The sequence below is a fragment of the Pauljensenia sp. OF14-1SRA genome, assembly GCF_027694595.1.
Classification (GTDB): Bacteria; Actinomycetota; Actinomycetes; order Actinomycetales; family Actinomycetaceae; genus Pauljensenia; species Pauljensenia turicensis_B.
This window is the reverse complement of record NZ_JAQEVQ010000003.1, coordinates 57,672-105,800: the sequence shown is the minus strand read 5'-3', so window position 1 is coordinate 105,800 and position 48,129 is coordinate 57,672. Positions and strand designations below refer to the sequence as shown.

Below are 48,129 nucleotides of genomic sequence, written 5' to 3'. Positions count from 1 at the left end.
GGGGAGGCTAGATAGCGTTTAAGACAGTTAAACACGTGTGGCGGGGTCAGTAGTCAACAACTACTGACCCCGCCACACATGCTTCGGCACTTTTCCCCTTCGGGTGTTCTATGGAAGAACAAGGCGCGTATCCTCTTTGAAACGCTGACCTTGAAGCTGACCCTGAAGACAGAGCAGGAATGAAAGGGCGCTCTAGAGCAGATCAGCCAACGAAAGGCTTTGCTGTGAGGATCTCGACCTCGATCTCCTTGCCATTTGGGGCCTCGTACGACACTTTGTCGCCCGTCTTATGCCCGGTGACCGCGGCACCCAGAGGAGCCTTCGCAGAGAAGACCTGCACGCCCAAGTCTCCACCAGCGTCACGTGAACCGAGAAGGAACGTCATCTCGCGTCCGCCAACCAGAGCAGTCACAACCATGCCGGGTTCAACGATGCCGTCATCGGCGGGCGTTTCGCCAACCTCTGCTGAAGCGAGCATCTCCTGCAGAGTCTGGATACGCGTTTCGTTCATCGATTGCTCATTGCGTGCAGCGTGGTAGCCACCGTTCTCACGCAGGTCGCCCTCCTGGCGAGCCGCATCGATCAGCTTCGCAATTTCCGGGCGCTTGATTTCAATGCGCTCGGTGAGTTCCTTTTGCAGAAGGTCGTACTGAGCCTGAGTCAGCCACTGAGTGTCGGCCATGAGTTTCCTCCAAAACGATAGCCGGCACGATGGTACCGGCGCTAAGACTCAGTCAGTCTAGCAATGCCAAAGCATTCCTGCCCGAATGCAAAGCAGTCAGGTGAATTCCGGGCGCAAACGTAACGTGCAGATGAGTCGTCCGGCCTCGTCAACGAAGCCGCAGAAATCAGAGAAGAACGGCCAAATACACGGCCACGCAGTGGCATGCCCAAGCGGCAACGGTGAAAGAGTGAAAGATTTCGTGGAACCCGAACCACGTCGGGGAAGGATCTGGACGCTTTGTTGCGTAGACGATTGCGCCCAGCGTGTAGAGAATGCCCCCCGCGACGATCAGCCAGACCACAGCCGGGCCACCAGCGCTCCAGAGCTGAGGGAGGTATGCGACAGCAGTCCATCCCAAAACCACGTAGATTAACGTTGAGAGCCACCGCGGGGCGGTCGGCCAGAAAAGGTTGATGAGGATCCCGATGATGGCGCCAGTCCAGACAATCGACAGCAGAATCGTTGCATCGTGCCTGGTTAGCAGAGCAACCGACAAGGGAGTGTATGTGCCGGCGATCAGAAGGAAAATATTCGAGTGATCAAGCCGTTTCCACACGAGCTCCCAGTTCGGCTTCCAGTAGAAGCGATGATAGAGACCCGAGATGCCAAAAAGAAGAAGAGACGAGGCAAGGTAAACCGCTGATGCCCACTTCGTCGGAGTCGTCGGGGCAAGACAGATCAGCACGATCGATGCCGCTAGCGAGAGTGGGGCTGTAACAAGATGTAACCATCCTCGCAGGTGAGGCTTAATAGCGATCAGTTGGTTTGGAACCCACGACTTCGGATGAAGTGATGCGACCTTCACGATGCCTCCCTAAACGAATGTGAACGCGAATAAATGCGAACCGTGGCTGTCAGCCTCAAGCTGATATCCACATAACCTACGTTACCGTAAGTTAGTGATTGTGCACGAGGTGCGATCCAGCAGATGACCATCTTCCAATGCCTTCGAGGTGTTCGGTTCCAACAATCGTGCTCATCGCGTACCTCCAATGCGCATATGCGTGTAGGTGAGGTCACTTTCACTATGAAAAACGATTACCCTTAACGCAGATCAACGATCGCTAGCGGTTGCCTAATACGGTGTCGCTAGCGGTTAAGGCACTGTTAACGGCTACCGGTAGCTTGAAATAGGAGGGAACATGGCGCGACTAGCTCTGGCCTATGACCTGTATGAGGAACGTCTGCGCAAGCAGCTTCCCCAGTCGGCCATCCCCAGACACATTGGTGTCATTCTTGACGGAAACCGTCGTTGGGCCAAGTCCACCGGCAAACAAGCGTCGCAAGGCCATCGTGCCGGCGCCGAAAAGATCTCCGAATTCCTCGTCTGGGCAGAAGAACTCGGCGTCGAAGTCATCACCTTGTGGATGTTGTCGACCGACAATCTTTCTCGCACATCAGAGGAACTGACCGAACTTCTTGGTATCATCGCCGACGCCGTTGTCCACTTGGCTATGCAAGGAAAATGGCATCTCAACGTCGTTGGAGACTTGGGCCTACTCCCCGAAGACGTAGCAGCGCGGATACGCGCATCGGTTGCATCGACCGAGACCATTCAGGGCATGAAAGTCAACGTTGCCGTCGGCTACGGAGGACGCCACGAAATCACCGAAGCTGTTCGCGCCATCATGCGCGAGGCGTCGGCCCAGGGGAAGAACCTTGACGAAGTCGCGGATTGTCTATCCGATGCGGATATCACTGCTCACCTGTACACGAAAGATCAACCGGACCCCGATTTGGTGATCCGCACGTCCGGCGAGCAACGACTGTCCGGGTTCATGATTTGGCAGTCAGTCCATTCGGAGTACTACTTCTGCGAGGCCTATTGGCCGGACTTTAGGCGCGTGGACTTCCTGCGTGCTCTGCGCTCCTATGCTCAACGTGAACGCAGGCTGGGAAAATAGATCCGCCGGAGTGTGACACCGGTGATGTGAAGCCACCTGTTGCGTAAAGAATATGGGCGATACCTCATGAGGTATCGCCCGTATTTCACGTAGTGCGTCAGTCGATTTCGTGCGACCACGGCGGGTTAGCGCCCGCGCGCGACACGGTCACGTCAGAGACTCGGGAAGCGTGGTCGAGGATCGTTTGGACCTTGTCGGCATTGATCGTTTCAAGGGCAGCGCGTCCCTGAGGACCGCGCAACTGAAGACGCCACATTGCATCCAAAATGCCACCCATGAACGAATCGCCGGCACCAACGGTGTCGACGACCTTGACATCGCCGGGGGTAGCTTCGACGCGGACACCGGACTTCGAAACGGCTAGACCGCCCTTCTTGCCACGAGTGACGATCATCAGCGAAGGCCCAAGGTCAAGCCAACGGGCAATCACATGATCGAGGTCTTCACCATTGGTAAGCCACTCAAGATCCTCGTCGGACACCTTGATGACGTCCGATACTGCGACGAATTTTTCGACGAGGGGCAAGGCTTTTTCTGGCGAGCCCATAACAGCAGGACGAGCGTTCGGGTCGAAGGTGATGAGCGCGTGAGGACGTGCTGCTTTCAAGGCCTCGTACACGGTGTCGGCACCGGGTTGGACGGCCGCTGAAATCGAGCCTGCATGTACGATCAGCGCCTGGTCAGACACGGGGATCGGGCTGGTGGGGTTCCAGTCGAAGTCGAACGTGTAGGTGGCCGCGCCCTTGTCATCAATGGATGCAAAAGCGGTGGTCGTGTGGTGAGCCCCGCGCGATTCGGGGGTGATGACCACGTGGGAAGCGGTGAAATGTTCCTCGATGACCTTGCCACGCGGGTCGTTTGCAAACCACGTGGAGAGCACCGACGGGCGCCCCAGACGCCCAAGGGTCATAGCGACGTTCGCTGGCGAACCGCCGGGGATTTCGCGTGCATCTTCAGGGTGAGAAATGGGCGTAACGATGTCAATGAGCGCTTCGCCGATGGCGAGAATATGAGGCTCGTGAGCAAGATCCATGGCACATCCTTTGTTGGGCGCGCAGACAGGCTACGCGATCTGTACCGATTTTAGTCTGAGCAGGGTTTCAACGTGCCCAATCGATGCTCGCGTGTGGCATCTGTGCGCAGGGCGTTGGTCTGTTGCTCGCCATGAACACCGCGATCGACCCCAAAGCGGATATTCAAGCAAATCCACAAAGGCTCCCAAACGAATCCGATTGCAAGCTCTACCGCGAACCATCATTCGCGCCTGCCAGCTACTGTGGGCGAGCCTCAGCCTTATCCAGACGAGATGCGGCAACATCAAGAATCTGCTTGCAGTGGTTGGCCAATGCTTCCCCGCGCTCCCACTGAGACAGAGTCGTTTCAAGCGGTGCTTGACCCGATTCGAGTTGCTTGACGATCTGCACGAGTTCGTCGCGTGCTTGCTCGTAGGACAATGACTCGACGGGAGCCAGTTCGTTATCCATATGTACCTCCGGGGTATGACAGTCGATGTGAGAGTGAGTGATGTGCAAAGAAAGGAGGACGAGGCCGCGTCCATTTATCCATTCGCTTGGTCTGCCGGGGGCGCGGGCGTAGTTCCCACAACCTGAGCGACCATTCGGCCCGATGCAAGGATGCCTTCGATCAAACTACCTTTTGGTGCGTCAGCAACATTCTTGATGATCACTCCACTGGGAAGCTTCAGAATTGAATATCCCCGGTCGAGTGTTCCCTGCGGGGAAAGAGCAGTGAGTGTTGCCTGCATCCGTCCCAGTGCGGTTGTTTCAGCTGAAAGGCGTCGCTCGACTGCATGTCGCAAACCGGTGAGCGCTTGAGCAAGCCCCGCGCGATGCGTATCGACGACCGCTCCCGGGCTGAGCAGAACCGGGCGAGAAGCGTATGAATCGATGAACTGGCGCTCGCGGCCCAATCGAAGCATGATGGCCCCGCGCATTGTGTCGATTGCTGTTTGAATGTGCGCTTGCTCAGTTGCATAGTCCGGGACGATTCGCTTCGCGGCATCCGTCGGAGTCGACGCCCTGAAGTCGGCGACAAAGTCCAACAGGGGAGCGTCGGCCTCGTGCCCAATCGCCGACACGACCGGAGTGGAAGTTGCTGCGACGGCGCGCAGTAGTCGCTCGTTAGAGAACGGCAAAAGGTCTTCGACGGAGCCACCACCGCGTGCAATGACGATGACATCAATATCGGGCCGTGCGTCCAATTCAGTGAGAGCACTCATGACTTCGGGTACGCAGCGCTCGCCCTGAACGGCGACTTCCCTGATCTCGAAGTCGGCGACGGGCCAGCGGTCTGTGGCATTGACGAGGACATCGTCTTTCGCTTTCGCGTTCGACCCGCAGATCAGGCCGATTCGACCGGGCAGGAAGGGGAGGGGCTTCTTTCGCTCAAGCGCAAAGAGTCCTTCTTTTTGAAGCTGAACGCGCAATTGCTCGATCTGAAGCAGAAGATTGCCTGAGCCCGCGATACGGATTTCTTGTGCGCGCAGATTCAGGGAACCCTTTGATGTCCAAAACTGAGGGGTAACACGCGTGACGATCCGTGCGCCCTCTGTGAAAGCGTCACCAAGTTCTTTCACTATCCCCGGCCATGCGGTGACGGTCATCGAAGTGTCGGTCTCAACATCACGGAGGACGAAGAATGCGATTTTCGAGGTAGCGCGTGGCTTATATTCAACGATCTGGCCTTCGACCCAGAGCGTAGACATACGTTCGACGTAGATTTTGATGTTCTCCGTTAGCTTGCGGAGAGGCCAAGGGTTATCTGCGGTTGTGTCCGCGGCCCGAAGTGCCAGAGGTTGATTCGTCACGCATTCAAGAATGCCACAGACCATGGGTGAATCGAGTTGCAGAAATGTGGAGCTGTACTCAAAGCCCCGTTCAGCGCGCACTCACGACCCAGATGTCGGTAAATTGAGAGCATGAGTGACCTGACGGATGCTTTTCCCGCCATCGATTCGACCTACTCCGCTTCTTCAAAGGAATCGGGAGAGGAGACCGGTCGCATCTACTTGGCCGCACCACGTGGGTACTGCGCCGGAGTGGACAGGGCTGTTGATGTCGTTGAAAAGGCCTTGGACCTTTATGGTGCGCCGGTTTATGTGCGTAAAGAGATCGTGCACAACAAATACGTCGTTGAGTCACTGACGAAGCGTGGCGCGGTTTTCGTCCAAGAGACTGACGAGGTCCCCGAAGGGGCTCGCGTCGTCTTCAGTGCACACGGTGTTTCGCCACAAGTACGTGATGGAGCTGAACGTCGTCAGCTTGCCACGATCGATGCGACGTGCCCGTTGGTGACCAAGGTTCACCGCGAGGCCGTGCGTTTCGCGAAGGAAGATTACGACATCATTCTGGTCGGGCATCAGGGGCACGAAGAGGTCGAAGGTACCTTCGGTGAAGCCCCTTCGCATATTCAGGTCGTGGGAACACCCGACGAGGTCGCAAACGTTGAGGTTCGTGATCCTGACCGTGTCGTGTGGATTTCACAGACCACGCTGTCCGTTGACGAGACGCGCGAAACGGTTGACCGCCTGCGTCAGCGTTTCCCCAATCTGATTGACCCTCCGTCGGACGACATTTGCTACGCGACCCAAAACCGTCAGGTTGCCGTTAAGACGATTGCCCCGAAGGTTGACGTCATGGTGGTTGTCGGTTCGGCGAACTCCTCGAACTCGGTGCGCCTTGTCGAGGTCGCTCTTGAAGCCGGTGCCGGTGCAGCGTATCGCGTGGATAAGGCTGAAGAACTGCAGGAAGCCTGGTTTGAAGGCGCTCAGACGGTCGGTCTGACCTCGGGTGCTTCCGTGCCTGAGATCCTGGTTCGCGATGTTATTGAGTGGTTGCAACCTCGTGGGTTCCCCACGGTTGACGTTGTTCGAACTGAAACGGAAACGATCACCTTCGCGTTGCCTCGTAATTTGCGAACGGAACTGGAAGCGAAGGGCTTAGTCGACGCGCGCCCGCACGCACCGCGCAAGGCTGGCCCTGATCACACCAGCTGATACTCCACACGATGGCACGCTGACCTAGAATGGTGAGCGTGTCTCTTACTATCGGAATCGCAGGACTGCCCAACGTCGGCAAGTCGACCCTGTTCAATGCTCTGACTCGTGCCACCGTTCTGGCGGCGAACTACCCGTTCGCAACCATCGAACCGAACGTTGGCGTTGTGCCTTTGCCGGATCCTCGTCTGAAGGTACTGGCGGATATCTTCCATTCAGAGAAGATCATTCCCGCGACGGTTTCCTTCGTTGATATTGCAGGTATCGTCCGAGGTGCGTCTGAGGGTGAAGGCCTGGGCAACCAGTTCCTCGCGAATATTCGCGAGGCCGACGCGATCTGTCAGGTGACTCGCGCATTCTTAGACCCCGATGTCGTGCACGTTGACGGCAAGGTTGATCCTGCTTCCGACATTGAGACGATCCAGACCGAGCTGATTCTTGCCGACATCCAGACGCTGGAAAAGCAGATCCCGCGCCTCGAAAAAGAGGTGCGAGGCAAGAAGACCGAAGCGATCGTCCTTGAAACAGCCAAGGCAGCTCTTGAAATCCTCGAACGTGGCGAGCTCCTGTCGGGTCCTGCGGGTGCTGACCTAGATCCCGATGTGCTGAAATCGTTCCAGCTGATGACCACGAAGCCGTTCATTTTCGTGTTCAACATGGACGCGAAGGGGATGGAAGACGAGGCTCTGCAAGCATCGTTGCGCGAGCTGGTCGCTCCGGCTGATGCCATCTTCCTTGATGCTCAGTTCGAAGCCGAACTGGTTGAGCTTGATGAAGATGATGCGCGCGAGATGCTGGAAGAATCCGGACAGAGCGAAGCCGGCTTGGATAAACTCGCACGCGTTGGTTTTGAAACTCTTGGCTTGCAGACCTATCTGACGGCTGGTCCGAAGGAATCACGCGCGTGGACGATCCATCGCGGTGATACTGCTCCGCAAGCTGCCGGGGTTATTCACACGGACTTCCAGAAGGGCTTCATTAAAGCTGAGATCGTGTCCTATGACGACCTGATCAAATACGGTGGCATGCAGGAAGCCCGTGCGGCCGGCAAGGTCCGCATGGAAGGCAAGGATTACGTGATGGCTGACGGCGACGTGGTGGAGTTTCGTTTCAATGTAACCTGAGGCGCGCTAGTGTTAGCGGCATGACAACACGTGCTGCTATTTACCTCCGTATCTCGCTCGATGCTGCCATGGACGGCCTCGCCATCGACCGGCAGCGCCAGGACTGCGAAGCCCTTGCCGAGCAACGCGGCTGGGACGTCGTGCATACCTACGTCGATCAGTCGATCTCCGCGTCGAAGAAGGACGTGGACCGCCCCGACTACGACGCGATGGTGGCGTCCTTTGAGCGCGGCGAGATCGACGCGATCATTTGCTGGGACCTCGACCGCCTCACACGGCAGCCCTGGCAGCTCGAAGAGTGGATCGACAGGGCAGAGGAGCAGGGGCTGAAACTCGTCACTGCGAACGGTGATGCTGACCTTGCCACCGACGGCGGCAGAATGTACGCGCGCATCAAAGCAGCCGTGGCACGCGGCGAGATCGAGCGAAAGAGCATGCGCCAGTCTCGTGCGCAACAGCAACGCGCCGAGCAGGGCCGCTGGTACTCCGGCGGTGTGCGCCCTATCGGCTACACCTCCACCGGCGAGATCATTCCATCCGAAGCCGCCGCCGTGCTCGGTATGTTCCGCGCTGTCGAGAGGGGCAACTCCATGCGCGACATTGCGCGCGCCTTATCTGGGGTCGATCAACCGGGCTTGCCGGATATCCCGACCACGCCGCGCCATATGTACACCGTGGTCACAGAGCGCAACGCTCGACGCCGCGCTGAAGGCCAGGAAGAAAAGCCGGTTCCCGACGCGCAGCCGTGGGCCTACACGTCGTTGCACTCGATCCTGCGCAACCCCGTGTATGCGGGTTACTCCACTTATAAGAAGGCCAAGCGCAAAGGCGTGAAGAACAAATACCGCCGTGTCACGCATATCGTCCGCGACCCCGATACCGGCGAGCCGGTGAAAGGGCAGTGGGAGCCGATCGTCACACCCGATCTGTGGTGGCGCGTGCAGAACGTGCTCGATGATCCCGACCGGCTGACCAACAAGGAGCGGCGTAATACTCGCCGCCATCTTGGCTCGGGTCTGTATGTCTGCGACGAGTGTGGCAATCCCGTGCGCACGCATGCCGACCGCTACCGCTGCGCCGCCTGTGGCTTAGTGCGCACGCATAGCGTCGATGATTTTGTGCTCGCCGTGATCCGCGCCCGCCTTGGTCGTGACGACCTAGCAGACCTGTTGCCGACTGCGGATGACGACGAGGTCGACGCCATCGACGACGAACTCGCTGAGCTTCGCGCAAAGCTCGCCCGCGTCCAGGCTGACTACGACGAGGAGCTTATCGAGGCCCGTGACCTCAAGCGCGCGCGAAACCGTTATGAGCCGCAGATCGAGAAACTCGAAACGCGCCGTGCCCGCCTTGCTGGCGCATCGGCGCTGCTCGACACAACCGGCTACGCCTCGCCCGTGGACGCCTTCGACAACGCAGAGCTTGCCGTGCAGCGCCGTGTCATCAACACCCTGTGCCAGGTGCGCCTGCGCCGTGGCGTGCGCGGAAGCAAGACCTTTAACCCCGAATCAGTCCAGATCGTGTGGAACTAGGTTGCAGTGTGTGACACGTCAACAATCGCGCGCATGTGCTGCGACGCGCGACGCTCCTACGAAGGAACGCCACGGAGCCGGCAGTTCGGGGGAGATCTGCCTTCGTGTATCGGGGGTGACACTGCTCAACCGTGGCGTTCGGGGAAAGTATTACACGACTGTTTCCACCCCGCATGTCGAGCGCCGAAAGCAAGAACCCGGGTTGTACGGTAGCGGTAATTTGCGTTTTTGTTACACGCCGCGTTTCACGCAACGATCCCGGGCGGCTTCGCATCCTGCCATGTGTACATCGTTACATCTCAGGGGCGAGATGTGGAGGATCGGCCAGACTTGGATAGGGAGTGCCCGCATGGCAAACGAGCGGATTACAGAAGACTTAGTCGATGAAAAGCTCCGCAACCTCGGATATTACGAGGATGCAGAGAAGATCATCGTTGAGAAGCAGCAATCCGCCATTGAGCTGGTTCGCAAGTCTTTGTCGAAGGCGTCGAAAACTGGCGGCGGCGGTGGTGGTTTCCCGGAGTTCATCATCACTGCCCCCGACACCCCCGACATGATCGTGGTTATCGAGTGCAAGGCAGAGACACGTTGGCACGAGTCGGAAAATCGTGATCGCCCTAAAGACTTCGCGGTTGACGGTGTTCTGCACTACGCAAGTTTTCTGACACACAAATACACCGTGATCTCGATTGCAGTCTCGGGCACGCCTGCACATAGTGAATGGTCCTTCTTTGTCACCACCAAAGGAGAGAAGGAAGCACGCCCGCTTAAGGCCCCGAGCGGTGCAGCGATTACCGAACTTGTCAGCCTTGATGACCTCATTACCGCCGCATCGTTCGATCCTTCTGTTCAGGCAAAGCGAACAAAAGACCTCATTTCGTTCTCTCAGGAAATGCACGCTTTCATGAGGGATGAAGCGGAGCTAGAAGAGAAAGAGAAGCCTCTCGCCGTCGCGGGTAGCCTAATCGCGCTCAACGACCCTGTCTTTGCAAAGACCTACGAAGCATATGGTGCGAAAGACTTGCCCGACTTCTGGATGCAAACGATCCAGAAAGTCATCGGGTCTGCGCAAATCCCGTTCGCCAAGATAACGAACATGACCCAGCCGTTTACTGGCATCCAAGTGCACCCAGAGCTGGGTAAAGCTACCAAAGCCTATCCGCAGGGCTTGTTACACGAAATCGTGACCCTGCTTGCGGAGAAGGTGCTGCCCTTTATCACCGTTTATCACGACTTCGACGTTGTGGGAGCTTTCTACGGTGAGTTCCTGAAGTACACAGGCGGTGACGGCAAAGGGTTGGGGATTGTACTCACGCCGAAGCACATCACTGAGCTGTTTAGCCTGCTTGCCAACGTCGATAAGGACAGCATCGTGCTTGACACCTGCGCTGGTACTGGAGGCTTCCTAATCTCGGCAATGAACCAGATGGTCCGTACTGCGATCACGCAAGACGAGATTGAGTCGATCAAGAAAAACCAACTGATCGGCGTCGAACAAAACCCGAGCATGTACGCCCTAGCGGCTTCAAACATGATCCTGCGCGGTGACGGGAAGGCCAACCTCTACCAAGGGTCTTGTTTTGACACCGCCATCACCAAAGGCGTCAAGTCCCACAAAGCGACAGTTGGTTTGATTAACCCGCCTTACGCCAAAACTAAGGAAGACCTGCACGAGCTGCGATTCGTGGAACACATGCTTGATTGTCTCACTCCCGGGGCGATCGGTATTGCCATTGTCCCTATCTCGTGCGCAACTGCGCCTAGCATCCGCAAGCGCAGCCTCCTGAAGAACCACACACTGGAAGCAGTCATGTCAATGCCACCGGAAGTCTTTTACCCGGTTGGTGTCGTCACTTGTGTGATGGTGTTTACTGCACACATTCCACATGAAAGATCTGACCGGAAAAGCTGGTTTGGTTATTGGCGCGAAGACGGGTTCGTCAAAATTAAGAATCTCGGCCGCGTCGATCGAAATGGAACCTGGCCAGAGATACGCGACCACTGGGTTGAGATGTTCCGTAATCGAGAAGTCAAGCCTGGTGAATCTGTCATGCAAAAGGTGGATGCCGAGGATGAATGGGTCGCGGAAGCTTACATGGAAACGGACTACTCGACTCTTACCCAGTCGGACTTCGAGAAGGTCCTTCTCGACTACGCACTGTTCACCTTGCGCGGGGTCGATATCGAAGAAGGCGGGGACGCGTGACTCGCCAACCTTTAGGTGACCTATTTCATGTTGAGTACGGAAACAAACTCGACATGAACAAGATGACACCAACCGATCCACGGACAGGCATCGCATTTGTAGGACGAGTGGGTGGCCTGAACGGAAAATCAGGTGTCTCCGGGTACGTCGAGGCACTACCTGACCTGACCCCTTATCCCACAGGTTTAATCACAGTTGCCCTCGGAGGGTCGCGACTGCTGTCTTCCTATGTTCAGCAGCGCCCGTTCTATACAGCTCAGAACGTGGCAGTCCTTCGTCCAAAGCGAGACACCATGAGTCTCAACGAGCGTCTCTTCTACGCGATGTGTATTCGCAAGAACGCCTTTCGTTATAGCGCTTTCGGAAGGGAAGCAAACCGCACTCTAGCGACTATTGAGGTTCCCACCGAGATACCCGATTGGGTCGAAATTAGTGAGGTTCCGACTCATGAGGGGCTTCGGGCAGCTACAGGCGATCCCGTGGCTTTGACCGACCCCAGTGGCTGGTGCGATTTCCCGATAGAACAGCTATTTGAGATCAAGAAGGGTAAGCGAGTCACCAAAGCAAATAGGCAACCGGGAACAACACGTTTCATAGGTGCTTCGGACAGTAACAATGGGATTACCGATTGGAGCGCGCTTGAACCACTCTTCCCCGCAGGGACCATCACAGTTCCCTACAACGGATCGGTTGGTTATTCCTTCTACCAGGATCAACCGTACTTCGCCTCAGACGACATTCAGGTGTTAATCCCTAAACAAGAAGTGTCCTACTGGGCAATGCTGTTCATCTCAACCATGATTCGTCACGAGAAAGACCGATTCACGTATGGGTATAAGTGGAATTTGGCTCGAATGAGGAAGATGACACTTCGGTTGCCAGCTGCACCAACCGGGAAGCCTGACTGGGATTACATGGAAGGCTTTATGCAAGGATTACCGTTTTCTGCCGCGATCACTGGTGAGGTGGGTGTCTAACGCTCATCGGTTACGCCTACGTTCCAACCTCCAAGCAGAGACAGTAGCTCGACACTCAGCGTGACCTTCTTGTCCAGCGCACCCGTGAGGGCGTGGCGCACGCCCGCGCCCAGGGCAGGGTCGCCGGCCCCAAACCGAAGCTCGACCAAGAACAAGCCCAGATCGCCAAGGAGCTTATTGAGGGCGGCAAGTCCGTCAGTGCAGTAGCCAGGACATTCAACGTCTCGCGGCCGACGATCTATCGCGCTCTCAAGCGCATCGAAGCCGACGCCTAAGCACAGGCTGCGTCGCTAGCGCTCGCACCCGGCGAGAAGGCACCAGGCTGCGCTAGCGACGCCCGGCGCACAAAGGCACTGTACTGCTGGGATACGCCTGCGACCGGCAGAGCCGGGCCGAATTCGGGATTGACCACATACACCCCGTATTCGTGCAAAGGAGCACTGCCATGTCCACTCATTCCCACACGCTTGCATCCCACGGTGAGATCCTCGCGAACCTCCCCGGCATCCTCGGCTTCTACCCGAACAACTCGCTGATCCTCGCGTTCTTCGTCGACGACGAGGGTGTCGACACCGTCCGCCTCGGCCCGGTCGCACGGTTCGACCTGGACGAGGCCGTGGAGAAGCTCACCGAGAGCCGCGAGCGGTTCGCAGCGTGGGTCCACCACCTCGAACTCGACGCTGTTATCGCGTACATGATCAGCGATGACATTGCGCAACCGGTCTTCGACGAGACGGCCACGTACCTCACCAGCGGGGCAGTGCACCTACCGCCGCTGCTCGGGGTGGTGCAGGTGCCCGAAATCGTCACCGGGGCCGCGTGGTGGTCTGTGTACCAGCATCCGCTCATCGACGAGCCACGCCACGGCGTTGTCGGCGAGGTCGCCGCATCGGCGGCGCTTCAGCAGATGCTAGAGCACACCGGAGAGCTGCCGGAGCCGAGCAAAGACGACATCGAAGCACGGTTGAACAGCACCGATCACGGCATCGACGCTGCCGAGCACGCCGACATCATCGAAGACGCGCTGGCGTATATCCCGCCCATGTTCGCGGACGTGCTGCAGCGTGAATACGAGCAGGCGGCGGCAGGGATCACCCAGCCGAGCACTCGTGCTGTTCGGTCTGCGCTGAAATGCTTCACCACGCCGCGCTTGCGAGACACGCTGCTCGCAGCGCTGCTCGATGAGCCGCAGGCTGGCCTTGCGTTCATAGAGCAGGTTATGCGCGCTGTCCCGACCAGCTGGCCGGGGATGCGGGCGCAGCTCACCGCCACTGTTGCCGTGCTCGCTCACGCCACAGGCCAGCCGGGACTAGCTGGCGTGGCTGCGCAGCGAGCCACCGAGATCGGACCAGACGAGAATTTCCCGTCTCTGGTGGCCAAGCTGACCGACATTGGCCAGGGCGAGCGGATGGTCGAACTCGTTCGTGAGGGCGCTGAGAAGACCCGCACGATCTTGTTCACCGAGTAACACCACACACCCCGTTGCAGCGATGCAACGGGGTTTCTTTTTCTCGCGGGGCCGTGGCCAGCAGAGATGCACACCTAGCGGGGCGGGGGAGAACCCCCTAGACAGCAGAGCTGTCTCCAACAGACGGATTGACCATCCATCCGAACAAGGAGGCACCTGATGCGCGACATCACCCACACCGACCTGGAACTGCTCTACCAGCTCGCCGACGGCATCGACGGCGAGGACGCCGATCCGGGCGCAGCACAAGAACTGCGCGACCTAGAGGCGGCAGGCACACCGCTGCCCTGGGCAGTGCTGTAACGACAGCTCAACCCCCGCAGCGGCAAAGCCGCTGCTTAAGTACCCAAATTGCACGGCAAATCACACCCACTCACGTAAGGAGAACCATCATGTCCAACCCCTTCAACAACGGCACCATCGTCGGCAACGCAGCTCGCGCACCCAAGCTGTTCGAGCACGCAAACGGCGGCGCGACGGTGAAGCTCAGCGTCTATGCGCGCAACACCTTCAAGAACAAGTCCACCGGCAAGGTGGAAAGCGAGATCGTGGAGCTGACCGGCTACGTCCAGGACGCCGCGAACCCCGGTGTGTTCGGCTGCATCGGCTCCGGCGATCGCGTTGCGGTGAGCTACTCGCTCAAGACCGACGTCTACACCGACAAGGACGGTGTGAAGCAGTACCCGCTGGTGGCGCGCATCGACACGGTGCAGCTGATCGATTCCAAGAAGGAGTCCGCTGCTCGCGCTGCCCGTCGCGGAGGCGAGGCGGCGACCGCCGCCCTGGCTGGCGCTGAGGGCGAAGAAGTACCGTTCTAACTACGAAACCCCGCAGGGAAACCTGCGGGGTTATTTTTTCAACCATTTCACACGCCAATTTGCTGCGAATCACTTGTGCAGTTTTACGGTGCAGTGGTGCGGTGCTTTTACTGGCGTTTCTGCTGCGCAACTCACTGCACTATGTAGTGTCTGTGACATTTCATTAACACGTAGGTTGCACTGTGTATTGGGCACCCATTTCATCGACACGTTTACTGCGCAATCAAATGCCCTGTCACTTTAATGACATGTGAATTGGGCAGTGAAGTGGTTTGTCATCCTATTGACACCTTTACTACGCAACAGAATGACAACGACATTCTGTCGGCCCTTCTACGGACATCTCTTCTGCGCAGCACATGCCCCGTCGTACACACCGACGTGCTGCGCACTATCTCCGCCACTCAACAGGCCAATTCACTGCGCAACGTAGTGACACCGGCCCCGCCTAGCCGAGATTTCTTCGATTTTCGCTGAATATCAGCCGTTTACCCGCCGCCAATGACCTACGACGCCGACGGCCCCCTGTTAGGCCCGCAGAAGGCCGTACAGGGCAGGGGAGAGCAGTGCTACAACTCCATACCGCCATCACGATCACGCTGCTGTTGCTGCTGGCGGCGCTTCTCGATGCGCTCGCGTGCACGCTGCTGCGCCCCGCCCTTCTTGCCTGAGGTCTGCGACTGCCTGAACAGCGTGTAACGCTCAAGCAACTCTGGGCTGCGATGCAGTTCTTGCACCAGGAACTTCTTATCCAAGTGCTCCAACTGTTGTCCTGACTTCACCGCTTCTTCGATGATGATGGCGGCTTCATCTTCGGCGTCCGTGTGCGCGTTGCGGCGGATCTGATCAGCCTCATCGCGGGCATCCTTGCGCGTTACTGCAGCGTCGCGTGTGGCCTCGTCGCGGATGCTCGTGGCCTCATCTCGTGCTTTGCTGCGGATCGTCTCGGCGTCGCGCTCAGCCTGCTTACGGGCCTCGTCGGTCTTGCGAGTGATCGTCTCTGCTTCGCTGCGAGCTGCGGCTGTAATATCGCCCGCCTTGGCCCGCGCAGTCTCTTCGGCTCGTTCGAGCAGCTCGTCTGCTTGCGCTTCGGCCAGGCCCATGGTCTGTTCGGCGTCCTGCTCGGCTTTCTCGCGTGATTCACGAAGTACGCGCTCAGCAACAGCGCGGGCCTGTTCTTCGGCGTGCTGCAGCACACTTTGCGCTTTCTCGTTGGCTTCTTGGGCCTGTTCAAGTTCTTCTGCCGCCTGCTCGCGGTCACGCTCAGTCGCGTCCATGTCTCGCTGTACCGAACGGTGCTTGAGTTCCACTTCGTTCTCTCGGTTCGCGAGATCACGCTCCCGATCTTGCTGCTCGGTGTAGCGGTCGAGGTTCAGCGACTCGTCGTGTCGTTCAGAGACTTCCAGCTCGACCGGATAACCCAACGAGTGCATGTGTTCACGAAGCCCTCGCTGTGCATCGATGAACTTCTGGTTACCCGAGATCTGCTTGCCCTTCTTCGGGCCGGATGTGTACCGCACTGAGGTGTCAGTGTTGTACGCGATGCCGGGGCGGCAACGGAGCTTGTCGGGATCTTCGGGCTTCGGTGAGAACGTATCCGCCTGGAACTGGATGTGTGGCGTTGATTCGTCGAAGTTCATGTTCCCGCCGGCGACTGCGTCGATACCGCCGGGAATGAAGTTCTCGGCGAGCCAACGCATTGACTCTTCGGGGTACTTCTTTGCTTCTTCGTAGTCGCGGGCGACATAGCGCGGACGTTTCACTTCGCGCCCGTCCACCTCACTGGTGTAGTAGTCGGGGATCTCCTTGCACATCGACTTCGGCAGATACACGACGAACAGCGACGTCTCGAAACTGTTCTTCTGCACGCGCACTCCGTCCATCCGAGGCGTCTACGGCCGCCACAGGGCCGTACAGCCGCTGCAACAAAGATGAACCAATCGAGTCGCGGCGCTTAAGAGTTTGCATCAACAGCTGCCGCTGGATCTGCCGCAGCGCTCACGCTCTGCGAAACACACGTCGCTGGCGATGTCCGTTACATGCGCTGTCGCGCATATGGCCGCCGCGAGCGTGATGCATCTGTACCGATAGTGTGCTTGTAGCACGGGCCGATATGGAGTGTGTTATTCGACCCGTGTCTCAACACCCGCAGCAGCATCAACACCGCCTGGCGGCGGATGGCTCGCTGCGGGATTTGGAACACCCTGCAATGACCGCCTGACGGCGGTATCACTGTGCAGGGTGTGGCTGTGCGCACCACGTTAACGATGTCGGTCTTGCCGTGCGGTTAGACACCTTACACTCGCAAGCTCGCTGCAGGTGTCTCGATGACGCGGGAAGACGCCGCAAGCGGCGTTTCCACCCGTCATCGGCCCTTACTTTAAGACCGACATACAACGGACGTAGCCGCATGTGGTGCGCACAGCGTGGCGACCTGCAGGTTTTGCGTAGGCACCATGTGCGCTTCGCGCATCAACGGGCCGTTTCGGGTAAGGGTCAAAGACCGCATAAAGACCCGAAACACGCAGGTCGCAGCCCCCTTCTGTGTCAAAACCCCTATATATTTGTCGTTATAGGGGTAGAAGGGGGAAAAGGGCATAAGGGGGTGCGACGCCTCCGCTGCGCTCCGGCGCTCGGCATAGCCGAGGCACTGCACCGGGTATTACTACTCGCTGGCGCTCGCATAACCCGGTGCCCGGCGCTGGCGCGCCGCCCCTCATAGCCCCAGACTCAGACCTCGCTCGCTCGGTCTGGCTGGGTCTACCTTTCCCTCCGCTGCGCTCCGGTCAAGGTGCCCAATAGTGCAGCTGGCGCTGCACCTTGTGTGATGACCCATGCTTCGCATTACGACACTGCCGGCAATCCGATATATCTTGTCGATATACATTCGGATATGCCAGCATCGATGTGTCGTGGTTGGGTCATCACGAAACGCTCCATCACGGCAAGCCTGCCGAGATGGATATTGGCGTTTCTACCGACGCGGCATGATGCGGCATGCGCCGCATATCATCTGCCGTCGCGGTTACAACTTCAGCAACATGACTGTTGCTGAAATCTGCTTTGTCCGCGCTGCTGCTTTTTCTGCGCCCACAGCCCCGTCTTCGGCATATCTGACGTCCACACGAGACTATGCCGGCCGGGACCGCGCATGACAGCAGCGCGACATACCGCCAGCCATGTGGCGGATGATCCAGGCGACGGGGCAGACGTGTATATGCCCCGTCGCCGACACCGGCGCAAGCATCGTGACAGTGTCACGTGTAGCGGTGCCGCAGCCACCCGCACACACGCGAAAACCCCGCCCTTGCGAGCGGGGTGTGTGGCGACATCAAACGTGACGGCTGTACGTCGTCACGCCGCGTGGCCGTACACACATGAGGTGATTGCGTGTACGGCTAAAGGGTTAGTCGGGTACAACTTCTAGATGCCGCTTCGGCTTACTGCCCTCGGTGCTCTCAGGCGTGTCGCCGTCACCGTTCTCAGGTGTATCGCTGTCCCCTTCGGTGCTGGCGGACTTGTCACCGTCCCCTTCGGTGCTGGCGGACTTGTCACCGTCCCCTTCGGTGCTGGCGGACTTGTCACCGTCGAGATTCACCTCGAACTCTTCGGCATACTTGCGCAACTGCGCAAGGCGCTCCTTTGTCGCTTTGTGTGCACGGCGCGCCTCGTTCACGGTATCTTTTGCTTGCTGCTCATCGCGCAGCGCTGCTGCGTAATCGTCTCTGAAAGACATGGTTTGTTCTCCTTGGTTGAATGAACTGTTTATTTGGACTCGGGGCACGACGGTGGAGCGCGCGTGTGTAGTAGCACGGCCATCACCCATCAGCCCTCGCACTCAGTTCAAGACCCAGCCTGACTAGCTGAGCTAAGCGGCGGGATCTCGTCGTAGGTGGGTTTGTCCGCACTAGTGCTTCACACCGCCCAGCACCGTGACGAGCTGCTGGCGCTGCTCGTCGGTGAGCTGGGGCGCTGCATCCACGACGGCATCGACGAAGCCGTCGAATAACTGCGGGGCAGGGCGGCGTGCGGCCGCGAGGTAGGCATCGAGATCGTCTTGGCGAATGCGATAGGCGGTGCCGAAACGGTGGAATGAAAGACGGCCCTCTTTGATAGCTTTTCGCAACGTGGACTCAGAGCCGACACCGAGATCGGTGAGTTCTTGCAGCGTGTAAAAGCGTGGCGCGACAGCGGTAGTCGTGTCCTTTTCGGACATAGAAAAACGCTCCTGGGCAGATTGATCTGTCCCGGAGCGGGGTGCTTTACCGGCTTGCTATTCAGGCGGCTCGGAGTGCCGTGCTCAACTCGCTAGAACGGTGGTCTGCCGTCCCATTGCTTTACGGGAGCGCTCACTCCCTACCTGACCGCTTTTGTGGTTGGCAATGCCGTTGCCAACCGATCTATCTCGTCGGAGGAACCGCGCCTATCACGGTCGAGAGGCTATCTCTTTATGAATTATCCTCGGGGTTATCCCCCGTATGCGGCTGGCTAGACCAGAAACGAATTAAAACGCCACATACGGTCTAGGGGCCATCGTACGGAACTTATGCGTCGCGCACAATAGCCTGAGACCTGAACTTTACAAATAGAACCGAGAACGTCTCTACGCGTCACGTGGCACGGCCGGGGTGTTGTTGCGTGGCGTCACGGTGATACGCAAGGGGCGCGCCTTTTTGTGACCTGTGACACGTCTGTAGTGTGCTCGTTTCGTAGTTTTGGTGTCGTTTCGTAATTTGCCGATCAAAATACGAAAAAATTACGAAACGCTCTACCTGCGGTTTCGTAGAACTACGAAAATCGAAAAACCAAATTACGAAACACGCGATAACGCTGTGACCTGCATAGACACGTCACATTTCGGCGGTGTTTCGTAATTTTGCGGTATTTCGACCCAAACCTTTTAAGAGAGAGACACAGACACGCATTGCAGGCACATGTCTACGACACAGAGCGTCCTCGTTGAGGGCACGCTGCAGGGGTTGCAGCTATGTGACACGGGACACAATCGCAATCAAGGTGTCTCTTCTTATTTAGATTTTCTTCAAAAAGTGGAAAAATTACGAAACGAAAACCATTTACGCTGCTCAACGTATGTTTTTGTGTTTCGTAGTTTTGTTCTTTTCGTTTACGAGATTACGAAATGACCCGCAAATACCTACCGTGACCTGCGGTGATGTGTTTCGTATTTTTCTGCGTAATTTCACGTCGCCCGAAGTAGACACCCTGCCGTGTGCTTGCTGCAGGGCTGCGGCCGTCCCTCCATGTGGAGCGTCAGTGTCGATGCTGTAACTTAAACGTACATACAGTTGTGGCGCTCTCGTTACGTGTCTGTGCATTGCCGAGCTCTTTACTGTTGTGTGTGGGCGCGCAGCCGTAGTGTCCGTGCCACTCCGAGTAGGGCGCGTCGTACCCCAAACCCATGTTCAATTAAATTCCAATCCAGAGAGGTCTTGCACTGTTGCGGTGCGGTTGTCTTCTTTCTCACCGTATTGGACCCTGCGAAATTAATTGGATACGATAGGCCCATGTTGATTTCAGGTTCCGTTTTCATGCGGCCGCTCACCAGCCGCTAAGGCGGTTTTCTCCCTCCCGCAGGTTAGAAACCGCTCCGGTCCTTTAGCCGGGCGGCCATTTGCCATGCCCGGCTCCGTTTCAACTCCACGGAGCACACCTGATGTCTACATACGGATACGGCCGTCACGAACATGGCCAAAATTTTCTCACAGACCACAAGATCATCAACTCCATCGTCGATCTTGTAAAACAAACCTCCGGCCCCATCATTGAGATCGGGCCAGGAAGCGGTGCCCTCACTCACCCGATATCCCACTTGGGGAGGGCAATAACGGCAGTTGAGGTAGACGCAAAACTAGCTGCCAAACTCACAAAAAAGACCGCCTCGGCGTCGGTCGAAGTGGTCCATGATGATTTCCTCAACTTCCCGTTACCCGCCACTCCCTGCGTCATTGTGGGAAACATTCCCTTTCACCTCACCACTGCCATTCTTCGAAAGTTGTTGCATGCGCCGGCATGGACTGCCGCTGTACTCCTCATGCAGTGGGAAGTCGCTCGCCGCCGGGCCGGGGTAGGTGCAAGCACGATGATGACAGCTCAGTGGTCCCCATGGTTCACGTTTCACCTTGGTTCCCGAGTACCAAGGTCTGCTTTCCGGCCACAGCCAAACGTTGACGGGGGGATCTTAGTGATCCGCCGGGTGGGTGACCCGAAGATCCCGATAGAGCAACGCAAAGCCTTTCAGGCGATGGTGCACACCGTTTTCACCGCCCGGGGACGCGGGATAGGGGAAATTCTCCGAAGGGCAGGGTTGTTTTCATCACGTTCAGAGACACAATCATGGTTGCGCTCGCGAGGAATCGACCCCGCAACCCTACCTCCCAGATTGCACACCAGCGACTGGATCGATCTCTTCCAGGTGACTGGTTCCTCTTCACCGCGCCATCGGCCCATTTCACAATCGGGAAGTAGTCAACGCCCTCCTCAACGGAAAAATCGAGGCCGGCGGCGGTAATCCCCCCACCACCAAAACCGAAATCCACCAGTAGTAGTGAACGACCCATGTTCGTCTACCGTGAGCCGCGTTATGGCAGTGACGTGTTCTCGTCGGGCACAGTCATAGTTCCCGGCGTTGCCAGCGACAGGGTTCTACACCCAGCAGCGGGACCGATCAAAATCACCCGCACGGGGAACGACCCTGCTGGTGGTTTCGATTTTGATGAAAGCGAGGAGACATAGCCCCTCGCCAACTCCCCGTAGCTGGCGAACAGTAGCTCCTGGCGCTGGCGCTCGTTGGTGAGTTTGCGTGCCACATCGAAAGCCTTATCGACTTCCCGGTCCAAGTTGTTGTGAGCCTTGAGCAGAATTGGGTCCATCGATAACGGGTTGTAGTGCTCCGCGAGTGACCGCTGGGGGTGCCGCTCGCGTGCCCGCAGCACCAACTGTCCAGCGTCGATGATTCGCTGCTGCGCCTTCTCATCTAGTTCACACAGAGCTGGTCCGCAGTTGTAACTCCCGATGTACTCCGAAAAACGGAAAAAATAAATAGTGGGGATACATCAACCTTCCACTTTCCATTCTTCCGGCTCAGAGTATTGAGGGGTCTGGGACCGGGTCCGTAAACCCTTTATGTTTTTCGCGCACAGCGGTTTTTAGCGACGCACCCTATAGGTTTTCCGCAGAACCTATATGTGTTTCTGTGCACCCCCATATGTTGTCTGTTTCTAGCGGTATTTCGTTGTACTTTGCGCATCGAATAGTTATTTATCGACGACACTCCGTGGAGTTCAGGTTCAACGTCTGAACCTCTGGCCAAGTTCCGAACGGGGCTTACATCAAAGAAGTAGAATAGAGGCTGTGACGTTCGTCTCGTGCGAAACGTGGTTGACCTCCGCTTCAACGTTGAGCGGGGTGCCCTACCCATTGCAGTTTTCTGCTGCTCGGTCTGATACTTGAAGCATGACGATGTGGAAAGTGTCTGATGACTGGTTTGATCGACACACAACCCAAGACCTGGCATACCGAGTCCGGGTGCGTGTCATAACGCCGAAAGCGCTGGACTCCGCGTGGGCGCGCATTGTTGAAGAGCACGGTTCTGATGCCGAGGGTGTTGTGCCAATCGGCGGGGCTGCGCTCATCCGGGTCAACGACTGCGAGGCTGAGGCCATCAGCGGGGGAGAAGACGCCCTGGACTCTCTTGAGTGGGCGGTCAACGATGTTCTCGGTGAGGCCCTCAAGGGGGCCGAGGTGCTCGTTGTAAGCGAAGAGCGTTCCCTCGTCATCGACTAGGGAACGCTCTTCGGCTACTTCTGAAATCAGCGGTTGCTGGCCCTGCCTCTGCATCGGCGGTTGATTCAGCTGCTCATTGTCAGGTGAATTATGTGATTCGTCGGGATACGGCGGAATGGGCATATGGACTGTTCTCCTCAGCAAGGACGGTATTCGCTGATTCTCTCCGGTTAAGAGGCTCTTCAGAGTTAAGTGTGGGGTGAAGTGTCGAGTCCGCCGATGATGAGGAGCATTCGGAGACGGTAGTGCTCGAAGTTCCGGAACCCTCTGGCGGTGTGGCGACCGAGCTCGATGATCCCGTTTCGTTATCAGTTTTTAGGTGGTGGTCATACCACATGAGATATGAACGCTGGGGATTTGATCCGCAACTGGTTCAAGATGTCCCACCCGTGCGTCCCTCAGTTCTGAAGACCAGAAGAATACAGGCTTTGTGCACGGATCGTTTGAAGAAAAATCCTTGGAGAAGCGCAGTGATGGTCCGGGGATGTCGATCGGCGAGGTCGATGATGAACTCGCTGGGGTAGTCCTGAGTTCAGTGGCTGGCCAGTTCACTGTAGGTCCGCCAGCCCTAGCACCGACGTTGCCTCGCGGTCCCGCGTGAGCGACTTCTCTCAACGCCAAATAGGGGACGAGGCCACACAATCCGGCGTTCTGCCCGTAAAAACCAGGGGGTTAGGCCTCTTCGTCCTCAGCGCGCAGGCGCGGAACCGACACCATTTCGGGGTTCACGCCCACCTTGTCAGCGTAGAACTCGCGGATGGCCTCCATGTCAGCGCGCACGTCGCCGGTCAGGGTGATGTTATGACCCCATCCGAAAGTCATTGTCTTCTTATCGACAAACCCGAGCTGAACAGGCAGGTGAGCGCCCGTCGCAATGCGGTAGAAACCTGACTTCCAGTAGTCGCGCGGGGACCTCGTACCCTTCGGGGTGAGCACGATGGTGAACTCATCTACGGCGTTCGACTGCTCCACAATCTGCCCAACGACGCCGTGTGCACCGCTGCGATCGATCGCACGTCCGCCGATCCACGTGACGAACCTACCGAATATGGGGACCTTCACCACGGAGTCTTTGACGAGGAACGTGAACTCGCGGTTAATCGACCAGAATGCGAGCGCCATGAAAACGCCATCCCAGTTGGACGTGTGAGGTGCGCCGATGACCATGACTTTTTCAGGCAGTGGTTCGGCGGACAGAGTCCAACGCGAGAACTTCATGTACGTGCGGGCGATGAGCGGGCGTATTCGCACGGTGTCCCTCTCGGTGGTGGGTGCTTCGGGGTGGTTGGGTGGTGTTCGACAATGATGGGCGACGAGGCGCATCATGCGGTCGTACTTCCTGTCTATAACGGTAGTACGACGGCTCGCGAGCGTGCATGAGCGTCCCACATGACGTGGTGAACGTCGCAGGTATGGGTAGGGGAATGTCAGCGTTCAGCCGATATTCTGGTTTCAGCTATTTTTGTGGGTCGAATGCGTATCCACCGGCCATGTTCGCACTGACTGATTCAGGTGTTGCTGGCCAATTTGTTGTTGAGGAGTTCATCTATGCCAACCCGCTCTGACCTGCGTAATGTCGCAATCGTGGCGCACGTTGACCACGGTAAGACAACCCTGGTCGACGCGATGCTCTGGCAGTCCGGCGCTTTTTCTGACCGTGACACCGTCGAGAAGACGGGCGAGCGCGTCATGGACTCGGGCGATCTTGAACGCGAAAAGGGCATTACGATCCTCGCGAAGAACACGGCTGTCCACTACCGTGGTCCAGCCGCTCAGAAGCTCGGTCTTAAAGACGGCGTCACCATTAACGTTATTGATACCCCCGGTCACGCTGACTTCGGTGGTGAGGTTGAACGTGGTCTGTCCATGGTTGACGGTGTTGTCCTGATGGTCGATGCTTCCGAGGGGCCGCTTCCTCAGACTCGCTTTGTTCTACGTAAGGCTCTGCAGGCACAGCTCCCGGTTGTTGTCGTTGTGAATAAGGTTGACCGCCCGGACTCGCGTATCGAAGAGGTTGTTTCTGAAACGACCGACCTTCTACTGTCGCTGGGTGAAGATCTGCTGAATGACGGTATTGAAACCGATGTTGATTCTCTGCTCGATGTGCCCGTTATTTACGCGTCCGCCAAGGCTGGCGTGTGCTCGCTGGAAAACCCCGGTGACGGTCAGCTTCCGACCGAGGATCTCGAGCCCCTGTTTGAAACGATTCTGAACCGTATCCCCGGCCCGGAATACGAAGAGGACGTTCCGCTTCAGGCACACGTGACGAACCTTGACGCATCGCCGTTCCTGGGTCGTCTTGCTCTGCTTCGTATCCACAATGGCACGCTGACCAAGGGTGCGAATGTGGGTCTTGCCCGCCATGACGGCACCATTCGTTCCGTGCGTATCACCGAACTGCTACGCACTGAAGGCCTGGAGCGCGTTTCTGCTGAGACTGCTGGCCCCGGCGACATCGTCGCTGTTGCTGGTATTGAAGACATCATGATCGGCGAATCGCTGGTCGACCTTGAAGATCCTCGTCCTCTGCCGTTGATCACCGTTGATGATCCGGCGATCTCGATGACGATCGGTATCAACACTTCGCCGATGGCTGGTCGTGTCAAGGGCGCGAAGGTCACCGCACGTCAGGTCAAGGATCGTCTTGACCGCGAGCTGGTGGGTAACGTGTCCCTGAAGGTTCTGCCAACCGAGCGTCCCGATGCGTGGGAGGTTCAGGGGCGCGGGGAGCTGGCTCTTGCCATCTTGGTCGAGCAGATGCGTCGCGAAGGCTTCGAACTGACCGTCGGTAAGCCTCAGGTTGTCACGAAGGACATTGAAGGTGTTCGCAGCGAGCCGATGGAACGTATGACCATCGACATTCCCGAAGAGTACCTCGGCTCCGTTACACAGCTGATGGCAGCTCGTAAGGGTCGCATGGAAACCATGTCGAACCACGGCTCGGGCTGGATCCGCCTGGAGTTTGTTGTTCCGGCGCGCGGTCTGATCGGCTTCCGCACCCGCTTCCTCACTGAAACGCGCGGTACCGGTATCGCATCGTCGATCGCTGACGGCTACGCCCCGTGGCAGGGTGCCATCGAGCAGCGTCTGACCGGCTCGCTGGTTGCTGACCGTGCGGGCCAGGCAACTCCGTATGCGATGACGAACCTGCAGGAACGCGGTTCCTTCATCGTTGAGCCTTCTTCCGAGGTTTACGAAGGCCAGGTTGTTGGTGAAAACCCGCGTGGCGAAGATATGGACGTCAACATCTGCCGTGAGAAGAAGCAGACGAACACGCGTTCAGCTACCGCTGATGTGTACGAATCGCTGACTCCGTCGCGCAAGTTGACTCTTGAAGAGTCGCTTGAATTCGCGGCTAGCGACGAATGCGTCGAGGTCACGCCTGAAGCGGTTCGCGTCCGCAAGGTCGTCTTGGATGCACAGGAACGTTTCAAGATCGCGGCACGTGAGCGTCGCGCAGCGAAGTGAGTGGCACGCCCACGCTTCACTAGCTCAGCTATAGATTCCGTCCCCGTCAGTTTTCCTTCTGAAACGATCCGAAGACTGGTGGGGGCGGAACTCTTTTACCCGTGACCATGGTTTCGGCATCGACTCGGACCAGTCCACGTCGGGTTTCAATCTCGACGTAGTCGCGGGACGTTGTTTTGAGGGTGCCAAGAGCGTCATGGAGTCCATCGGCTAAACGGTAGCGGACAACAACGCGTTCGCCGGGCATCCATGCGAGCCATGGGAGTGGTGGCAGATTCGCGCCTTCGGTTATGTTGGCAGGAATTGCGCCCCGTGGGTCTTTGGAAAATCGCGCCTTCGCGTTGGTCTCGCTCGTGGGGGACGAGGCCTTGTCTTTGGCGGGATTATGTGCATTGGCGCTTTCAAGTGGGGCACTTTGACTCATAGGGGAGATAATAGAGGGCAGAAGCTTCCCTATCGATTCCAATGAGGAGTTGCCATGACCTACGTCATCGCACAGCCCTGTGTTGACGTGAAGGATCGCGCTTGCGTTGATGAGTGCCCGGTTGATTGCATCTACGAAGGTGCGCGTACTCTCTACATTCACCCCGAAGAATGCGTGGACTGTGGTGCGTGCGAGCCGGTGTGTCCGACCGAGGCAATTTTCTACGAGGACGATCTGCCCGAGGAATGGTCGGATTACTACCGTGCAAACGCTGACTTCTTCAAGGATCTTGGTTCCCCTGGTGGTGCGCAGAAGACCGGTGTCCAGGACTTCGACGATTCGATGATTGCTGGACTTCCTCCGCAAAATCAGGACTGAGTCGCTAACGTGTCTATATGACCCGCTTGCCTCGTTCTTTAAATCTTCCTGAATTTCCGTGGGATCAGCTTGCTCCCGCGAAGGCGCTTGCTTCGTCGCATCCAGATGGGATCTGCGATCTTTCGGTGGGAACCCCCGTCGATTCGACTCCGGATTTTATCCGCGACGCACTTTCGGTAGCGTCGGATGCCCACGGTTATCCGACGGTCATTGGCACTCAGGAAGTGCGCGAAGCGATCCTCGCATGGGGGCAACGTCGCAATATGGTGGACGTTGGCTTGTCCGGTGTTATTCCCACCATCGGTTCGAAGGAAGCGGTTGCCTGGATTCCGCGTTTGCTGGGAGTTGGCCCGGGAGATATGGTGCTTGTCCCAGAGGTTGCTTATCCGACCTATGACATTGGCGCGCGTCTTGGCGGAGCAACTCCCGTTCCAGTTGATCCTAGGAAGCCGGATACGTGGCCGGATGCCGTTCTTGTTTTCCTCAATTCTCCTGGAAACCCGGATGGTCATGTCCTGTCAGTCGACGAACTTCGTGCCGTTCGTCAGTGGGCGCGCGAGCACGATGCCGTTGTCGTGTCCGACGAATGCTATGCGGCTCTGCCCTGGGAAGAGCCGTGGACTTTAGAAGGAATTCCTTCTCTTCTTGATCGCGAGGTCTGTGGCGATGACCCTAGTGGCTTGTTGGTTCTGTACTCGCTGTCGAAGCAGTCAAATTGTGCCGGTTACCGCGGTGCTTTGATTTACGGGGATCCGGATCTGCTTGTTCCGATTATCAATGTTCGTAAGCACTCTGGTCTGATGGTTCCTGCTCCCGTTCAGCATGTGATGGCAATCGCTCTTCGCAACGAGGCGCATGTCGAGGCTCAGCGTGCTGTGTACGAACGACGACGTAACAGGCTGGTCCAAGCGTGCGCTAAAGCCGGCCTCGTGAATGATGAGAACTCTGTTGCCGGACTCTATCTCTGGCTCGCCCATCCGCACACGCAGGATTCGTGGGCGTTGGTTGACGCGTTCGCGAAACTGGGAATTCTGGTTGCCCCCGGCGATTTCTATGGGGAGGCTGCAAAGGGGCGCGTGCGAGTGGCTCTGACGGCAAGTGATGAGCGTATCGAGGCTGCCTCGCAGCGCCTTGAAATGTGCGTTACTTTCCTTGTGTAAAGGGAAACTCTCCCGGGTCTGGTGTCTGTCTATCTTCAAATAATGACCCACACTTAGCGTGTTGTTGACTAGTCTTTTACAATAAATCGGAGAAAGTTTGACGTTCTAGTGCTTTACAGGTCGAACAACGGCGTATAGAGTGACAGAAATAACGGACTTTCGTCCTAAGTGGCGATTGTGGTCGCAGTGAAGCGACTCGTTGAGAACGAAAGCGCTTTTGCGCATTCTTCCAACCTGTGTGCTTGCATGGCTCCGCATCGCCCAACGTGTTAAGGAGTCCTCATGGCCAAGGCAAAAGTGGAAACGGTCGACGCTACTCCCGACGGCGTGCTTACCGTCGGGGAAAAGAAGATCGTTCTCCCGCGCACCAGCGCCTCCGTCGGTAATGATGGCTTGAGCGTCTCCCGCTTGCTCGCCGACGGCGACGTAGTCAGCCTCGACCCCGGTTTTACGAACACAGCATCGTGCCAATCTGCGATTACCTACATCGATGGTGGTGCGGGAATTCTGCGCTACCGCGGTTACCCGATCGAACAATTGGCAAAGCGCTCGTCGTTCCTAGAGGTCGCCTACCTGCTGATCTACGGCGAACTCCCTGACGCCTCCACGCTGGAAAGTTTCATTCGCTCCGTCCAGCGCCACCGCTTGCTTCACGAAGACTTCAAGGCCTTCTTCACGGCGTTCCCGCACAGGGGCCACCCCATGGCGATTCTCCAAGCGGGTGTCGCAGGCCTGGCAACCTACTACGAAGACACGCTTGATCCGCGCGACCGCACTCAGCTGGATACCGCGCTGGTTCTTCTGCTGGCAAAGGTGCCGACCATGATCAGCTACATCGCGAAGCGCGCCGCAGGCTTGCCACTGCTGTACCCAGACTCGCAACGTAGCTACACCGAAGACTTCATCCGCATGACCTTCGGCATGCCCTATCAGGCGTACGACATTGATCCTGCGATTGTTCGAGCACTCGATATGTTGCTGATTCTTCATGCTGATCACGAACAAAACTGTTCGACCTCGACCGTTCGTCTGGTCGGCTCCTCGCAGGCGAACCTGTATGCGTCTGTTGCGGCCGGTGTGGGCGCCCTTGCTGGTCCGTTGCACGGTGGCGCGAATGAAGCGGTTCTGCGCATGCTCAATCAGATTCGCGACACAGGTGAGTCGGTTCAGAGCTATGTAGACAAGGTGAAGTCGAAGGCGGAAGGTGTACGTCTGATGGGCTTTGGGCACCGCGTGTACAAGAACTACGATCCGCGCGCGGCTCTGGTGAAGGAAACCGCACACGATGTTCTGTCTCGCCTCGGCAAGCGCGACGAGCTCCTGGATATTGCGATGGAGCTTGAAGATATCGCTCTGAATGACGATTACTTCAAGGAGCGCAAGCTCTACCCGAATGTCGACTTCTACACGGGTCTGATCTACTCGGCGATGGGATTCCCGACCAAGATGTTCACGCCCCTGTTTGCACTTGGTCGCCTGCCCGGTTGGATTGCGCAGTACGTTGAAATGACCGAGGATCCGTCGACGAAGATTGGTCGCCCGCGCCAGGTGTACGTTGGCGCGACTGAGCGCGACTATGTGCTTCTTCGCCAGCGTTCGGCTCGCGTGATTGACTAACGCGCTGTCGGGTTTGCGCTCGGCGTGTAGCCAAAGTCCTTGCCACGTGGGGACGAGGCCGATCAACCGGCGAGGCTGATCAACTGAACGTCAACGGGGGGGCAGACTGCGGTCTGCCACCCCCGTGAGCGTGAAAAGGATCGAGCCTTCATCAGTTGGTTGCATGTAGCTCATCGTTCAATTCGATGCCCTTGCCACCGCGGGCCAGTGCTTCGATTCGACCCGACTGAGAATTGCGTCGGAACAGAACATTTGACGCGCCTGCAAGCTCGCGCGCTGCGACCGTCCGAGGTTCTGCGAAGAGGCCGTTCGAACCGGGGACGACGCCGCCGGATTCCATGACGGCAACCTTTGCTCCTGCGGTCAAGTACAGACCAGCTTCGACAACGCAGTCGTCGCCAAGAGGAATTCCGAGACCGGAGTTTGCACCGAGCAAGCAGCGCTTACCAAGCTTCACGCGCTGGCGACCGCCACCGGACAGGGTGCCCATCGTGGATGCGCCACCGCCCACGTCGGAACCGTCGTCGATGACAACGCCCTGAGAGATACGGCCTTCAACCATGGATCGACCGAGCGTGCCGGCGTTGAAGTTCACGAAGCCGGCGTGCATGACGGTTGTTCCTTCGGACAAGTAGGCGCCCAGGCGTACGGTTGCGCCGTTTGCAATACGCACGCCCTTCGGCACGACGTAGTTCACCATCGGGGGGAACTTGTCGACGCCGATCACGGTGACCGGGTGGCCAAGGTGAGCGCGCATACGCAGACGTGTTTCTTCGAAGTCTGCGACTGCGCACGGGCCCTCGGAGGTCCATACGACGTTGGGGAGGCGAGCAAAAATACCGTCAAGATTGATGGTGTTCGGCTCTTTCAATCGGTGGGAAAGCAGGTGGAGGCGCAGGTAGGAATCCGCAGTGGACTGCGGTTGATCGTCCAGATCTGACTTGCAGGTGACAACCGTGGTGCGAACACCACGCGCATCATCGTGGCGCTGCATGTGAGTCAGGGTGTCGAGCAGATCTGCGTCATCGCCGGGTTCCATCTGACCCAAGTGTGGGTGCGGGTACCAGACGTCGAGAGTCTCGCCGTTCTTCGTCACTGTTGCGAGGCCAATGCCCCATGCCTGATTCGTATCCATGGGCTTACTGTAAAGCGAGAGTGCCCGCTGTGGAGTGCCCATTCCGCCTTTCGGCACGTTTGCACGGTGTGATAAGTGTTCCCAAATGCCGGGAAAGATCAGCGAGGTTGGCGATGATCCCAGAGATCCGGCCAGAAAACACCAACTTCTTCAGCCATCGTGTGAACCAGTGGGAGTGAAATCCCGACAACGTTGTGGTGATCGCCGTCGACCCCGGCAATGAAGGGCCCGCCAAGGCCGTCGATCGTGAAAGACCCCGCAACGTGGAGCGGTTCGCCGGAGTCTACGTAGGCATCAATCTCGGCGTCGCTCATCGAGCCGAATCGGACGATGGTTGAAGTCGAGGCGTGGGTGCGCGCAATCAGAGCGTAGGAACCTAGCGGGGTAGAGGGGTCTCGCTCAACGAGCGCTGCGCTATGACCGGTCCACAGAAGCGCTTCGGAGCCTCTGAAAGCTCGGATGCGCTCGCGTGCAACTTCTGCAGTGTGGGGCTTGCCCAGCATCTGCCCGTCCTGCAACAGCATCGAATCGCACGCAACGACGAGGAGGCGTTCGCAGTGGGCCTCGTCGATCGTAATCGTGCCATCGACCAAGCCGGAAATGACCGCACCGCACTTCGCGTCTGCCAGCGTTGTCACCTGATCGCCGGGCGAAGGAGCGCCGACGCTACGCGCGCAGAAGTCGGCGAGTACGAGGTCTTCATCAACGTCGGACACGCGAACAATAGGCGTGATTCCAGCGGAAATCAGAGTTGCTCGGCGAGCCGGTGACTTTGAGGCAAGAAGAAAACGCATAGGTCTATTTTGTCTTTTCAATCGGCAATTGATACATCTTGACGATTGTGTGCAGTAACTGCACGAATCTGTCAAACGTGATGTACGCTACTAAAGTATCTGTGTGAATCTGTATGTGAAGGGGAGAGATGGACAGCGCTGTGCCCAATGGCGAATCTCAAGCTCACCAGTCTCAGCCCCCTACTTCGGACGATCACCAGACCGTTAAACGCTACGTTCCCCGCCTTTTGGGCGGTCCTCTGACGATGAGTGCCGACGAGCTTGCCCAGCACGCTGGTACTACCGTTGAACAAATCAATGACTTTTGGAATTCACTGGGATTCCGCCCCCCTGAGCCTGGCGAAAAGACGTTCACCGAACGTGATCTGGACGTGTTCGTCTCGTGGAACGACATGATTGATTCACAGGCGATTGACACGGCAACCAGCCATTCGCTTCTGAGGGCGAATTCCCACTTGGCCGATCGTCTAGCGCTGTGGCAGTGTGAAGCGCTTGTTGAAGACGCGGTGCGACGCCTAGGCTTGGATGACACGACGGCTCGCCTCTACGTTCTCGACCATATGAAGGACCGTGTCGAGGCATTCGAGAGGATGTTCATTCACTCGTGGCAGCGTCAGATGGAGGCATTGCTGTCGCGCTTGGATAAGGAAGTGTCCCAGCGCGGTCACGAGAACTCCAAGGCTCGGTTCCCACTCAATCGTTCGTTGGGCTTTGTTGACATGGTGTCCTACACGTCGTCGTCGACAATCCTGGGTGGTGAGGTCGTCGAACTGATCGAGCACTTTGAATCCGAATCGCGTCAGGCGATCACGCAGGCTGGCGGTCGCGTGGTGAAGACGCTGGGCGATGCTGTTTTGTACATTGCCGATGATCTTGAGACCGGTTTGAACGTGATTTTTTCGCTGATTGAGCGCTTGAATGCGGATGATACGATTCTTCCTGTTCGTGCATCTTTCGTCCGTGGCGATGTCTTCTCACGTTCGGGTGACGTGTTCGGCCCGACGGTGAACTTGGCTTCTCGTTTGGTTGATATTGCGCCGGTCGGTCAGATTTTGACGGACCCAGCGACCGCTACTGCCGTTGCTTCGAAGGCGGGGGATGGGTATCGCTTGGAGGAATTCCCCTCCGCGGACCTCCACGGATTTGGTCCGGTTTCCCCCTACTTGCTGACGCTCCAAGACTAAGGGGTGCCGCTTTTAGGTACGAGGCCGGGCACTTTGACGTGCATGAGCTTCTCAACAAACCCGTGTCCAAAAGGTCAAGAAATCTGAAAGAAATTATCTTGAAAGTATATGATGGGACACGTGACTACTGTTCTGCTCGTTGAAGATGATCCCGCGATCAGCGAACCTCTCGCTCGCGCCCTTGGCCGCGAGAACTACGAAGTGCGTGCGCACGGCACTGGTCGTGGCGCACTCGCTGAAGTAGATGGCGCTGACCTCGTTCTGCTCGACCTTGGCCTTCCAGACATGGATGGTCTGGATGTCGCGCGTGAAATTCGTGCGTCGGGAAAGAACGTTCCGATTCTGATCCTGACAGCGCGCACCGATGAAGTCGATATGGTTGTTGGCCTGGATACCGGCGCCGATGATTACGTGACCAAACCTTTCCGCCTTGCAGAACTTCTTGCGCGCGTCCGTGCTCTTCTGCGTCGCACAGGAACCGAAAGCGTCGAGGGTGATCTGGGCGCTCAGGATGTTCGCGTTGATGTGAACGCTCACCGTGCTTTCGTTGGTTCAACAGAATTACAGCTGACGGCGAAGGAATTCGACCTGTTGCGCGTACTGCTTCGCGACGCGGGAAGCGTTGTCGAACGTGACGCTCTGATGCGTGAGGTCTGGGGATCGGACCCGACAGGATCCACGAAGACTCTGGACATGCATGTCTCGTGGCTTCGTCGAAAGCTTGGCGATGACGCGACTAAACCGCACTACATCACCACCGTCAGGGGTATGGGCTTCCGTTTCGAAGTTCGCTGACACACTGAAAACCTTATGGGGCCCGCGGCGAATCCTTCGCCGCGGGTAGCCTATTTCAGGCAACGATCTGACAGCATTGCTTCGCCGGGAATCGTAGGGAATGAAAGGGAACCATGCGTAAAAAAGCCGTTCGCATGATTGTCACTGCTGTTGCAGTGGTGTGTTTCCTGATGGGTATTCCCGGTGCGGTCGCAACGTCCACCATTGTGTGGAACTCTGATCAGGAGCGCGTCCAAGCCAGAGCACAGACGATTGTGAACACCATCGATCGTCGTATAGCGACTGGTGCAGATGTCGATCAAGACACGGTCACTTCTTTGGCGAAACCAGTGACCGACATGCAGGGTAATGCTTATATCAGTGTGAACACGCGCCAACACGGACTGATGCTTGCCGGAGAAAAACCCCAGGGAATGTCGTTCGTCGTGCATGCGTCATCCACGGCGGGAACATCGGTCCGCATGGAAGTATCCGCAGAACAAACGCTGAAACGTATCGCATTCGTGTTCGGAATCTTTATTGCCGGAATCGCAGTGTGCCTGCTGGTTGGTTCAGCCCTTGCCTTCCGCTTTTCACGCCAGCTATCCGCGCCCCTCATCTACCTGGCAGCCCACGCTGAGCAGGTCGGTTCGGGCCAGGTTCGTGCTCAGGTCAAACCCTCAGGCATCGAAGAAATCGACTTGGTCCAAGAAGAACTGTCGCGTACCAGTGAACGCATGGCGGGTAGGCTAGCTGCCGAACGTCAGTTCGCAGCCGATGCGTCACATCAGCTTCGCACTCCACTGACTGCACTTTCCATGCGCCTCGAAGAGATTGAAATGATCTCCACTGAACCCGAGGTGCAAGAAGAAGCTCGCAACTGTCTCGAACAGGTCGAACGCCTCACAGGCGTTGTGACTGAGCTACTCGACGCGAACACCCGAGCATCTGCGCAAACTGAAGCAATCCACATTCTTGAAGCGTTCAACACACAGCGCGAAGAATGGGAATCCGCGTTCGAAAAAGCCGGGCGCAGCCTCGTATTCACCGACGAAGCTGAACTGCCGTTGCTTGCCGACGCCGGCAAGCTTTCCCAGGTCCTTGCCACATTGATTGAAAATTCGCTGAACTACGGTGAAGGCGCAACCCTGGTCGTCGCACGGAAGTCGGCGAACAAGCGCGGAGTCATTATCGAAGTCTCAGACGAAGGACCGGGTGTCGCCGATGATCTTGCTCCCGATATTTTTGCCAAGGGAGTTTCCGGCCACGGTTCGACGGGGATCGGCTTAGCGCTGGCGAAAGACCTGACTCAAGCGATGGGTGGGCGTCTGGAACTGACGCAAAATCATCCTCCGGTTTTCACCGTTTCGCTTTCTGCGATTCCTGCTTCGATGGACCCGGATCACGTCATGCCACAGGGGTCGGTTGTCTCGATGGGGCGTCGTTCTCGTCGCTTCTGAAAATGGCGTTGCTTTCGCGCGCATCCCAATGGAAGAACACTGAGGCTCTGGCGTCGCCGTGAACGTAGGTGCGCCCATAAGCCCCTTGCGACTAGATTAAGAGCCATGGATCAAGCCAAGGACACTCGTCCGGTCGTTGCAGTAATTGGCGGTGGGCAGCTTGCCCGAATGATGGCGGAAAGTTCGATCGCCCTAGGCCTTGAACTTCGTGCGCTTGTTGAATCCTCGGATGGCTCAACAGGACAGGCACTCGCCACGTCGATCATTGGAATGCCAGGCGATACCGACGCCGTTGCACAGCTGATTGACGGCGCGGATGTGGTCACGTTCGAACACGAACATATTCCGGCTTCAGTCTTTGATGTCGCCAAGGACCACCTTCGGGCAGAGCCCCCGCGAACCGCGTTGCTGTATGCCCAAGACAAACTTGCAATGCGCGAAAAGCTCACCGAGCTGGGCATTCCATGTCCCCGTTGGGCGAAAGTGTCCACCCTTGAAGAACTCGCCTCTTTCGGTGATGCCGGCACATGGCCGATCGTCGTGAAGACTCCGGTCGGCGGATACGACGGCCACGGTGTACGAGTGATTCACCAAGCTGAAGACGCCGCCGATTGGCTTGCCAAAGGAACTCTTCTTGCCGAAGACTGCGTCCCCTTCACCTCAGAAGTCGCCTCCCTTAGCGCACGTACTCCCTCAGGTCAGATCGCGTCCTGGCCGGTCGCATCCACCGAACAGGTAGACGGAGTCTGCTCCGTGGTTACCGCGCCTGCTCAAGGCCTGACTGAGGAAACCCTTTCCCAGGCCACATCGATTGGTGAAACGGTCGCGCGTGAACTTGGCGTCACGGGTGTCCTGGCCGTCGAAATGTTCGTCGTCGGACAAGGAAGCGACCAGCACGTCCTTGTGAACGAGCTTGCGATGCGCCCACACAACACCGGCCACTGGACGATCGATGGGGCGTTCACCAGTCAATTCGAACAGCATCTTCGCGCTGTCCTTGACCTGCCTCTCGGTTCAACAGACCTCGTCAATCCTGGAACACACGCGGTCATGGTGAACCTGCTTGGCTCCGAATTCGACGACCCAGCACGCCACCTCGCCTCTGCGCTCGCTGACCACCCGCGCGCCAAAGTGCATCTCTATGGCAAAGAGGTTCGCCCCGGGCGCAAACTCGGCCACGTCACTGTCGTCGACAAGGACCCAGCCGTTGCGCGCGCCGAAGCTGAAGCCGTTGTCTCCGCTCTGCGTGGCTAACGCTCACATTTCGCCTCTCGTTCTTCGTCACCGACGAGGCCGGGTGGCAATCACACCCCGATCCGTAATCGTGCCCGCATACATGCCCCATTGACCGTTTTAGTGAAGGAGCCATCGATGACCACCGAAACACACCAGCTCAAAATCACTCTGACAAAGACCGGAGACAACCCTGCAGTCGGTATCGTTATGGGATCCGATTCCGACTGGCCCACCATGGAACCCGCTGTTGCTGCGCTCGCAGAATTCGGTATCGCCTGCGAGATCGGTGTGGTCTCTGCACACCGCATGCCCGAAGACATGGTTGTGTACGGGCGAAGCGCTTCTGCTCGGGGTTTGCGCGTCATTATCGCCGGCGCAGGCGGTGCGGCGCACCTGCCGGGTATGCTCGCAGCCCTTACGGAACTTCCAGTCATCGGTGTTCCCGTTCCTCTCAAACACCTCGATGGTGTCGATTCCCTGCACTCGATCGTCCAGATGCCGGCAGGCGTTCCCGTTGCTACGGTTTCGATTGCCGGTGCGCGCAATGCGGGTCTTCTGGCAACACGAATCCTTGGAGCAGGTGAAGGAGCCCAGGCCGAGGAATTGCGCTCCCAGATGCGCCAATTCCAACTTTCTCTGCGTGACGTTGCAACGGAAAAGGGGCGCGTCCTAGCTGACAAAGTGAAAGCTTCGCTGAGCTAAACATAAACGTCAAGACAAACGTGGCTCCGGACAATTCCCGCGGGCATCGTGGCTTGCACTGTGGTTGTGGCGGAAGTACGCCTAGCGCGGCCTCGTCAATAGATGGACAAAAGGCGGAAGAAACCGACGAACTCCATTGAGGCGGCTATGCGACGACTAGGATTAAAGCATGAGCAAACTTGTCACTGGTGGCGCTGGATATATCGGATCCCACGTAGTTAGACTCCTATTGGAACGAGGCGAAAAAGTCATCGTTGTCGATGATCTTTCAACGGGCACAGCATCAAGGGTAGAAGGCGCAAAACTCATTACTCTTGATATCGCTACCGATAGCGCAAGCACAGATCTTGCGAACGTCATGCTGGATGAAGACGTCACTGCCGTTGTTCATTGTGCAGCACGAAAGCAGGTAGGGGAGTCGGTTCGACGCCCTATGTGGTACTACCAGCAGAACATTGGTGGCCTCGCGAATCTCCTTCGCGCCATGAACGACGCTGGTATTGATCAGATCATCTTCTCATCGTCAGCCTCTGTTTACGGAATGCCGGACGTTCATATCATCAGCGAAGATACCGAATGCCATCCGATTAGCCCCTATGGTGAAACAAAGCTCATCGGCGAGTGGATGATGCATGACTGTGAGGTCGCATGGGGCCTCAAATGGATCGGGTTGCGCTACTTTAACGTTGCCGGTGCTGGCTGGAATGATCTAGCAGATTCTGCAATCTTGAACGTGGTTCCGATGGTTCTCGATCGTGTTGAACGCGATGAGCCCGCCAGGATTTTCGGATCGGATTATGACACTCCGGACGGTACATGCGTCCGCGACTACATCCATGTCCGAGATCTTGCAGAAGCTCATATTGTTGCCCTCGATGCTCTTGCTAATTCTCGTCCGCTTCAACATAACGTCTTCAACGTTGGAACCGGGAGGGGCACCTCTGTCCGCGAAATTATTGACGGACTGCGACGCGTTGCCGGTTGGGATTTCGACGTCGTTGAGGAAGAGCGGCGTGCGGGTGATCCCCCCGTCCTTGTTGGGGACGCAACACGGATCAGTGGAGAACTCGGGTGGGTAGCACGCCATACACTTCACGATATTTTGGAGTCAAGTTTCTCCGGTTGGCAGGCCGGACCTCGCCATATCGACGTGACACAGTACGTGAAGTAAGTCTTCGATTACTTGCGGTGTGGGGGATGGTCGTAACGACCATCCCCCACACACCGTTGCATTATCTTCAGCTTGAAACTGAGAATTTAACCATTGAAGATATTGAAATCTTCGGTGGAGAGTGTGCCTGAACGTAGCTTCTCAAAGAAATCAGGGGCTGTTGTTCCTTCAAGAAGGACAGCAGAGGTGCCCATATCAGTCTGATAGTTAACCTCATCGATTGGGGGCGCGCCGATCAATCCGTTATTCGATGCAGAGCGGAACGCCAAAACAAGCTTCGCAACATCGACAACGGACGAATCCTCATCAACAGTGAAAGACTCAGAGCCAGCTCGTTCAAGGCGCAAAGTACGTGCGGGGTTAACAAATGTTCCGATGCTTGCGGACTTGTCAATAACTTTTGAAATCACCTGACGCTGTCGCTCGGCACGACCAATATCGCCCTTCGGATCCGAGTAGCGCATACGTGAGAAGGCTAGGGCTGTCATCCCATCAACGTCGCTACATCCAGCTTGCCAGACAAGCCCAGAAGGATCATCGCTGACATCACCGTCGAAACATACATTGATTCCGCCAACGGCGTCGACAATATTCGCAACGCCACCCATGCCGACCTGAACATAGTGATCAACGTGCAATCCGGTCAGATTTTCAACTGTCTGTGTCAGCAGATTTGCTCCACCATATGCGAAAGAAGCATTGATCTTGTCCCAGCCATAGCCGGGGATCTCCACGTAGCTGTCGCGCGGGATGGAGAGGGCTGTTGCTTGACCATTCTGAGCGACGTGAATCAACATAATGGTGTCCGAGCGATCATTCTCGTCGAAACCATCCTGAACTGCGCCGTCTGCGCGGGAGTCAGATCCCGCTAAAAGATAGGTTGTGCCGGGCGTATTCGCTCCGCTTGTCAAAGCGTTTGTTCGGCCAAGGTGAGAATTAGCATCCCACATCAAAAAAGCTCCCCACGCAACGATCAGAACAAGAAGGGCGACCACAAGGGAGACGAGTTTGCGCCCCCAATGAGCAGAACGCTTCTTTGGTACTACAGGGTGACGAAGTGACGCTTTCGAAGAGAGGGCGTTCGTTGATTGACCCCGCGGTTGAAAGCGTTGAACAGAAGACGTGGTTGTGGACATGCCACGTTGGCGAGATTCCTGAGTACGTGGAGCATGAGTGAACTCGCCACGCTTCGACATCGTGCGATCCGGAGTATAAGCAGGGGGATTCGCTGTTTGCCGATGCTCGCTTGAAGCTGAGTTTCGCCCCACGCGATGTTTGCGCCCGGGAGCAAAAGATGGGGGAAGATTTTCAGCAGGTTGGTCAGCGGTTGTTGGGAGCAAAGAACGCTTCGGCATCTGTTCATCTGCTGATTCTGATCCGATTCGCCACGCCTGTGGTTCGGCATCGTCTGCCGCAATACCGCTGACACGAGGGCGTTCACGGAGCCGAATAACGGGGCGCTGAAGAACCTGATCCTTCGAATCTGATCCCGATGCTGAGGACGAAATAGCTCGCTGTTCGACAGAGAGGCGAGGAATGCCCGGAGAATCAGGGTGGCGTGTCTCGCCATTCACCTTCTTTACATCCGCGCGTGTAGGACGCTTGCGACCAGACGAAGGGACGAAAGAGGGAAGTTCGGTGCTCATCGGTTCGGGGGACAGGTTGCAGGGACAGATTGAGCGGTGTCGGTGGAAGCAGATGATGCAGTATCTGACACGGCAGTTGTGTCGGATACATCTTGTTCTTCAATGACTCCGCCGGAAGAGGAGGAAGAAGCATGAGCAACTGATTGAGTGGAATCAGCAGTTGCGTCTTCATAAGGGATCGTCATTTGAGCCCCGGTCCCGTCTGTGTACTCTGTACCTCCCGGTAGTTGAGTGTCAGCCGCTAATGCCTGCCACAGCGGTCGCGAAAGGTGTTCAATCTCAATCACTCGGTTGGGATCCTCGGGGGCTTCAGCCCACGGCATCGTTGTGAAGCGAATGTTCGATGCCTGCAATTTCAGCATGGAAGCAAACAGACCGGCATCAGCGTTAATGTCGCCGAAATTCGGTGACACTGTAAGAGAAGCAATTGCTGCCTGAACGAAAGAAATCAGGGCGGGAAAATCGGTAACAAAGTTTCGGGAGAAAAGTTCACGAAGCGCTGCCGCGATCAGCTGTTGCTGGCGTCCAATACGAGAAATATCTGAACCGTCGCCGACATTTTTACGAGCGCGCGCGTACGCTAGCGCGCTATTCGCATCGAGGTACTGGCACCCTGCCTCAAGATCGAGACCGGATGCGGGATCGTACATTTCTTCAGGAATATCTAGCCACACTCCACCGACAGCATTGATCAACCCTTTAAAGCCGGTGAAGTCAACAACAATGAATCCATCAATCGTTAAACCGGTCAGTTCTTCGACTGTTGCTTTGGTGCAGGCAACGCCACCTGCCAGATCGTTTGTACCTGCTCCCATTGCAAATGCCGAGTTAAACATTCCGTAGTACGACGATGTGATCGAACCATCTGAACGCATACACGAAGGGATATCGGTCAAAAGATCACGGGGAATGGAGACAAATGTGACTTCCGAACGATCGGCGGAAATATGGGCGATCATCGTCGTGTCGGACTGAATCGTCGTCAGTTCTTCGGCGTCACCGTAGTCAGAGCTTTGGTTATAGCGTGAGTCGACACCGGAGACAAGAATATTGATCGGTTGCCCCACGTAAGCATCGATGAGCTTCATTGGTTCTGGTTTGGTGGATTGAGGTGCCTCAAGCGCGGAAATATCCAGTGACGCATTCTTCACCTGATTGGCAAGGCTCCGATAGACGAAAGCCGCGGTGGAGCCAACGAATAGCGTCACGGTCAAAAGAGATGCGAGCACGGTTCGCAGAACACCAAAACGGAAGGGGTTCCGCGCAGCGTGCTGAACCAGGTTTGCCCGATTCTTCAACGTTTTTTTACTCATCGGTGTTGATCGTAGCGTGAATAGAAGCGTTTTTGGCGGTTGGGCACCCAAAAGTGGCGTTTTTAATCGCCCGTGTTGTGCAGAGTGCTACTTGCCTCACGTGAGGGATTCCCAGGCTCGTCGTTGGTGTGAGTATGCGTCGTCAGAGGGGATTCGTGCGAAGGCGGGTCGGTGCGAAGCGCGATTTGGCGGGCAAGGAGAGTGATTCGTTTTTCCAGCGCCATGGAATTGCGATACGACGCGCTCATCTGGGCGAGTACGCAGATAATGAGGGCGTAGACCAAAAGGTTAATGCCCCGTTCTACACCGACAACCCGCGCAATCTGGTTTAGAAGTGGCGGATACAAGAGTGTGATGATGGCAAAGATAACGATTGAGAGGATCAGTAGCCGTTGCACGGCGAGATGCGATTGGCTTTGAACTGGGCGAACCAGTAGCCACGTGACAAGGGCAAGACCGATGATCAGTAGGGCGCGGATAAGGAAATACTCTGTCATCATCGCTCCCACATAAGATCAACAAGAATATTGACGCCGTTTAAAAGGGATTGTCCCTTAGCTTGTGAATAGTCCGAATAGGTGATGTGGACCGGGTATTCAGCATAAGGCAAGTGTGTGCGTGCCAACTGAGAATTAATCTCTGAGGCGTGTGCCATGCGGTTGTGATTCAGTTGCACGTGGCTAAAAGCATCACGGTTCAGAGCTCGAAGCCCGTTGTGTGCATCTGACAGACGAAGTCCCCCGAGTAAACCGGAAATGAATGCCACTGTTCTGAGAGCAACGCGACGTCGTAGCGGAACGGACTTGCCGTCTTTTCCTAAGAAACGAGATCCAAGCACGAATCCCAGCTGATTCTCTTTCCCGTATTCCACCATTGAACGAGCATCTTTCGGATCGTGTTGACCGTCAGCATCAAAAGTGACAATCCAGCGTGCCGATGTGTGAGTCTTCACCCATTCGATTCCTGTTTGCAGAGCTGCGCCCTGACCAAGATTGATCGGGTGGGTAATGACAGTGGCTCCATGTGAGCGGGCGACCTTGGCAGAATCATCGTTTGACCCGTCGTCTACACAGAGAATCCGAGAAAAATAAGGCATCAAAGCATCGATAACGGTGCCGATCATCTGTCCCTCGTTGTACGTAGGGATGATGATCCACGTATCGTCATCAATCCTCATGATCGCTATTCTCGCACTCTTATATGCAGTGTGGCGACGTGAATGTATGGGGACGGCGAGCATTGATGGGAAAGAAACGTCGCCGGTACAGTAGGAGCGTTGCCTATGAAAGGACGACCGGTGAGTATTCAAGCAAGCGCGGATGTGAGCAAGAGCGCCTCTGTTCCGTCTTCGTGCGCGGTTTGGCATTGCGCTCAGATTCGTGAGGCCGCGATTCTGGGCGAGAACTGCATCATCGGTCGTGGCGTGTATATCGGCGAAGGCGTCAGACTGGGAGCTAACTGCAAAGTTCAGAACTATGCCTTGGTGTACGAACCTGCCCTATTGGGTGACGGAGTTTTTATTGGGCCAGCAGTCGTCCTGACAAACGATCATTTTCCACGAGCAGTGAACGTAGATGGCTCCATCAAATCTGCTGATGATTGGCAACCTGTCGGCGTCACAATTGGTGATGGAGCTTCGGTGGGAGCGCGAGCTGTTGTGGTTGCTCCCGTCTCAATTGGTCGTTGGGCGATGGTTGCAGCAGGCGCTGTTGTTACACGAGATGTTCCAGACTATGCCCTTGTCGCTGGTGTTCCTGCCCGACAGATTGGCTGGGTAGGAACGGCTGGCGTTCCACTGAAAGAAATTGAGGGGCAACCGTCGCGTTTGCGTTGCCCCAAAACAGGTGAAACCTACACTGTCGTTGGCGATACTGTCCTGACGAAAGACGATGACTGATGCCTGAAATGATTCCTGCCGCCCATCCTCTGATCGGCGAAGAGGAAGTAGAAGCGGTCTGCCGAGTTTTACGTTCTCGAATGCTTGCCCAGGGTAAAGAAGTCGCCGCATTTGAAAACGAGTTTTCAGCTCAGCTTGCTGGTGGCGCCAGCGCCGTTGCCGTTAATTCAGGAACTTCTGCGCTTCATCTGGGCCTTCTTGCATCGGGGATCGGCGTCGGCGACGAGGTTATTGTTCCGTCGTTTACTTTCGCAGCAACGGGCAATGCAGTTGCACTCGCCGGGGCAACGCCTGTTTTTGCTGACATTGATCTTGACACGTTCTGTCTGAGTCCCGCTTCGGTTGAAAATGCAATCACCGAGCGAACGAAAGCTATTATGCCGGTTCACCTCTATGGTCATCCGGCGCCGATGAATGAGCTGAAAGCGCTTGCGGACAAATATTCGCTTATGCTCTTTGAAGACGCAGCCCAAGCGCACGGGGCTCAGCTTCATGGTCAATTCGTTGGAACATTTGGAGCATTTGGAGCTTTCAGTTTCTATCCGACGAAGAACATGACATCCGGTGAGGGTGGCATGGTGACGACAACGGATCAGACGATTGCACGAAACGTTCGTCTTTTGCGTAACCAAGGTATGGAACAACGGTATGCGAATGAGCTGATTGGCTTGAACAACCGCATGACCGACATCCATGCGGCAATCGGGCGGGTGCAATTGACGAAAGTCGGACAGTGGACCAAGCAACGTCAAGCTCATGCCACATTCTTTGACACTCATTTAGAAGGAGTAATTGTTCCTCGTGTCGCCGAGGGAGCGACTCACGTATATCACCAGTACACGATTCGTCTGATTGATACTGATCGAGATCGTTTCATGAAGGCATTGGCCAAGGAATGGGGAGTGGGGAGCGGAGTGTATTACCCGATTCCGAATCATAGGCTTGAGTCATTGAAACCCTATGCGCCATCGGCCGAACTCGACAATACGCTTCGCGCTACGCGCGAGGTATTGTCGTTGCCCGTATATCCATCCTTGACCGACCAGCAACGTGAACGCATCGTTGAAGCTGTCAACACGCTTGCTCGCGCTGGGGTGTGAGGTTTCGATGACTATTCGTTTGGGCATCCTAGGCATTGGCTCAATGGGGCGCCATCACGTTCGTATTGCTCGACAAACCGATGGAGTTGAACTGGTTGCCCTTGTTGATCCGGCAGGAGATCGCTTTGGTGTCGCCAATGGCATGAAAGTTCTGCCCGGCGTTGATGACATGATTTCCCAAGGTATCGATGCGGCGATCGTTGCTGTACCGACGGTGTTCCACGAGCAAGCGGCACTGAGCCTTGCTGACGCTGGTGTTCACACATTGGTTGAAAAGCCACTTGCCGCGTCATACGAAGCGGGCAAGAAGATCGTTGAAGCATTCGATAATGCTGGTGTTATCGGTGCAGTTGGCTATGTTGAGCGCTGTAACCCTGCGCTTATGCAAATGCGCCAGCGCATTGCTGACGGTCAGCTTGGAAGAATCTTTCAGATTTCAACCAGGAGGCAATCACCTTTCCCGGCGCGTATTTCCGACGTCGGGGTAGTGAAGGATCTGGCAACGCACGACATTGATCTTGCACAGTGGGTGACGGGGAGCAGCTATCGGACAGTCTTTGCCCAAACGGCGTATCGTTCGGGGCGCGAAGATGAAGATATGCTGGTTGCTTCGGGCTGTTTGGATAATGGCATCTTGGTCAACCACCAGATCAACTGGCTTTCTCCCTATAAAGATCGCACGACGATTGTCGTTGGAGAGAAGGGAGCATTGGTCGCCGATACTGCGATGGCGGACCTGACGTTCTACGAAAACGGCTCGAGACGTGTTCAGTGGGATCAAGTGGCAGCTTTTAGGGGGGTCAGTGAGGGAACAGTGACTCGCTATGCGATTGATAAGCGTGAACCTCTTGTTGTTGAACTGGAGAACTTCCGCGATGCGATCAACGGTATTGGGGCGAATCATGTTTCGATGCGTGAAGCTTTAGAAACCTTGCGAGTCACGGAAGCGATACTGGAGTCTGCTCGTGAAGGATGCGCGGTGACCCTGTAACAAATAGGGGGCTCAATGGTGTGACACCGATGAATTCACATTGTTTCCATTAACAACATGTGTCACACTAGCAACATCTGTCACCGCGTTTTGGAGTAATTGTGCGCCGATTGTCTATTGTGTCGCTTCTGAGTGTGGGCGCTTTCACTGTTGCCTTTGCCCTTCAGTCATCGACGCCTTCGACTACTACTGACTTAGTTCTTCCCTCTGACATGGATGTTGCTCCTGCCACGGTTTCCATTGCTGATATTGACGGCATGGAAGACATTGCTGAAGCTCCCATGGAAGAAAAAGTCGCTCCAAGTGAATACGGAACTGGCGAAAGTGAAGATCCGTTCCTTGTTGAGGTTGAACAGCGCTCTCTTTACAGTGCTTCCGAGGTAGTTCCCGAAGAGAACGAAGAATCTGTTCTGCACGTCGCGTCTGATCTTCCTTCAGGTGTTGTTATTGCCGGTGTTGTGTTCGAAGACGGTGTTAAAGGAGGCGCAGTCACGATCGCATACCGAAGCGAAGCCGATGGTATGTGGTCTGACTGGACAGACGTCGAACTTGAGGATGCTGTTGCTGAGACAATGACGCAGAGCACGAATCCCATTTATCTTGAGGATGCCTCGAAAATTGAAGCTGTCGTGAAAGCGGCGCCTGGCACTGATACTGATGTCCAGGCCCTGGGGAACGTTCATATGGCCGTGGTGTACACCGAAACCCAGGAAAATGAACTTGGCTCTGATTCTTCGTTGAAGAAGGTTGACTTTAAGGAACAATCAGACGCGCGTGCAGTGAATACTGTTTTACGAGGTGCTTCGTACAACACTGGAATGCAGGGACTGAATATTTTGTCCCGTGGAGAATACGGTCTGCCGCGGTCGTCAGATTGGACTCTTGAAGCGATTAAGCCTCAGGGTGTTGTTATCCACCACACTGCCTCGGCAAACGACTACTCCAAGGCAGGCGCCGCGGCGGTGGTGAAGGGTATTTGGAATTTTCACGCTAACGTGAATGATTGGGGTGATGTGGGCTACCACTTCCTCGTTGATCGCTATGGCACCGTATACGAAGGCCGCGAAGGATCTTTGACTGGCTTCTACGAAGGCGGTCATGCCTACGGCGCGAACACGAACACGCTGGGCATTTCTGTTGTCGGAAATTTCGTCTACGAAGAACCGCCATATGCAGCTCAGAATTCCGTGGCAAAGGTTGCTGCGTGGCTGTTTAAACGAATCGGTATCGAGGATCCCTACAAGGGCATCTGGGTTCAGGGGCAGCCAGCCGGTGGTCGTTGGATTCCAGCATTGTCGGGTCACCGTGATGTTGGGGGAACAGAGTGCCCAGGTCAAGCGTTCTATGACAAGCTTCCGCGTCTGCGTAAGGTTGTTGCCAGCCTCGTTAAAGGCAACAACGCGTGGATTGACGGAGCAGGCAATGTTCAGGAGAGGCCCAGAGCTGTTTCCGCTGAAGGCGGGCGTCTTTCGGGTGCAGACCGTGATTCCACCGCAGTTGCCATTTCGCAAGCGCGTTTCCCCTCGGGAGCGACGACAGCCTATCTGGTGAACCGTCTGTCGCCGGTTGATGCTATGGCTGCCGGCGTTGTTAAAGACGGACCAATTCTCTTCGCTTCGCGCGGGGGAGTGAAGCCTGAAACAGTCAACGAAATCCGGCGCCTTGGTGTTTCAAAGATCGTCATGGTTGGCGGAACTGGAGTCTTGCCAGATTCGCTCTGGAACTCGCTCCCGGGTGTTTCTCGAGTGCGCTTGGGCGGAACTGATCGTTTTGATACTGCTCGCCGTGTTGCTTCATACGTGTTTCCCACGACATCCGCAGCGGTTTACGTTGCAGATGGCTTGGGCGTGAACGGCGTTGGTTCAGCTGACGCTCTGGTTGCTGCAAACGCCGAAGACGGGCCGATTCTCTTGGCGAAGCCGGGAGTTGGTTTGGATAGTGCGTCTGCTTCTTTGGCCTCAAAGCTGGGCGGAAAGAGGTATCAGCTGGGTTCGGTGTCCCTAGCTGCTGGTGCCACCTCGCTCGGAGGGACAGACCGCTACTCCACGTCGGTTGCTTCAGCGCGTCACTCGTATCCGACAAAGCCTTCAATTGTCTATCTTGTCCGTGGCGATGTTTTCATGGATGGTGTTGCATCAGGCACCCTCACCGATGGTCCTCGTCTGTTGACCGAAACCGCTTCATTGCCCTCCAGCGTCTGCGACTACTTGAAGGACGTTAAACCCAAGAAGGTTGTCGCTCTTGGTGGAACCGGTGCCGTTTCAGACGAAGTTCTCATGAAAGCCCGGATGTGCGCAGCTAGATGACCAGAAACAGCAAAGTGGGCGCGAAAGGAGAACTCCTCACACGCCCACGGTGTTTTTCGGGGTCGCTCGCTCACAAGGCTCACGGGTGTGTGAGCTGACTGTAGATATCCCGTAGTTGCTCGGTTGCGCGTGTGATACTGCGATTCTCTTTGACCCAGCGTGACGCACGCTGAGCACGTTCTTCACGCTCAGACTCGTTCATGCTCAACAGGGCTGTCATCTGGGATGCAAGGGACTGCACATCGCGCTCCCAGGAGAGATGGTCACTCCACGATGGCGCGACCATTTCAGGAGTTCCGCCGACCCGATTTGCGATAACGGGGGCCCCGCACGCTTGGGCTTCAAGAAGGACAAGTCCGGCGGCTTCGGCTCTCCCGTTCGTTGTCCGGGTTGGGAGTACGAGGCCGGTCGCGCAACGCATCCACTGACGGACCTCCTCCTTTGTTGCGCGCCCGAGCGCGTGAATTGATGGGTCGGCGGTCGCGGCCTCGTCGACGTGAGAACGCAGCGGCCCATCTCCGATCAGGACAAGGTGATGGGGGTACGAACTACTCAGGGAATCATGAGCGGAAAGCAGGTCGGGCACCCCTTTGAGCTCGCTCAGCGCTCCGACGAAAAGCAGGATTGGATCATCGGTGGCAAGCGGAGATTGTTCGCCGGCGATGGAAGAAGTGGTGGGAGTCCACCAGTTGGTGTCGACACCTTGGTAATGAACAGTCAGTTTGCGGGCATCTGCTCCAGATTGAACAGCTTTGTCAGCAAGGAACCGAGACACGGCGAGCAACTGTGTAGATTGATGGAA

General features: G+C 56.6%; 46 protein-coding genes (1 of these 46 cut by a window edge). 28 read left to right on the top strand and 18 right to left on the bottom strand.

The genetic code is table 11. The features are described 5' to 3' along the window. Nucleotides 1–202: 202 nt before the first annotated feature. Together greA and trhA are read right to left on the bottom strand one after the other, a co-directional pair. On the bottom strand, nucleotides 203–682 hold the full coding sequence (greA, locus tag PG731_RS02995) for a transcription elongation factor GreA (RefSeq protein ID WP_179369847.1): 480 nt from the start codon (nucleotides 680–682) through the stop codon (nucleotides 203–205). Nucleotides 683–848: 166 nt separating this feature from the next. Beyond that, a complete protein-coding gene (trhA, locus tag PG731_RS02990; protein ID WP_270772085.1) occupies nucleotides 849–1,529 on the bottom strand; it encodes a PAQR family membrane homeostasis protein TrhA in 681 nt (226 codons plus the stop codon). Between the two features lie 337 nt (nucleotides 1,530–1,866). On the opposite strand from trhA, the gene PG731_RS02985 reads away from it, so the two are divergent. Next, entirely contained in the window at nucleotides 1,867–2,628 is a 762-nt protein-coding gene (locus PG731_RS02985; RefSeq protein WP_270772083.1) for an isoprenyl transferase, read from the top strand. A 97-nt stretch (nucleotides 2,629–2,725) separates the two neighbouring features. Here PG731_RS02985 and PG731_RS02980 read toward each other — a convergent pair whose 3' ends face one another. The 3 genes from PG731_RS02980 to xseA all read right to left on the bottom strand — a co-directional run bounded on the left by PG731_RS02980 (nucleotide 2,726) and on the right by xseA (nucleotide 5,479). Next, nucleotides 2,726–3,661 (bottom strand): carbohydrate kinase family protein, encoded by a 936-nt coding sequence (locus PG731_RS02980; RefSeq protein WP_270772082.1) that lies wholly within the window; start codon nucleotides 3,659–3,661, stop codon nucleotides 2,726–2,728. 238 nt (nucleotides 3,662–3,899) lie between these two features. Next, a complete protein-coding gene (locus tag PG731_RS02975) occupies nucleotides 3,900–4,112 on the bottom strand; it encodes an exodeoxyribonuclease VII small subunit (RefSeq protein ID WP_101627557.1) in 213 nt (70 codons plus the stop codon). A 74-nt stretch (nucleotides 4,113–4,186) separates the two neighbouring features. Beyond that, nucleotides 4,187–5,479 carry an exodeoxyribonuclease VII large subunit gene (gene xseA / locus PG731_RS02970; RefSeq protein WP_270772079.1) on the bottom strand — a complete coding sequence of 431 codons (1,293 nt, stop codon included), beginning with the start codon at nucleotides 5,477–5,479 and terminating at the stop codon, nucleotides 4,187–4,189. Nucleotides 5,480–5,566: 87 nt separating this feature from the next. On the opposite strand from xseA, the gene PG731_RS02965 reads away from it, so the two are divergent. The 9 genes from PG731_RS02965 to PG731_RS02925 all read left to right on the top strand — a co-directional run bounded on the left by PG731_RS02965 (nucleotide 5,567) and on the right by PG731_RS02925 (nucleotide 14,768). Next, entirely contained in the window at nucleotides 5,567–6,643 is a 1,077-nt protein-coding gene (locus tag PG731_RS02965) for a 4-hydroxy-3-methylbut-2-enyl diphosphate reductase (protein WP_270772076.1), read from the top strand. 38 nt (nucleotides 6,644–6,681) lie between these two features. After that, nucleotides 6,682–7,767, top strand: a complete 1,086-nt coding sequence (gene ychF / locus PG731_RS02960; protein WP_270772074.1) for a redox-regulated ATPase YchF — start codon at nucleotides 6,682–6,684, stop codon at nucleotides 7,765–7,767. A gap of 20 nt (nucleotides 7,768–7,787) precedes the next feature. Then, nucleotides 7,788–9,299: a recombinase family protein gene (locus tag PG731_RS02955; RefSeq protein WP_058237073.1), complete on the top strand. Its 1,512-nt coding sequence runs from the start codon at nucleotides 7,788–7,790 to the stop codon at nucleotides 9,297–9,299. Nucleotides 9,300–9,648: 349 nt separating this feature from the next. Continuing rightward, nucleotides 9,649–11,505, top strand: coding sequence for an HsdM family class I SAM-dependent methyltransferase (locus PG731_RS02950; RefSeq protein WP_024058955.1), 1,857 nt, complete (start codon nucleotides 9,649–9,651; stop codon nucleotides 11,503–11,505). Beyond that, nucleotides 11,502–12,482 carry a restriction endonuclease subunit S gene (locus PG731_RS02945; RefSeq protein ID WP_022865465.1) on the top strand — a complete coding sequence of 327 codons (981 nt, stop codon included), beginning with the start codon at nucleotides 11,502–11,504 and terminating at the stop codon, nucleotides 12,480–12,482. Before PG731_RS02950 ends, PG731_RS02945 begins: the two co-directional genes overlap by 4 nt. A gap of 92 nt (nucleotides 12,483–12,574) precedes the next feature. Then, a complete protein-coding gene (locus PG731_RS02940) occupies nucleotides 12,575–12,757 on the top strand; it encodes a helix-turn-helix domain-containing protein (protein ID WP_022865466.1) in 183 nt (60 codons plus the stop codon). 170 nt (nucleotides 12,758–12,927) lie between these two features. Beyond that, nucleotides 12,928–13,950: a DUF4192 domain-containing protein gene (locus PG731_RS02935; protein ID WP_270772067.1), complete on the top strand. Its 1,023-nt coding sequence runs from the start codon at nucleotides 12,928–12,930 to the stop codon at nucleotides 13,948–13,950. A 159-nt stretch (nucleotides 13,951–14,109) separates the two neighbouring features. Further along, on the top strand, nucleotides 14,110–14,253 hold the full coding sequence (locus tag PG731_RS02930) for a hypothetical protein (RefSeq protein ID WP_016456431.1): 144 nt from the start codon (nucleotides 14,110–14,112) through the stop codon (nucleotides 14,251–14,253). An 89-nt stretch (nucleotides 14,254–14,342) separates the two neighbouring features. Then, nucleotides 14,343–14,768, top strand: coding sequence for a single-stranded DNA-binding protein (locus tag PG731_RS02925; protein ID WP_016456430.1), 426 nt, complete (start codon nucleotides 14,343–14,345; stop codon nucleotides 14,766–14,768). A gap of 569 nt (nucleotides 14,769–15,337) precedes the next feature. Here PG731_RS02925 and PG731_RS02920 read toward each other — a convergent pair. The 3 genes from PG731_RS02920 to PG731_RS02910 form a co-directional block, all read right to left on the bottom strand. Continuing rightward, on the bottom strand, nucleotides 15,338–16,636 hold the full coding sequence (locus tag PG731_RS02920; protein ID WP_270772056.1) for a hypothetical protein: 1,299 nt from the start codon (nucleotides 16,634–16,636) through the stop codon (nucleotides 15,338–15,340). A 1,538-nt stretch (nucleotides 16,637–18,174) separates the two neighbouring features. Continuing rightward, a complete protein-coding gene (locus tag PG731_RS02915; RefSeq protein WP_095545702.1) occupies nucleotides 18,175–18,504 on the bottom strand; it encodes a hypothetical protein in 330 nt (109 codons plus the stop codon). Between the two features lie 171 nt (nucleotides 18,505–18,675). Next, nucleotides 18,676–18,984, bottom strand: a complete 309-nt coding sequence (locus tag PG731_RS02910) for a helix-turn-helix domain-containing protein (RefSeq protein WP_270772053.1) — start codon at nucleotides 18,982–18,984, stop codon at nucleotides 18,676–18,678. 1,458 nt (nucleotides 18,985–20,442) lie between these two features. On the opposite strand from PG731_RS02910, the gene erm reads away from it, so the two are divergent. Then, nucleotides 20,443–21,297 (top strand): 23S ribosomal RNA methyltransferase Erm, encoded by an 855-nt coding sequence (gene erm / locus PG731_RS02905; protein WP_016456425.1) that lies wholly within the window; start codon nucleotides 20,443–20,445, stop codon nucleotides 21,295–21,297. A 70-nt stretch (nucleotides 21,298–21,367) separates the two neighbouring features. Here erm and PG731_RS09155 read toward each other — a convergent pair whose 3' ends face one another. After that, nucleotides 21,368–21,775 (bottom strand): type IIL restriction-modification enzyme MmeI, encoded by a 408-nt coding sequence (locus PG731_RS09155; protein ID WP_425319843.1) that lies wholly within the window; start codon nucleotides 21,773–21,775, stop codon nucleotides 21,368–21,370. A 466-nt stretch (nucleotides 21,776–22,241) separates the two neighbouring features. Here PG731_RS09155 and PG731_RS02900 point away from each other — a divergent pair, with 466 nt between their 5' ends. Both PG731_RS02900 and PG731_RS02895 read left to right on the top strand, forming a co-directional pair. Next, nucleotides 22,242–22,571, top strand: coding sequence for an XRE family transcriptional regulator (locus tag PG731_RS02900; protein ID WP_101627554.1), 330 nt, complete (start codon nucleotides 22,242–22,244; stop codon nucleotides 22,569–22,571). A 457-nt stretch (nucleotides 22,572–23,028) separates the two neighbouring features. Beyond that, nucleotides 23,029–23,172 (top strand): hypothetical protein, encoded by a 144-nt coding sequence (locus PG731_RS02895; protein WP_270772030.1) that lies wholly within the window; start codon nucleotides 23,029–23,031, stop codon nucleotides 23,170–23,172. 71 nt (nucleotides 23,173–23,243) lie between these two features. On the opposite strand, the gene PG731_RS02890 is transcribed toward PG731_RS02895, so the two are convergent. Continuing rightward, nucleotides 23,244–23,822 carry a 1-acyl-sn-glycerol-3-phosphate acyltransferase gene (locus PG731_RS02890; RefSeq protein ID WP_270772028.1) on the bottom strand — a complete coding sequence of 193 codons (579 nt, stop codon included), beginning with the start codon at nucleotides 23,820–23,822 and terminating at the stop codon, nucleotides 23,244–23,246. Nucleotides 23,823–23,947: 125 nt separating this feature from the next. Between PG731_RS02890 and PG731_RS02885 the strand changes: the two genes are divergently transcribed. After that, complete coding sequence (locus tag PG731_RS02885; protein WP_270772027.1) at nucleotides 23,948–24,136, top strand: hypothetical protein; 189 nt, start codon at nucleotides 23,948–23,950, stop codon at nucleotides 24,134–24,136. Next, nucleotides 24,120–26,039: a translational GTPase TypA gene (typA, locus tag PG731_RS02880; RefSeq protein WP_270772024.1), complete on the top strand. Its 1,920-nt coding sequence runs from the start codon at nucleotides 24,120–24,122 to the stop codon at nucleotides 26,037–26,039. Before PG731_RS02885 ends, typA begins: the two co-directional genes overlap by 17 nt. Before the next feature lie 46 nt (nucleotides 26,040–26,085). On the opposite strand, the gene PG731_RS02875 is transcribed toward typA, so the two are convergent. Continuing rightward, complete coding sequence (locus PG731_RS02875; RefSeq protein WP_270772022.1) at nucleotides 26,086–26,463, bottom strand: putative acetyltransferase; 378 nt, start codon at nucleotides 26,461–26,463, stop codon at nucleotides 26,086–26,088. Between the two features lie 54 nt (nucleotides 26,464–26,517). On the opposite strand from PG731_RS02875, the gene fdxA reads away from it, so the two are divergent. The 3 genes from fdxA (at nucleotide 26,518) to PG731_RS02860 (ending at nucleotide 29,618) form a co-directional block, all read left to right on the top strand. Further along, nucleotides 26,518–26,841: a ferredoxin gene (gene fdxA, locus PG731_RS02870; RefSeq protein ID WP_006681386.1), complete on the top strand. Its 324-nt coding sequence runs from the start codon at nucleotides 26,518–26,520 to the stop codon at nucleotides 26,839–26,841. A gap of 17 nt (nucleotides 26,842–26,858) precedes the next feature. After that, on the top strand, nucleotides 26,859–28,001 hold the full coding sequence (gene dapC, locus PG731_RS02865) for a succinyldiaminopimelate transaminase (RefSeq protein WP_270772021.1): 1,143 nt from the start codon (nucleotides 26,859–26,861) through the stop codon (nucleotides 27,999–28,001). Between the two features lie 282 nt (nucleotides 28,002–28,283). After that, nucleotides 28,284–29,618, top strand: a complete 1,335-nt coding sequence (locus tag PG731_RS02860; protein ID WP_270772020.1) for a citrate synthase — start codon at nucleotides 28,284–28,286, stop codon at nucleotides 29,616–29,618. Nucleotides 29,619–29,769: 151 nt separating this feature from the next. On the opposite strand, the gene dapD is transcribed toward PG731_RS02860, so the two are convergent. Both dapD and PG731_RS02850 read right to left on the bottom strand, forming a co-directional pair. Continuing rightward, on the bottom strand, nucleotides 29,770–30,753 hold the full coding sequence (gene dapD / locus PG731_RS02855; protein WP_270772019.1) for a 2,3,4,5-tetrahydropyridine-2,6-dicarboxylate N-succinyltransferase: 984 nt from the start codon (nucleotides 30,751–30,753) through the stop codon (nucleotides 29,770–29,772). Between the two features lie 98 nt (nucleotides 30,754–30,851). Continuing rightward, the gene (locus PG731_RS02850) at nucleotides 30,852–31,547 is read right to left on the bottom strand and encodes a Maf family protein (protein ID WP_270772018.1); all 696 of its coding nucleotides are present in this window, start codon (nucleotides 31,545–31,547) and stop codon (nucleotides 30,852–30,854) included. A gap of 128 nt (nucleotides 31,548–31,675) precedes the next feature. On the opposite strand from PG731_RS02850, the gene PG731_RS02845 reads away from it, so the two are divergent. From PG731_RS02845 to galE, 6 genes are all read left to right on the top strand, one after another. Beyond that, on the top strand, nucleotides 31,676–32,731 hold the full coding sequence (locus PG731_RS02845; protein WP_270772017.1) for an adenylate/guanylate cyclase domain-containing protein: 1,056 nt from the start codon (nucleotides 31,676–31,678) through the stop codon (nucleotides 32,729–32,731). Between the two features lie 120 nt (nucleotides 32,732–32,851). After that, nucleotides 32,852–33,526, top strand: coding sequence for a response regulator transcription factor (locus tag PG731_RS02840; RefSeq protein ID WP_270772016.1), 675 nt, complete (start codon nucleotides 32,852–32,854; stop codon nucleotides 33,524–33,526). A 113-nt stretch (nucleotides 33,527–33,639) separates the two neighbouring features. Then, nucleotides 33,640–34,965 (top strand): ATP-binding protein, encoded by a 1,326-nt coding sequence (locus PG731_RS02835; protein ID WP_270772015.1) that lies wholly within the window; start codon nucleotides 33,640–33,642, stop codon nucleotides 34,963–34,965. A 105-nt stretch (nucleotides 34,966–35,070) separates the two neighbouring features. Then, nucleotides 35,071–36,219, top strand: coding sequence for a 5-(carboxyamino)imidazole ribonucleotide synthase (locus tag PG731_RS02830; RefSeq protein WP_270772014.1), 1,149 nt, complete (start codon nucleotides 35,071–35,073; stop codon nucleotides 36,217–36,219). 117 nt (nucleotides 36,220–36,336) lie between these two features. Beyond that, on the top strand, nucleotides 36,337–36,903 hold the full coding sequence (gene purE, locus PG731_RS02825; protein WP_270772013.1) for a 5-(carboxyamino)imidazole ribonucleotide mutase: 567 nt from the start codon (nucleotides 36,337–36,339) through the stop codon (nucleotides 36,901–36,903). Nucleotides 36,904–37,072: 169 nt separating this feature from the next. Continuing rightward, on the top strand, nucleotides 37,073–38,074 hold the full coding sequence (gene galE, locus PG731_RS02820; protein ID WP_270772012.1) for a UDP-glucose 4-epimerase GalE: 1,002 nt from the start codon (nucleotides 37,073–37,075) through the stop codon (nucleotides 38,072–38,074). Between the two features lie 86 nt (nucleotides 38,075–38,160). Here the strand turns inward: galE and PG731_RS02815 are convergent, their stop codons facing one another. The 4 genes from PG731_RS02815 to PG731_RS02800 form a co-directional block, all read right to left on the bottom strand. Next, a complete protein-coding gene (locus PG731_RS02815) occupies nucleotides 38,161–39,720 on the bottom strand; it encodes an LCP family glycopolymer transferase (protein WP_270772011.1) in 1,560 nt (519 codons plus the stop codon). After that, nucleotides 39,717–41,033, bottom strand: a complete 1,317-nt coding sequence (locus tag PG731_RS02810) for an LCP family protein (protein WP_270772010.1) — start codon at nucleotides 41,031–41,033, stop codon at nucleotides 39,717–39,719. The genes PG731_RS02815 and PG731_RS02810 overlap by 4 nt, the downstream gene beginning before the upstream one ends. Before the next feature lie 62 nt (nucleotides 41,034–41,095). Continuing rightward, complete coding sequence (locus tag PG731_RS02805) at nucleotides 41,096–41,533, bottom strand: DUF2304 domain-containing protein (RefSeq protein WP_270772009.1); 438 nt, start codon at nucleotides 41,531–41,533, stop codon at nucleotides 41,096–41,098. Beyond that, nucleotides 41,530–42,210 carry a glycosyltransferase family 2 protein gene (locus PG731_RS02800; protein WP_270772008.1) on the bottom strand — a complete coding sequence of 227 codons (681 nt, stop codon included), beginning with the start codon at nucleotides 42,208–42,210 and terminating at the stop codon, nucleotides 41,530–41,532. The genes PG731_RS02805 and PG731_RS02800 overlap by 4 nt, the downstream gene beginning before the upstream one ends. Nucleotides 42,211–42,315: 105 nt before the next feature. Here PG731_RS02800 and PG731_RS02795 point away from each other — a divergent pair, with 105 nt between their 5' ends. The 4 genes from PG731_RS02795 (at nucleotide 42,316) to PG731_RS02780 (ending at nucleotide 47,327) form a co-directional block, all read left to right on the top strand. Next, nucleotides 42,316–42,930, top strand: a complete 615-nt coding sequence (locus PG731_RS02795; protein WP_270772007.1) for an acyltransferase — start codon at nucleotides 42,316–42,318, stop codon at nucleotides 42,928–42,930. Further along, entirely contained in the window at nucleotides 42,930–44,030 is a 1,101-nt protein-coding gene (locus PG731_RS02790; protein WP_270772006.1) for a DegT/DnrJ/EryC1/StrS family aminotransferase, read from the top strand. Before PG731_RS02795 ends, PG731_RS02790 begins: the two co-directional genes overlap by 1 nt. A 7-nt stretch (nucleotides 44,031–44,037) precedes the next feature. Further along, nucleotides 44,038–45,021, top strand: a complete 984-nt coding sequence (locus PG731_RS02785) for a Gfo/Idh/MocA family protein (protein WP_270772005.1) — start codon at nucleotides 44,038–44,040, stop codon at nucleotides 45,019–45,021. Between the two features lie 101 nt (nucleotides 45,022–45,122). Then, nucleotides 45,123–47,327: a cell wall-binding repeat-containing protein gene (locus PG731_RS02780; protein ID WP_270772004.1), complete on the top strand. Its 2,205-nt coding sequence runs from the start codon at nucleotides 45,123–45,125 to the stop codon at nucleotides 47,325–47,327. A gap of 79 nt (nucleotides 47,328–47,406) precedes the next feature. Here the strand turns inward: PG731_RS02780 and PG731_RS02775 are convergent, their stop codons facing one another. Then, nucleotides 47,407–48,129, bottom strand: partial view of a glycosyltransferase gene (locus tag PG731_RS02775; protein ID WP_270772003.1) — the 3' portion only. Its footprint extends 432 nt past the window's final position; 723 of the gene's 1,155 nt are visible here — the last part of the coding sequence; its start codon lies off the right edge, out of view; the stop codon is at nucleotides 47,407–47,409.

Bases quoted from the DNA above. Each gene is read 5' to 3' on its own strand.
- greA (WP_179369847.1), bottom strand. From the start codon at position 682: ATGGCCGACACTCAGTGGCTGACTCAGGCTCAGTACGACCTTCTGCAA.
- PG731_RS02985 (WP_270772083.1), top strand. From the start codon at position 1,867: ATGGCGCGACTAGCTCTGGCCTATGACCTGTATGAGGAACGTCTGCGC.
- PG731_RS02980 (WP_270772082.1), bottom strand. From the start codon at position 3,661: ATGGATCTTGCTCACGAGCCTCATATTCTCGCCATCGGCGAAGCGCTC.
- PG731_RS02975 (WP_101627557.1), bottom strand. From the start codon at position 4,112: ATGGATAACGAACTGGCTCCCGTCGAGTCATTGTCCTACGAGCAAGCA.
- xseA (WP_270772079.1), bottom strand. From the start codon at position 5,479: ATGGTCTGTGGCATTCTTGAATGCGTGACGAATCAACCTCTGGCACTT.
- PG731_RS02965 (WP_270772076.1), top strand. From the start codon at position 5,567: ATGAGTGACCTGACGGATGCTTTTCCCGCCATCGATTCGACCTACTCC.
- PG731_RS02955 (WP_058237073.1), top strand. From the start codon at position 7,788: ATGACAACACGTGCTGCTATTTACCTCCGTATCTCGCTCGATGCTGCC.
- PG731_RS02950 (WP_024058955.1), top strand. From the start codon at position 9,649: ATGGCAAACGAGCGGATTACAGAAGACTTAGTCGATGAAAAGCTCCGC.
- PG731_RS02935 (WP_270772067.1), top strand. From the start codon at position 12,928: ATGTCCACTCATTCCCACACGCTTGCATCCCACGGTGAGATCCTCGCG.
- PG731_RS02930 (WP_016456431.1), top strand. From the start codon at position 14,110: ATGCGCGACATCACCCACACCGACCTGGAACTGCTCTACCAGCTCGCC.
- PG731_RS02925 (WP_016456430.1), top strand. From the start codon at position 14,343: ATGTCCAACCCCTTCAACAACGGCACCATCGTCGGCAACGCAGCTCGC.
- PG731_RS02915 (WP_095545702.1), bottom strand. From the start codon at position 18,504: ATGTCTTTCAGAGACGATTACGCAGCAGCGCTGCGCGATGAGCAGCAA.
- PG731_RS02910 (WP_270772053.1), bottom strand. From the start codon at position 18,984: ATGTCCGAAAAGGACACGACTACCGCTGTCGCGCCACGCTTTTACACG.
- erm (WP_016456425.1), top strand. From the start codon at position 20,443: ATGTCTACATACGGATACGGCCGTCACGAACATGGCCAAAATTTTCTC.
- PG731_RS02900 (WP_101627554.1), top strand. From the start codon at position 22,242: ATGACGATGTGGAAAGTGTCTGATGACTGGTTTGATCGACACACAACC.
- PG731_RS02885 (WP_270772027.1), top strand. From the start codon at position 23,948: ATGAGCGTCCCACATGACGTGGTGAACGTCGCAGGTATGGGTAGGGGA.
- typA (WP_270772024.1), top strand. From the start codon at position 24,120: ATGCCAACCCGCTCTGACCTGCGTAATGTCGCAATCGTGGCGCACGTT.
- PG731_RS02875 (WP_270772022.1), bottom strand. From the start codon at position 26,463: ATGAGTCAAAGTGCCCCACTTGAAAGCGCCAATGCACATAATCCCGCC.
- fdxA (WP_006681386.1), top strand. From the start codon at position 26,518: ATGACCTACGTCATCGCACAGCCCTGTGTTGACGTGAAGGATCGCGCT.
- dapC (WP_270772021.1), top strand. From the start codon at position 26,859: ATGACCCGCTTGCCTCGTTCTTTAAATCTTCCTGAATTTCCGTGGGAT.
- PG731_RS02860 (WP_270772020.1), top strand. From the start codon at position 28,284: ATGGCCAAGGCAAAAGTGGAAACGGTCGACGCTACTCCCGACGGCGTG.
- dapD (WP_270772019.1), bottom strand. From the start codon at position 30,753: ATGGATACGAATCAGGCATGGGGCATTGGCCTCGCAACAGTGACGAAG.
- PG731_RS02850 (WP_270772018.1), bottom strand. From the start codon at position 31,547: ATGCGTTTTCTTCTTGCCTCAAAGTCACCGGCTCGCCGAGCAACTCTG.
- PG731_RS02845 (WP_270772017.1), top strand. From the start codon at position 31,676: ATGGACAGCGCTGTGCCCAATGGCGAATCTCAAGCTCACCAGTCTCAG.
- PG731_RS02835 (WP_270772015.1), top strand. From the start codon at position 33,640: ATGCGTAAAAAAGCCGTTCGCATGATTGTCACTGCTGTTGCAGTGGTG.
- PG731_RS02830 (WP_270772014.1), top strand. From the start codon at position 35,071: ATGGATCAAGCCAAGGACACTCGTCCGGTCGTTGCAGTAATTGGCGGT.
- purE (WP_270772013.1), top strand. From the start codon at position 36,337: ATGACCACCGAAACACACCAGCTCAAAATCACTCTGACAAAGACCGGA.
- galE (WP_270772012.1), top strand. From the start codon at position 37,073: ATGAGCAAACTTGTCACTGGTGGCGCTGGATATATCGGATCCCACGTA.
- PG731_RS02815 (WP_270772011.1), bottom strand. From the start codon at position 39,720: ATGAGCACCGAACTTCCCTCTTTCGTCCCTTCGTCTGGTCGCAAGCGT.
- PG731_RS02810 (WP_270772010.1), bottom strand. From the start codon at position 41,033: ATGAGTAAAAAAACGTTGAAGAATCGGGCAAACCTGGTTCAGCACGCT.
- PG731_RS02805 (WP_270772009.1), bottom strand. From the start codon at position 41,533: ATGATGACAGAGTATTTCCTTATCCGCGCCCTACTGATCATCGGTCTT.
- PG731_RS02800 (WP_270772008.1), bottom strand. From the start codon at position 42,210: ATGAGGATTGATGACGATACGTGGATCATCATCCCTACGTACAACGAG.
- PG731_RS02795 (WP_270772007.1), top strand. From the start codon at position 42,316: ATGAAAGGACGACCGGTGAGTATTCAAGCAAGCGCGGATGTGAGCAAG.
- PG731_RS02790 (WP_270772006.1), top strand. From the start codon at position 42,930: ATGCCTGAAATGATTCCTGCCGCCCATCCTCTGATCGGCGAAGAGGAA.
- PG731_RS02785 (WP_270772005.1), top strand. From the start codon at position 44,038: ATGACTATTCGTTTGGGCATCCTAGGCATTGGCTCAATGGGGCGCCAT.